This is a genomic window from Pseudomonas sp. Wu6 (genome assembly GCF_019891515.1).
Taxonomy (GTDB): Bacteria; Pseudomonadota; Gammaproteobacteria; order Pseudomonadales; family Pseudomonadaceae; genus Aquipseudomonas; species Aquipseudomonas orientalis_A.
Map to the genome: position 1 here is coordinate 1 of NZ_JAFLXH010000030.1, position 57,671 is coordinate 57,671.

Consider the following 57,671-nt stretch of genomic DNA (forward strand, 5'->3'; position numbering starts at 1 on the left):
GTTCATGGATGGCGCGAGTTTTTGTGGGAAAATTCTGAAGGTTTGCCAGCGGAGCTTTTGAACCCTAGAAACAACAAGACCCGCACTAGGCGGGTTTTGTCGATGCTTTGAAATACCGGGGTAATTTGAAAAAAATCGGTATCTATCTGTTTTTTCCGGTTAATAATTTATTGGTCAACTTGCTTGGAATACCAGTTGGAACGCTGCGTGGTCTGGATTCCGATGGACGGTGCTTTTTGAGCTCCGCCCGATAAACGAATCGGGATCGAATCTATCAAGCAAATGGTCGCGCTGTTGATTGATGCCCCTGCGCGTACGATGTCCCCACTCGCCGCACGTACAGGGGCTCCTAGCAAACGACAGCGTCAATAATTGCTGTGCTGGTTAAGCCGACTCTCGAAGTATTGCGCAGTCTCTTTGTCTGTGCAGTACAGGTAGCAACCCTTCATCCCGCGTGTCATCAGGGTTCGGTATGTATTTTTGATGATCACGTCTGTTTCTTTTTTCGCGAGGGTAGGTTGCTCTTTCATCATTTTTTTCCAGCCGCGAATTGATTTATCGTGCTTGTCGCGCTCATCCGGGGATGTCACTACCTTACCGTCACGTACGACTAGGTCTGGCCCGATGATCACCCCGATGTAGTCGACTTCCAAACCCTGGCAGGTATGAATGCAGCCAACCTGTTCGATGGAGTTCTCAGCGATGATCCATAGGCTGCCATCCTGATCCAGGTTCCATTGGCGTTTGTAGTCACCAATGACGATATCAGTTGCGGTGGGGTCTTTCTTGCTCAACCAAGGCCAGCAATAGCCCGCGACCACACGAGCCTTGTTTCCATGGTTTTTCTCGTCAATGGCGTCATGCAATGCCTGAGGCGAGTCGAACACCTTGAACTCGTACTCCGAGGTGTCGAGCGTCGGATTTGCTGTCGAGCGAATGCCAAGGACGTCATCCAGCCATGCCATGTAACCGTCAGAACCGCTGCAGCGAAACTGTGAAGACAGCACATATTCCTCGACCACAGCCCCCTTGGCTTCGGCAAAGGCGCGTATAGCCTGCTTGCTGCCTATGTCGCTCAGGGTCACACGTTGGTCTTCATCGATGAAGAAAGTTGTGCATTTCGCTGATTCAATCAGCTCCTTGATCTGGTTTTCGCCAAGGTTCCCATAAAGCCCGCTTTTCTCATTCAGCCGGTGAGCTTCGTCCACGATAAGCGCATCGAATGTATTGGGCTCAGTGTCGATGAACGCCCCAGAGCCTGAAAAGAAATTCGAGAAATGGCTGCGTTTGATGGTGCCAACCAGTTTGCTTTCGTAGACCTTGCGTGGGGCGGCATTCTTCGAGACATATTTGCTTAACAGCCTCAATTCTGTGAGCCTCACCAGCAAATTGATAGCCAGAACAGTTTTCCCGGTGCCCGGCCCCCCCTCAATGATCAGCACCTGTGGTGCCTGGTCCGAGGCTTCGCTTGCTGCCGCAAGCGCTGATTCAAAAATTGCTTTTTGATCGTCAATCAATACGAACTCTGGCTTGCCTGTCATCAGCCCTTCGAGGGCTTCGGCTAGCGCTTTGGACGGACGGATTTTCCCATCGGACAGTTCGTAGAGAACCTCTTTGTTGTCGCCGTGAGCAATATGCTTTTTCAGGAAGCTTCTAAGTTTGGTGAGCTCCTCCGGCCCTTTCAGGAACAGTGGCGCTTTGCTGATGTGGGGCTCGTAGTGAGCTGAGTCGATGATGCCGTCGCTGACGTAGTTATGAAGGTAGGCACACGGACGGATCTCGATGCTTTTGTCATACACCGCCTCGTTGAAACCCTCCAGCAGCGCGGCGTATGACCATACTTGATAGGACGGGTGAATGGTCTCAACGAGGCCACCACCCAATGCCGTTTTGACGATGGCATCCTTGGTAGTGGCGCTCGCCTTGCTCCATTGCTTTAATTCGATCAAGACGGCTTTTTTTGCCTGATTTTCGTCGCGACCTGTGAGCAGAAAATCGATGCGCTTCGACGACTGCGGAATGTGCAGCTCAATGGCCAGGCCCGCGTCGCTCGGCAGGCCTTCATCCCTAAGGACCTTGGCCATATACATTAGAGATCCTTGCCAAGACCTGATTTCCGACTTGCCAACGGTCTTGCCGGTGGCTTCCTTGAAATGCCTGAGGATCACCTCCTCAATGTCATCGTTATCGTTGTCTTTAAGAAATTGCTGTTTGGTCGCAGCGTAGACGATCACGGGCTGTCCTTAGGTTCGAGTTGTTCAGAGTCGGTCGTACTTTTTGCTGCTGCTTTTGGCTTTATCCACGGGGTACTTCTGGCCGTTCGAGGTGAGTTTCCGTGTCACCGCTTCGTTGAGATCAACGCCGAGTACGCTGCTCAGGCGAACCAGGTACATCAGTACGTCCGCCAATTCGTCTTTTACGGCTAGGCCGATTTCGGGATCTTTAGCTACGGAGAGCGAATCGGCATCGCTCATCCATTGGAAAATCTCGCACAGTTCTCCTACCTCGCCAGTGAGCGCTAAGATGAGATTTTTTGGGGAGTGGAACTGCTGCCAGTCGCGGTCATCTGCGAAACGCTGAAGGGATGCGGCAAGCTTCACTACGTCAACCAGTGGCGCGGATGAGCTGTCTGAGTCACTCACTGTGCTATCTCTTGGGTATTATTTAGTGGGGGCAAAAAATGTGTAGGAAAACCGACCTTGGATTGTAGGAGTTTTTGTTGTTTGCGCGGGTTTTTTTGTGTTTTTCTCTCATATGCTGTGTGCTGGCCGAATTGCTCGCCAGCGTTCGCTATATCCTTTGAGCGTGGCAAAATGGGCCGGCTACAAACAGGTCTTCCAGTGCTTGTCGGCGGGCATAGCTCAGTTGGACGCGGCGACCCTCATGCCCACCGACCAGCGTCCTTTTCTTCACCCTGTTCGTTTGTTTGCAGATAGAGCAGCAGCACTTTTCAGAGGGGACTAACGCTGTCCCATTGGTGTTCGGTCGGCAGGACGCCGGGGGAGGTGTTGATGAAAAGCTGCTGAGACGCACCAATATCGGCATTCATCCATAGCGATTTTCAGCAATATTCGGTACTCCAGATACAGCGAAGCCCGCACTGGGCGGACTTCACTGGTTTCAATTGGTGGGCCGGGGGCATTTGAACTCAATGGTAAATGCCCTGAATCCGTTGGTGTTGAGAGTAATGAGAATGTGCTCTCTTGAGTTATTCACCAATGAATTTTTGAACCATTTTAAGTGATGCGATTTGAGATTTTAAATTTTTGCTCTCAGTTGGAAACGAGATCAGATCTTGTATTTCTTGGCGGCTAGACAGCTTGAATGCATTGGCTAGTGTGAATTTTATCAGGTGATCAATTATTTTGCATAGTTGAAAGTTTTTTTGTTCTATATTAATCGGCTTGTTGCCACCATGGATGTGTGTGTTTCGAGAACAGCGTAAAGACTCCATTAGCCTTTCGTGTAAAGCTCTTTCCTCATAGAAGAATGCCACTCTTTTTGCTATTTTTTCAGAGTTGTCGGTGATAGTAAGTTTTTCTAAGGTTACCCATAGTTTCATGAATCTTAACTCAGTGTCTTTGCTGTCTGTCGCATCTGCATAGCTGGTAATTATAGATAGGCAGTGCTCATAATAGGGGGATTTATTAAGTTGACGCAGTCTGTGCGATAGTTCTTTGTAAGTCCTTTCAGGAGATCTTAAGGAAATTGCATTTGTTTTTTTATAGTTAGGCTCGTACCAAAAATTATCGCTTGCTGACTTTCCGTTTGGAAAGTGTAGTGTGTGAGCTTGCCCATATTGAATTATGCTTTTTGTCGGATACTCGTGTTCTTTGTTGTTTGAAAGAAGTTGCATGTTTTTAACGAATCCTACTTGCAATAAAGACCTGACGATGTCCATCGACTTCATAGCATTCCTGAAGGCATGCTCTGGGTTTATCGCCTTTGTAGTTATTGTGACGAAAGTAAAATTTTCCTGCTCGGAAAAGTCATGGCCAGATTGACTTTCGATTTGCTTTGATCTTGAGGATGCGTATTTTTTTGGGATAATGTTATGAAAGCTTATAATGCAATTATGTACGGTTTTTCTTGGGGTATGGTAAATTTTTTTGACGTTTATTGAAGTGACTAGTATGAATGTTTTAATTTTGGATTTGCTTGTGTTTACTGCCCTGTCAAACTCTCTAAGTATTTCATCTGGCTTCTGAATCTTGTTTTTTTCGAAGCAGCAGATTAAAGAGCTCTTAAAATATAAGTAAAGTGTTTCGTTGTCGAGGTCGTGGTGGTGGGTAATAAGACTAAAAAGTGCGTCGAAGTAGAATGTGGACTCCATGTTGTAGCCCGTTCTACCGTCAGGCGTGACACTAAAATTTTTACGTATTATATTTATAAGCTCTGTTGGTGTTGATTTTTTTAGCCAGCTTGATCTCAATTTAAACTCCTAGATTGAGGCGGTGAAGGCAGATTCATTTTAGACACTGATCGCTTTAATTTTATAATGGGTTGACTATTGCGCAGTCATTGTTCCTTGGATTTCCCACGGCGCTTCCGACTTTGAACCATTCGAAAATTTCGGCAGGCTCGCCTTGGTATAGCACCTAGAGCCGCCAGTCGTAAATGCCCACCTTACCGTCAGCGCATTAGATGGTAATGCGTACGAAGCCGTCACCGTCAATGAGGACTTGGGCCAAAGAGAAAAGAGATGAAGGGAAGTCGTCTAATTATATATGTGGCGCCATACCTGTCTTTTAGCGCTACCTTCATCTATTCGGGTGTCGCCAAAAAAACGACTATTGAATGATCGGGTGAACGCCGAGTAATTTTACTATTAGACGATACTTTTGTCCCTCGTTGACCCACTCCAATTCGACAGTTTCACCAAGTGAAAGGGATACCGTCTTGTTTATTGAACGAAGGCTAGCCTTCCCATCCTGGCCCTTAACGCTATGGTCGAAACTAACAGTTGAATTGATACGACCTTCTTTCTCGAATTGCCCAGGATTCTGGGGTTCCGGGGCAATCATCAAACGATAACCATATTTCTGCGGAGCGACGCGAGTGATAGTTCTCTTACCTTCCTGATATTGCTCAATAATTGCGCTATTATCGTGATGCGCCAGCATCCCAGAGTGGCCATCTACAGCCACAATAAAAAAGCTTGGTTCTATTTTTTCATTATTAATATGTGTACTATTGATCCGCTCAAGATTTGCCTCATAGCTAAAACGGTAATTTCCATTTGGTTCTGACGCGAAACAATTGATCGAAAGTATGAATGAGGTAATGAATGTTAAGAGTTTGCTAGTTTTCATTTGGTGTCCATTGGTTTAATTGTTCAATTACTTATGAGTGTTAAGCTCGGGTATCCACTAATCAATAAGCTTTTAATTACCAACTGCTTTTGCTATCTGTCAGCGTTCCGCTGTAATCGGGCTAAGCCTTGCTTTTTGTGCCCGGCGTTCTCTCCAATTGTCTCCAGCGCGCCACGGATGTTCTCGCCCATGTTTGTGGTGTCGCTGTCTTTCGCCCACAAAGTAATTTCCATAATGGCTGCCTCAAGGGCGAGCTGGTTCTCGTAGATGCGCTCTAGGACGTCAGGGAGGGAATACTCAGGGGAGGGCATTGCTGTGTCTCCATCTGTGGTGCGCTGAGCGTAGACCAGGCAAGTGCAACCGGCCAGATCAAATTGCTGACAAAGAAATACCAGATCGGTGGCGGGCTATGGATTCAGTTCGGGCATGGCAGATACTAGAAGCCCGGCGCTGGGCCGGGCTTGAGTCAGTGGACAGCGGAACTGTAATGTGCCTGAAAGTCGCTGAACAGTATCGTTGGGGACAGCCCGCCGAGAACATTGATTTCGTCCTCGGCTTTTTGTTTCTTGTCCCGATCATCAACGATGAACAATACATCAACTGGCTCTTCGGATTTATTGATGATCACGGCCTTCCTAAGCCGAGCGTTGATTGACTGTTGCACCGGGGCGACAGCGTCAACATAGGTATCTCCCCACAAAAAATCGAAGGTTACATCAATCTTGCCGACGCGGAGAGCAGCATTCCTGAGCAGCTTTCTTTCCGGGTCTTTAGCCCGAAGCAGCATCTCGACCTCTTCAGTCAATGAGAAGTCGGTATCTCCCTCGGAGAATCTGTCTTCCTCCCATGTAGCGATTGCCGCCATGAGCCGAAGAATCTTCGCCCCCCAAATATCGAGATCGCCCTCAGGGAAAACGCATTCAAAGGCTCCGGCGCTGGTCAGCTCAAAACCGTGGCGTACGCCGAGATTTTCAAGGCCTTTCCAGTTTCTCTTGTCGCCGAGAGCGTATCCAAGCGAGCGAAGCGCGAAGATGGTTATCCCGTCATCGGTAAATTCGATATGGTTTCCTCGCTTGATCAGGTAAAAATCAAGGGGCTTGCCTCCTGGCAATGTTATAGGCGTGCTGATGTAAGTAGCTGGACCGCTACCAACATTGACGGTTTGGCAATGCCACCCCGATTTTGAGAAAAAATCTCCGCATCCAATGCTGCACATACCCTTACCCAAATAGATCGTCATCGAAAGGAGTCGATATTGAACGACCGTTAACGCTCATAATTCTAGCGTGTCGTACGAATCGCTCAACCCATCTACGCTCAGTGGCCCCACTGATCGACGATCGGACCTTTTTCGTTACTTGAGCCAAGCGCTCGTCACCAAGATGAAGATGAGGCCCGAACATGTCCATTCCTTTTTCTCTATGGGACCGCTCATGCACCGGCCACACTTCAAGCATGAAGACGCGACGCTTTTCCTTGCCCTCTCGGTACATGAGCCCATAGCTGACGCGCTCTCCCATTCTCCCAGGCTGAAATTCGCCTTTGAAGTAGAGGTTGGGAATTGTTACGCGACGATCATCCAGCAAGCCACTTGTGGCTTCGAGCCATCCGCTGTGAGAGGGTTTTTCGGACCACTCCACATCTTCAGATAGGAACTTTATCCGCTGGCACCATTGGCGACAGTCGTCTAGCCAGGTGTCTTTGTGCATTGCCGCTCCTTGGTATTATCGGTTTAATCAGGACCTATCCCGCACAATTCTTCCCGCCTTCACCTCATCCGCATAACCCGCCAGCCTGTCCTCTGATTCTTGAAGGCCGATTGCAATCCTCTGCATCTCCAGGGCGACTTCCTCATCGCCGGCGGCCAGCATGCGCTCGGATACTACAAATAAATCCACTCCAGCCCATACGAGCAGGGCCGCAGCCTCTTTCAGGTCGCGGCGTAACTGCTGATTGGGCTTAAAGACGGGCACTCTGTCTTCCCTCGCTAGCTGCTTCATTTGAGAATGTATAACTTATTTTGCTGAGGCTCTATGCAGTTTTTCTTGGAAGGAAAGGTTGTCGCAGAAGGGCTCTTTTTTTTCCGAGTGCCTGAGGGGGATGTGTTTTGCGGCGCGCTCAGCTCCTGCGGACAGCCCCATTGACTCTCGAGCCATTCGTCATACTTCCATAGCTATACATGATTCGTCCGTCGATTTTCGACCAAACATTCTCAGGGATGACGTTGCGCTCTCGTTTCCGTTGCAGGGCTTTCGGGGTGGTGCCCACTAGTTCGGCCATTCGCTTTTCTGTGACCTTGTCGTGACCAGACCCATCTCCCAGCTTTTCGGCTGTTGTCATGATGACGCTCCTAAACGCGCTGTAAGGCTCTCAGTCTTCTAGGATCCTGAACTGGTAGTGGCGGGTATTGTGCTTTCGCCATTGTTTAAGCACGCATGCTTCATGCCAATTCATCCAAGTGCGCAGCTTCCGCAGTACTTGGCAGATGCAGGAATATCAGGGGACATCCCGCATCTGGTAGCTTCAGGGCATCAACCACACTGGACGGGAATATTGGATGTCGATCAAAGTAACTGCCCCACTTGTTAATGGCGACTTGTGGGATCCGCTTAACGACAAATCCTCAGGCGAGGACGTTGTCGAATTGATATGTGGCGATGACCTACGCCCGCCTCCCACCAGCGTGGTCATCACGGTTACTACAGAATCGGGCAAGCGGGTCGAGGTATGGATTCCGAACTCGGGCAGCGGCAAGGCCAGCGTTAGGATTGACGGCAAGATGGTGTAAGGAGGGCGATGGGCTTGTCGTCTAAATCCACCTCTAGCTACCTCGCATTTATTGACCTAAGCCGTAGCTAACTAACGTTAAAGTTTTAGACAGTAGACATATGGAAGCCAAGTGTTTCGTGGCCTATGCGTCTTTCCAGCCCATACTGCTGCATCACCTGCATCTAGGAGGCCTGAGCCCTACCTGATGTCTTGGTGGGGTCTAGCTAGTGGGGCTCTTGCCCAAAGTTAAAAAATGATAAGCACGTAGATCTGCAGGCAGCAGTCCTGATCGGAATGGAAGGCCCCATCTGACAGACGGAGGCACAAGCTCATGCAAGTAGGATGAGGATAGTTTATGATCGCCGCCCGCAGAGGTATTGCTATTATTTTCAGCTCTCCGTAGGCTGGCGCTGAATCGCCAGCCTACGGAGAGCTAAAAAACGCATTGTTTTCCGAATTTTCTGGTCAAGATCCGGTCTACACGGCAGATACACTGACATAACCTGCCTGATCTCCTCGCTCCTTAGGGCTGAGAGGTCTCGCGACTACTCGTAAAGAGGCTATAGCATGGCTGCTAAACCAATCATTGAATCTTCGCCTGCACTTTCAGCAGACGAAAGTCGCGCGCTCGTCGCACGGTTGGGTACCGTCGGTCTTACGCATGAGCGCAAAGCAACGCTTTGTTCCTACGCGTCGGCCGCTCAAAAAGCTTTTCAAAAGCGAAGCGTCGAACGGAATTGAGCCCTGAGTGAATCTTGATGACTTCATCCTTGCACCTGTTGATGATGTTGATCAAGGTATCTTGGACTCATTTACTTCGGGCGATGCTGACCTTGACGTTTTCCTAAAGGAAGACGCTAAGTTGTATGCTAAGCACGGTATTACGTCGACTACGGTGGTTTTCTTAGATCAGTGCCCTTCCCCAGTAGGTTTTTTTAGTCTTTCTTGCGATAGCTTAAGGCTGGAAGGGGTTGAGCTGACTGAGTTAGGGTTGCCTTTTCAGGCGGCAATAGATTTTTTTCCTGCAGTGAAAATCACAAAGCTCGCAGTTGCAAAAGACTTTCAGTCCCGGGGTATTGGTGAGGTAATCATCAATTTGATCCAGGGTATATCCTTCACGCCCCCGTTCTCCGCACGGCTTTTGACGGTTAATGCTATCAACCGTGAAGGGACGCTGCGTTTCTATAGCAGGCTTAATTTCTTGGAAAGCAGCCGCAATGCCGCCGTAGCAGGCCAGCGAAAGCGCGGTGTGCAGGCTGCAACCATTTTGATGTACCGCGACCTATACCAGTCCTGAGACTACATCGGTAGTCACAATGCCACGCTCTCCATTCGCTCAAGATCAATCTTTATCTCGATCTGTTTGGTGGTGTCAGCAAATATGCTGTCATTAAGCTGTCATTCCGGAGCCAAAACGACCCATTCAGGCACAAAAAAAGCACTTGCGATAAACGCTAAGTGCTTGATTTGTATGGCATATTTGGTGGAGCCGGGGGGATTTGAACCCCCGTCCGCCAGTACTCCGCTGTCGGTACTACATGCGTAGCCGTTTCTATTAAGTTAACCCTCAGCGACCCGAAGGGCAGGGTGCTTTGGGCGAGTTGTGTAAGTTTTAGCCGCTTCGTCCACAACGTACTGCACGGCGATTCTGTTCTATATGACAATCACTTTGGGTTTACAGACATCCCCTGGTGATTGCTGGACCCGAAGGTACCAGAAGCTCAGGGCTAAGGCTGCTTACGCAGCGAGAGCGAATTCCTGGCCGTAGTTTTCGTCATTGGCAACTATAAGAAGTTGCAACAGTGGATTTACGAGTTCTGTTACCAACTCGGCATGCACCTAAAGTTTCGCGACCGGCGTCGAATCCTAAACGGCCCCGTGCTTGTAACTCGTTGTTTCTAGTGAGTGACAAGCTTGTGCAGTGTACGCCAAACCTTCACGAAAGGCCAACCCGAAGGTCGGCCCTATCGCTTACTGACCGCCTTTCTCGCTGTTCTGCAGGTCTTGCAGGGCCTTGGAGGTGATTTCGATGCACTTCTTGTCATCACCGGCCGCGTGGGCTGCCTTGGCTTGGGCGACGGCGGTGTCGATTTCGCCGCTTTTGCCACTGGTGTCGGTGGACAGCAGGGCTTTACCGTTGTTGATTTTGTCCAGGTTGATCTGGCACAGGTCTTTATCACCGGCTGCAAAAGCAGGGGATGCCAGCATCGCAGCGGTAATGAACAAGCCAGCAAGAGCGGAACGCTTCATAGGGTATCTCCTTGCGCAAAGGGCTCGACGCTGCTGGCGTTGAGGGGCTGCCAGCGACATCACTGATGAGCCTCGTTTCTCGAGGCCTATGCAGATGACTACACCGGCGCGCAGGGGTTCTGTTTTATTTTGCGGGCTTAATGGGCGCGGGCCTGGGTGACGCGGTCCACCAGGTAGACCAGCCCGTGATAATCGATGCCGCCGTGCAGGCTCAGGCCGATCTCGCAGGTGCGGCTGGTGGAGATGCCTTCGCTGCAGTGTTGCACCGCGTCCTTGAGGCTGCGCAGTGAGTGGGCGTTGAGTTCCGGGGTGGTGAAGCCTTTGTCGCCGGCAAAGCCGCAGCAGTGAATGCCTTCGGGGATGACGACGGTCCTGGCGCAGCGTCGGGCGAGGTCGATCAGCGCCTGGCTTTCACCCAGGTGCTGGGTGCTGCAGGTGACATGGACGGCAATGGGCGCCTCCTGCGGCGTGAAGTCGAGGCGGTCCATGAGGTGGGTGCGGATGAAACGTACGGGGTCGTAGAGGTCCAGGCGTGTCTCGCCCAGGTCTTGCGTCAGGCGCAGGGTGCACGGGCTTGTGTCGCAATAGATCGGGTCGAGGCCGCCACGGCTGGCGTGGAGCAGGGCGCCGATCAGTTCCTGGCGCTTGTGTTCGGCCTGTTCGGCATAGCCTTTGGAGGCGAAAGGTTGGCCGCAGCACAGGTTGTCCTGATGGTCGGGAAAGACCACTTGGTAACCGGCTTTTTCCAGCAGGCCACGGGTTTTGTCGTACAGCGACATTTGCTCTTTATCCCCCGCTGCCGGGCCCATGGCGCGTGAGACGCACGCCGCCAGGTAGACCACCCGGGGTCGCTCGTCGGTGACGGTCGGGCTGAAGCGAATGGCTTTTTCCGGTTGTGGCATGGCGTTGGTCCACTGCGGGACTTGCCCTTTGGACAGCCGGGTGACGGTGGCCGATAACTTCGCCAGGCGTGGGGCGCCCAGCAGCATGCGCGCGCCGTTGGCGACATGCAGGGTAAAGCGCGCACCTTGCAGTGCGGTGGCGAAATGGGTGGCGAGCCATTCAGCGGTTTTCGTACGGTCGGCGTCGCGGCTGCGCAGCTTTTTCACCAGGTCGCCGGTATTGATGCCTACAGGGCAGCGTTGGGCGCAGAGCCCGGTCGCGGCGCAGGTGTCGATGCCTTGGTAGTGATAGGCCGCTTCCAATTCGGTGGTATCGACGCCGGCGCGTTGTTTGGCCTGGATGTCGCGCCAGATCACAATGCGTTGGCGCGGGCTCAGGGTCAGGCCTTTCGACGGGCATACCGGCTCGCAGAACCCGCATTCGATGCACTTATCCACAAGCTCATCGGCGGCGGGCAGGGGCTTGAGGTGTTTGAGGTGAATCTGCGAGTCTTCGCTGAGCACCACGTCCGGGTTGAGGATGCCGTTGGGGTCGAGCAGGCGCTTGAGCTGCCACATCAGTTGATAGGCATCGCTGCCCCATTCCAGTTCGACGAACGGCGCCATATTGCGACCGGTGCCGTGTTCGGCTTTCAACGAGCCACCGAACTCAACCGCCACCAGCTGTGCAACGTCGTCCATGAACGCTTGATAGCGTGCGACTTCTTCCGCGCTGTTGAAGCCTTGGGTGAAGACGAAGTGCAGATTGCCTTCCAGTGCGTGTCCGAAAAGGATGGCTTCGTCGTAGTGGTGTTTGTCGAACAGTTCGATCAAACGGTTGACGCCAATCGCCAGCTGCTCGACCGGGAAGGTGACGTCCTCGATGATCACGGTGGTGCCGGTTTTGCGTACGGCGCCTACGGCAGGGAAGGTGTCCTTGCGAATCGCCCAGAGCCGGGCGTTTTCCAGCGGGTCTTCGGTGAAGTCGACCTGCTTCTCCACCGCAAAAGAGGCGAGTGAGGCCATGATCAGCGCCAGTTGTTCATGCAGTAATGAAGGAGACGCGGCGCGGGATTCGATCAGCAGCGCGCAGGCATTTTCCGACAGTTGCTGTACGAACGCCGGCATGCCCGGTTTGTTCTGTACCGAGCGCAGGCTGCGCCGGTCCAGCAGCTCAACGGCCGACACCGGCTGGGTTTTCAGCACGGTGACCGCGTTGCAGCAGGTCTCGACGTCCGGGAATACGATGAGTGCCGAGGCTTTGTGTGGGTGATCGATCACCGTGTCGTAGGTCACGGCGCTGATAAACCCCAGCGTGCCCTCGGACCCCACCAGCAAATGGCTGAGGATATCCAGCGGGTCATCGAAATCCACCAGGGCATTCAGCGACAGGCCGGTGGTATTTTTCAGACGGTATTTGTGGCGGATTTTTGCCGCCAGTTCGGCGTTTGCCCGCGTCTCGCGGCCCAGTGTGGCCAGACGTTCCAGCAGCGCGCCATGGGTGTGGCGGAAGGCCTGGATGCTGGCGGGGTCTTCGGTGTCGAGGCGGCTGCCATCGGCCAGGACCAGACGAATGCCTGCCAGGGTGTGGTAGGTATTTTGCGCCGTCCCGCAGCACATGCCACTGGCGTTGTTGGCAACGATGCCGCCGATCTTGCAAGCGTTGATCGACGCCGGGTCCGGCCCGATCTTGCGCCCGAATGGCGCCAGCCAGGCGTTGGCCTGAGCGCCGATGACGCCGGGTTGCAGGCGGATCTGCAGGCCTTGCGCGCGAATTTCGCGGCCATTCCACTGATCACCCAGCACGATCAGCACCGAGTCGCTGATGGCCTGGCCGGACAAGCTGGTGCCCGCTGCGCGAAAGGTCACGGCGACGCGGTCGCGCTGGGCCAGTTGCAGCAGCGTGACGACTTCGTCTTCCGACTCCACGCGTATCACCAGCTGTGGGATCAATCGGTAAAAGCTGGCGTCGGTGCCGAAGGCGAGGGTGGAAAGTGGATCGTCAAAACGACGATCCTTCGGGATCAGTTGTGCGACGTCGCTCAGGAATGCGGCAGGCAGGCTCATCGGTCCTCCAGAAATAGCTGGCGCCGGAACCGTTGTCCGGCGTCGATTCTTACCCTATTGCGTGCAGGTCTCAGTGCACCAGCATACCGGTGAACCAATATGCCTGTGCCAGGGTGATCAGCCCGACGATCGTGGCGAAGAACAGGCTGTGTTTAAGGGTAAAGCGGAACAGGTCGGACTCCTTGCCTACCAGGCCAGTCGCCGCACAGGCCACGGCGATCGATTGCGGCGAAATCATTTTGCCGGTCACGCCGCCACTGGTATTTGCCGCCACCAGCAAGGTGTCGTTGACGCCGATCTGGTGGGCGGTGGTGGCCTGCAACGAGCTGAACAGTGCATTGGACGAGGTGTCCGAGCCTGTCAGGAAAACGCCGAGCCAGCCGAGGAACGGTGAGAAAAACGGGAAGGCCGCGCCGGTGCCGGCCAGCACCAGGGCCATGGTCGAGGACATGCCCGAGTAGTTGGTGACAAAGGCGAAGGCCAACACCATGCCGATGGACAGGATCGGCCAGCGCAGCTCGTAGAAGGTCTCTTTTAAAGTGGTAAGACCAGTTTTGGCGTCTATTTTCAATACCACCATCGAGATCAGCGCGGAGAAGAAAATCGCGGTGCCTGTTGCTGAAATCGGGTCCAGCTTGAATACCGCCGGTATGGCGGTGGGGTTGGTGACGATCGGCGCGACTTTGATTACCAGTTGGTCGAGGTGCGGGATCGCAAAGTTGAACACCCAACTGTACATCGAGCCGCCGGCGGCGAACATCGCCTTGAAGGGTTTGAGGGTCCAGATGGTCACCAGCACGGTGAGTATCAGGAAGGGCGACCACGCCTTGAAAATCTGCCCCAGGCTGTACGGCGAAACCAGGGTGTTGCGCGGCAAACCGAAGCCACCGGCGCTGGCGGTAACCGCCGTGCTCGAGGTGGCGCCGGCAATCTGCGCGCCGGCGCTGCGTTTGGGTTGCCAGACTTTGAGGAATAAAGTCAGGGCGATCAGGCTGGCCAGTGCCGAGGTGATGTCGGGCAGTTCCGGGCCGATGAAGTTGGAGGTGAAGTACTGAGTGACGGCAAAGCTCAGGCCCGCCACCAGGGCTGCGGGCCAGGTCTCGCGAACGCCGCGCAGGCCGTCCATCATGTACACCAGCCAGAACGGCACGAACAGTGACAGCAGGGGCAGTTGGCGACCGGTCATGGCGCCGATCTTGAAGGCGTCGATGCCGGTGACCTGGCCCGCCACAATGATCGGGATACCCAGCGCACCAAAGGCGACCGGGGCGGTGTTGGCAATCAGGCACAGGCCGGCGGCGTAGAGCGGGTTGAAACCCAGGCCGACCAGCAGCGCGGCGGTAATGGCCACGGGCGCACCGAAACCGGCCGCCCCTTCGAGGAAGGCGCCGAAGCAGAAGCCGATCAGCAGTACCTGCAGGCGCTGGTCGTCGGTAATCGACAGGACTGAGCTGCGGATCACTTCGAACTGGCCGCTCTTGACCGTCAATTTGTAGAGAAATACCGCCGCCACGATGATCCATGCAATCGGCCACAAGCCATAGGCGAAGCCGTAGCCGGCGGCGGCCAGGGCCATGTCCACCGGCATCTGGAAGGCGAAAATCGCCACCAGGATCGACAGCGCCAGCGTGATGCTGCCGGCCACGTGCCCCTTGAGGCGGAATACAGCCAGGGCCAGGAAGAAAAATACGATGGGGATAACGGCGGCCAGTGCGGATACACCGAGACTGCCAAGAGGGCTGTAGAGCTGTTGCCAGGTTTGCATATGGGGTGGCCCCTGATTGTTGTTGTTTGTACGCTATGGATAATTGGTAATACCAATTTACAGTCGCTGTGGGCTAGATTAAGAGGCTTGGCAGGGGTGTGTCAATTTGCCGCCCAGGAAACTTTGGTCGTACGAGTGGGTGTGCGGCGTTCTGATCGGGATAATCCGAGGCGTTCTGATAGGTGCCGGGAGCGCGGCGATAGGCCAGAATAGAGAGCCCGGCGCGTGGTCGGGATGGTGGAGAGCGGGTTATGGGGTTTGATCAGGTGCGTCAGCGCCGTTTGTCTGACGATATTGTCGAGCAGCTCGAGGGCATGATCCTTGAGGGCACGCTGAAGTCGGGCGAGCGCTTGCCGGCCGAGCGCGCATTGGCTGAACAATTTGGTGTGTCGCGCCCGTCGCTGCGAGAAGCGATTCAGAAGCTGGCGGCCAAAGGGTTGTTGGTCAGTCGTCAGGGCGGTGGCAACTATGTGGTGGAATCCCTGGGGTCAACCTTCAGTGACCCTTTGTTGCATCTGCTGGAAAACAATCCTGAAGCGCAGCGGGACCTGCTGGAATTTCGCCAGACGCTTGAGGCTTCCTGTGCTTATTACGCGGCGTTACGGGCAACGGAAGTGGACCGTGAGCGGCTGACAGCGGCGTTCGAGGCGTTGCAGGATTGCTACGCGCGCGTCGATGAGGTGAGTCGAGTGGAGGAGGGCGCGGCAGATGCGCGGTTTCACCTGGCCATTGCCGAGGCCAGTCATAACGCCGTGCTGCTGCACACCATTCGCGGGCTGTTCGATCTGCTCAAGCGTAACGTGGTGACTAACATTGGCGGCATGTATCAACAGCGCACCGAGACCCGCGACATGCTGATCAGCCAGCATCGCGATTTGTACCTGGCAATTATTGAAGGGCGGGCCGAGCAGGCGCGGGATATCTCAACGCGTCACCTGCTGTATGTGCAGGAAGTGCTGGAGGAGGTTCGTCAGGAGGTTCAGCGCGTGGCTCGGGCGGAGCGACGTAAAGGCATGTAGCCTCGGGCGAGTCGCCCGAAGCTGCATCGTCACAAGGTTAGTCTTCCTTGCCTTTGTTACGCACCGCGCGATGCAATTCGCGATTGGAGTCGCGCTCGCGTTCGGTGTCGCGTTTGTCGTATTCCTTCTTGCCCTTGCCCAGCGCAATTTCGCACTTGACCAGGTGCTTGCTCCAGTACCAGGACAAGCAGATGCAGGCGTAGCCTTTCTGTTGCACTGCCGCAGCGAGTTTTTCCAGCTCGCGGGCATTGAGCAGCAGCTTGCGCGTGCGCACCGGGTCGGCAATTACATGAGTGCTCGCGGTGGTCAGCGGGGTGATATGACTGCCCAGCAGCCACGCCTCGCCATCCTTGAGCAGCACATAGCTGTCGACCAGCTGCAGCTTGCTGGCACGCAGACTTTTTACTTCCCAGCCGGCCAGGACCAGACCAGCCTCGAACCGATGTTCGATGAAGTAATCGTGTCGCGCCTTTTTATTTTGCGCGATGGTCCCTGTTGGGTGTTTCTTTTGTTTAGCCATAGGGGCGGCATTATAGGGAGTTGCGAGCGTGTCGGCTACGGTCAACCTGCGTGCTTGAGCGTGTTGGACGAATCCCGGACAATGCGGGCAGTTCTCTGGTTTTTTTCTCTCGCGGATCTGGCTGTTGTTTCGCGATGTTTGCCCGCTCAGCTGTGGAAATAACGCTCACATGACGACGCATATTCAACGTTCGGCCCTGCTGCCGTATCCCGCACAGGCGCTCTATGACCTGGTCAACGACGTCGCGCGTTACCCGGAATTCCTGCCGTGGTGCTCCACTGCCGAGGTTTTGGAGGGCGATGACGGGTACATGGTTGCCAGCGTCGGCGTAGCCAAGGGTGGGCTTAGCCAGCATTTTGTTACGCGCAATGTGCTGGTGCCTGGAAAATCCATCGAGATGAATCTGCAGGAAGGCCCGTTCACCCAGTTGCATGGGGTCTGGGTATTCAAGGCGCTGACGGACAAGGCCTGCAAGATCAGCCTGGATCTGTCGTTCGATTACGCGGGGCCGATCGTCCGCGCGACATTGGGGCCTTTGTTCAATCAGGCGGCGAATACGCTGGTGGATGCGTTCTGCCAGCGGGCCAAGCAACTGCATGGTTGAGATTGAAGTGGTGCATGCCGCCGTTGATCGCCAGGTTTTATTGCAGGTGAAGGTTCCGGCGGGCACGAGCCTGAGGGCGGCGGTGCAAATGTCGGGAATGGCTGAGCAGTTTCCGCAATGGATGCTGGCTGACTGCCCGCTGGGGATCTTCGGCAAGGTGGTTTCGGACCCTGATGCGCGTGTTGTGCAGCCAGGTGATCGAATTGAGATCTACCGGCCGTTGCTGGCAGATCCCAAGGAAATACGCCGGCAGCGTGCGGCCAGGGCGGCGAAGACCAGGCAGCAAAACTCATAAATCCTTCAGACAACAAAAAGCCCGGCATGCCGGGCTTTTTGTTGAGTGTTGCCTTGTTACTGCGGGCTGGTGTCCAGAGGCTGTGGCGTCGGGACGGGCACGGTTTCCACGCCATCGACGTCTTTCTGGATCTGGTCCAGCAAGGAGCCTGGCTTGGCCGGCACCTCGGATTTCGGCTTCTCGGCTTCCTGCGCAGGGGCGGTCACGCTGGTGCCGCTGTCCTTGCCCAACAGCGCTTCATCGCGGCTTACGCCGGGCATGAAGTCACCGGACAGGCTGACAAGCTGGTCATTGCCATTGAAAATGACACTGACGCGCTCCTGCTGGCGCTCACCGCCGCCAGGCTGGAGGCTGTAGAGATAATCCCAGCGATCGGCATGGAAAGTGTCGGTCAGCAGGGGATTGCCCATGATAAACCTTACTTGCCGTCGGGTCATTCCCGGACGTAACTGGTCTATCATGTCCTGCGTGACGACATTGCCCTGCTGGATGTCGATTTTGTAAACCCCGGGGAATGAACAACCGGCGAGTGCGAGCAGTCCCACAAAGGTGAAACTGGTTAGCAAGAGCTTGGTGTTTTGCATCGGTGGGCGACTTCCACTATCTTGGCTGGGACAACGTAAACGCCGATCATACCCGTATTAAGAGAAGCTGCGAAGCAGCATCCGCGAGAAAGCTAACCATGGTTGAAAATAGCGAACTACGCAAAGCCGGTCTCAAAGTGACTCTGCCCCGAGTCAAGATTCTACAAATGCTCGATTCTGCTGAGCAACGCCACATGAGTGCCGAGGACGTTTACAAGGCGCTGATGGAGTCTAATGAAGACGTCGGCCTGGCCACGGTTTACCGTGTCCTGACCCAGTTTGAAGCCGCAGGGCTGGTGGTTCGTCATAATTTCGACGGCGGTCATGCAGTGTTTGAATTGGCCGACGGCGGGCATCACGACCACATGGTTGACCTGGATACCAATGAGGTTATCGAGTTCACCAGCCCTGAGATCGAAGCGCTGCAGCATAAGATCGCTGAGGAGCATGGCTTCGATTTGGTCGACCATAATCTGGTGCTGTACATCCGTAAGAAAAAGTAAAAAACGACGCAGATTTGCTCTGCGCAACGATCGAAGGCGACCCTAGGGTCGCCTTCGTGCTTTATATAAGAGGGAAAATGCTCGCTCAGGCCTTCGCTGCTACGACCATCTTCTTCGCGTGCGCCAGGGACTCCTTGGTCAAATCAATACCGCCGAGCATCCGCGCCACTTCTTCCACGCGCTCCGACTTGTTCAGCTTGGACACGGCCGTGCGCGTCGCATCGCTGCCCCGCACTTTGTGCACGAACAAATGCTGATGCCCCTGGGCCGCCACTTGCGGTAAGTGGGTCACCGTCAGCACCTGGCCCCGATCGCCCAGGCGGCGCAACAACTGGCCAACAATTTCGGCAGTCGGTCCGCCAATGCCCACGTCCACTTCATCGAACACCAGAGTCGGTACGCGCGAGGTTTGCGCCGTGATGACCTGGATCGCCAGGCTGATCCGTGACAGCTCACCGCCGGAGGCGACTTTTGCCAGGGCTTTGAGCGGTTGCCCCGGGTTGGCGCTGACCAGCAGCTCCACCTGTTCCAGTCCGTGGGGTTGCAGTTCATGGCTGGTATTGGCGTGCAGCTCGATAGTGAAGCGGCCGCCGGGCATGCCCAGGCGCTGGATTTCCTGTTCCACGGCACCGGCCAGGCGGGTAGCGGCCTGTTGGCGAAGGTCGCTCAGCTCACGAGCCTTTTCCTGATAATGGCGGGCGAAGGAGGCGAGTTCTTCGCCGAGGCGCTCAATGGACTCGTCGTTCGCGTTCAGGGTCTCGATTTCATCCAGCAGCTTTTGTTGCACTGCCGCCACTTCGGTTGGCTGGATTCGATGTTTGCGCGCCAGGGTGTAGATAGTGTCCAGGCGCTCTTCTATTACCTGCAGGCGCGCCGGGTCGGCATCGAAATGATCGAGGAAGCGGTTCAATTCACCCACCGCTTCCTCCACCTGGATCTGCGCGCTGGTCAGCAGGGTGGTGGCTTCACTCAGTGAGCCGGAGGCGTTAGTCACGCTGGACAGGCGATTGAGGCTCGCGGTCAGTGCGTTAAGCACATTGCCGGAATCACTTTCGCTGCATTGCTCGATCACCTGGCGACAGATACCCAGCAGCGTCTCGGCGTTGGTCAGGTTCTTGTGTTCCTGTTCAAGCTGTTCCAGTTCGGTCTCGCCCAGGCCCAGGCTTTCAAGCTCTTCGAGTTGATAGCTGAGCAGTTGGTGGCGAGCGCGTTGCTCGTCGCCGGAATTGGAAAGGCGTTCCAGTTCCTGGCGCGTCTGGCGCCAGCGTTGCGCGGCCAGGTGGACCTGGCGGGCAAGTTCGGTGGCGCCGGCGTACTCATCCAGCAAGCGGCGATGGGTGTCGGTTTTCAGCAGGGACTGGTGCTCATGCTGGCTGTGGATATCAATCAACAGTTCACCCAGGGCTTTCAAGTCGCCAAGGGGGCAGGGCGTGCCGTTGATGTAGCCGCGTGAGCGTCCTTCGGCGGTGATCACCCGGCGCAGGATGCACGGCCCTTCGTTATTGAGGTCGCGCTCGGCCAGCCAGGCCTCGGCCTCGGGAATATCCGCCAGATCGAATGTGGCCAGGATGTCGGCCTTGTCGGCGCCGGGGCGCACCACGCCACTGTCGGCGCGGTCCCCGAGCGTCAGGCCCAGGGCGTCGAGCATGATCGACTTGCCGGCGCCGGTCTCGCCTGTGATTACGCTCATGCCGCGATCCAGTTCGAGATCCAGATGTTCAACGATGGCGTAGTTATGTACGGACAGGTGCACGAGCATGACGGCCGCTCCCAGGCTTTAGGTCTGGTTATTTATACAGTGTTTTGTTTGAGGCTGACAATCCTGGCGCTTAGCTCGATTTGCTTGATCGGGTGCTTTTTTTAGCTCAATAAGGAATGTAGAGGCGGGAAATGATCCGAGACATGCGAAAGACTTTTGGTAACGTCCGCGCCCTTGAACCTGAAAATTGTGGCCCCATATACCGGAACAGAAGCGCGAGTTGAGTTCGCGCATGATTTTGAAAGGAGAAAGCTATGGCTGACGAACAGACGCAGGATACGCAAACGCCAGACGCCAATTCGGCTGCCGGTGATGAGCTGGGTACTCGTGTGCAAGTGCTCGAAGAGCAATTGGCCGCAGCGCAGGATCAGTCGTTGCGTGTTGCCGCCGATCTGCAGAACGTCCGCCGCCGTGCCGAGCAGGACGTAGAAAAGGCTCACAAATTCGCCTTGGAAAAATTCGCCAACGACCTGCTGCCGATTATTGACAGCCTGGAGCGTGGCCTTGAATTGTCCAATCCGGATGACGAAAACATCCGCCCGATGCGCGAGGGGATCGAACTGACCCTGAAAATGTTCCAGGACACCCTGAAGCGTTATCAGTTGGAAGCCATCGATCCACTCGGCGGTGAGCCGTTCAACGCGGAGCACCACCAGGCGATGGCGATGCAGGAAAGCCACGACCTGGAGCCCAACAGCGTATTGAAGGTATTCCAGAAGGGTTATCTGCTCAACGGTCGCTTGTTGCGCCCGGCGATGGTGGTGGTGAGCAAGGCTCCCGCACCCGTTTCGCCTTCTATTGATGAGCAGGCTTGAAATCCGCCGCAAGGCCCCCATTTATAAGTCAAGCGATTAAGTGCTACCGCAGTTAGCCACAACTGCTGCGGCAACCAAATTCAAGTTTCGGGAGAGTCAAACATGGGCAAGATTATCGGTATCGACCTGGGGACCACCAACTCGTGCGTCTCGGTCATGGAAAACGGCAAGGCCAAAGTTATCGAAAACGCTGAAGGCGCGCGTACCACGCCGTCGATCATCGCTTACGCCAACGATGGCGAGATCCTGGTTGGTCAGTCGGCCAAGCGTCAGGCCGTTACCAACCCGCACAACACCCTGTACGCGGTGAAGCGTCTGATCGGTCGTAAGTTCGACGAAGAAGTCGTACAGAAAGACATCAAGATGGTGCCTTACAAAATCGCCAAGGCCGACAACGGTGACGCCTGGGTTGAAGTGAACGGCAACAAGATGTCCGCGCCGCAGATCTCGGCTGAAGTCTTGAAAAAGATGAAGAAGACTGCCGAAGACTACCTCGGTGAAACCGTGACCGAAGCGGTCATCACTGTTCCGGCCTACTTCAACGACAGCCAGCGCCAGGCAACCAAAGACGCCGGCCGCATCGCGGGTCTTGACGTAAAACGTATCATTAACGAACCTACCGCAGCGGCCCTGGCCTACGGTATGGACAAGGCCAAAGGCGACCACACTGTGATCGTTTATGACCTGGGCGGTGGTACTTTCGACGTCTCCGTCATCGAGATCGCGGAAGTTGACGGCGAGCACCAGTTCGAAGTGTTGGCCACCAACGGCGACACGTTCCTGGGTGGTGAAGACTTCGACATTCGTCTGATCGACTACCTCGTTGACGAATTCAAGAAAGAAAGCGGCATGAACCTCAAGGGTGACCCGCTGGCGATGCAGCGCCTGAAAGAAGCCGCTGAGAAAGCCAAGATCGAACTGTCGTCGAGCATGTCCACCGACGTGAACCTGCCGTACATCACTGCAGACGCTACCGGTCCTAAGCACTTGAACGTGAAGATCTCGCGCGCCAAGTTGGAAGCACTGGTTGAAGACCTGGTTCAGCGCACCATCGAGCCATGCCGCATTGCACTGAAAGACGCCGGTATCGACGTTGGCGCGATCAATGACGTGATCCTGGTCGGTGGCCAGACCCGTATGCCGCTGGTGCAGCAGAAAGTCACCGAGTTCTTCGGTAAAGAAGCACGTAAAGACGTGAACCCGGACGAAGCGGTTGCCATGGGTGCTGCTATCCAGGGCGCGGTATTGGCCGGTGACGTGAAAGACGTGCTGCTGCTGGACGTCAGCCCGCTGACTCTGGGTATCGAAACCATGGGTGGCGTGATGACCGCGCTGATCGAGAAAAACACCACGATTCCTACCAAGAAATCCCAGGTGTTCTCGACTGCCGACGACAACCAGGGCGCCGTGACCATTCACGTGCTGCAAGGCGAGCGCAAGCAAGCTGCGCAGAACAAATCCCTGGGCAAGTTTGACCTGGCCGAGATTCCACCAGCCCCACGTGGCGTGCCACAGATCGAAGTGACCTTCGACATCGACGCCAACGGTATCCTGCACGTTGGCGCGAAAGACAAGGCGACCGGCAAAGAGCAGAAGATCACCATCAAGGCCAACTCCGGCCTGTCTGATGAAGAAATTCAACAGATGATTCGTGATGCTGAAGCCAACGCTGATGCGGACGCCAAGTTTGCCGAGCTGGCGGGTTCCCGTAACCAGGGTGACGCGCTGGTTCACTCGACGCGCAAAATGGTCGCTGATGCTGGCGACAAGGTGACTGCCGAAGAGAAAACTGCAATCGAAGCCGCTGTAGTTGCCCTGGAAGCCGCTATCAAAGGCGACGACAAGGCCGCTATCGAAGCCAAGGTTGAAGAGCTGTCGAAGGTGTCCGCGCCAGTGGCCCAGAAAATGTACGCCGAACAAGGCCAGCCGGCTGAAGGTGCTGCGCAGCAAGCAGAGCCTGAAGCCAAGCACGACGATGTTGTCGATGCCGAGTTCGAAGAAGTCAAAGACCAGAAGTAACTTGGTCGCCCGGTTGACCGCTCACAAGCGGTGACTGGTAGGATGTCGCCGCGCGGGAGCTTGCTCCCGCGTTGGCGTGTCTGGGGTATGCGAATTTTTACAGTATGCGACAGCGTTCGGGTGCTGGCGGTGTGGCCGGGAATGCTCCTGCTTTCCGAGCAGTAAATACCGCGTTTTTAGTCGGGTGGCCGGCTAAAAAGTAGTAATGACCAGGATCGTTGAATTGACGTGAGTTGGGTCCGGGCCTGCATTGGGGCTCAACGAGTTTGGCGAGGCTCAGGAGGGTCTGGCTGAACGTCCTTAAGAGTGCAAAGACTTATGGCAAAGCGTGACTATTACGAAGTATTGGGTGTGGAGCGCGGGGCTAGCGAGGCGGACCTGAAAAAGGCTTACCGTCGCCTGGCGATGAAGCACCACCCGGACCGTAATCCGGATAGCAAAGAATCCGAAGAAATGTTCAAAGAGGCCAATGAGGCCTACGAATGTCTGTCTGATCCCAACAAGCGTGCAGCCTACGACCAGTATGGGCATGCCGGCGTCGACCCGAGCATGGGTGGCGGCGGTGCCGGTTTTGGTGGCCAGAACTTCTCCGATATTTTCGGTGACGTGTTCAGTGATTTCTTTGGCGGTGGCCGTGGTGGCCAGCGTGGCGGGGCCCAACGTGGCAGCGACTTGCGCTACACCCTGGAGCTGAACCTGGAAGAAGCCGTGCGCGGCACCAGCGTCAACATCCGTGTACCGACGCTGGTCAACTGCAAACCGTGCGACGGCTCGGGTGCCAAGAAGGGCTCTTCGCCCATCACCTGCCCGACCTGCGGCGGTATCGGCCAGGTGCGGATGCAGCAGGGCTTCTTCTCGGTGCAGCAAACCTGCCCGCGTTGCCATGGCCAGGGCAAGATCATTTCCGACCCGTGCGATTCCTGCCATGGCGAAGGTCGCGTCGAAGAGTACAAGACGCTGTCGGTGAAAGTGCCGGCGGGCGTGGATACCGGTGACCGCATTCGTCTGTCGGGTGAAGGGGAGGCCGGTACTCAGGGTGGGCCTACGGGCGACCTGTATGTGGTGATCAATGTGCGCGAGCACTCGATCTTCCAGCGTGATGGCAAGCATCTGTTCTGTGAAGTGCCGATCAGCTTCGTCGATGCGGCCCTGGGTGGTGAGCTGGAAATTCCGACGCTGGACGGTCGGGTCAAGCTGAAGATTCCAGAGGGTACGCAGACCGGCAAGCAGTTCCGTATCCGTGGCAAAGGCGTTGCGCCGGTGCGCGGTGGCGGGGCCGGCGACCTGATGTGTCGCGTGGCGGTAGAAACGCCGGTCAACCTGAATCGCCGTCAGCGTGAGCTGCTTGAAGAGTTCCGCAGTTCGTTGGAAGGTGATGACTCTCACTCGCCGAAAACCACGGGCTTTTTCGATGGTGTGAAGCGCTTCTTCGGCGACCTGTAAGGAATTGAGTATGCGACGTATAGCCGTAATGGGCGCTGCCGGGCGCATGGGCAAGACGCTGGTCGAAGCCGTGCAGCAGCGCTCGCCGGCGTCCGGGCTGACCGCGGCGATCGTGCGTCCGGGCAGCACGTTGATCGGTGCGGACGCGGGTGAGTTGGCCTCACTGGGCCGTATCGGCGTCTCGTTGTCCGGTCATCTGGCGCAGGTGGCCGACGAGTTCGACGTGTTGATCGATTTCACGCTGCCGGAGGTGATGCTGGAAAGCCTGGCGTTCTGTCGCAAGGCAGGCAAGGCGATGGTGATCGGTACCACCGGTTTGACGGTGGAGCAGAAGCAGTTGCTGGCTCAGGCGGGCAAGGATATCCCGATCGTCTTTGCGGCGAACTTCAGCGTAGGCGTGAATCTGTCCCTCAAGCTGCTGGATATGGCCGCTCGCGTATTGGGTGATGAGGCGGATATCGAGATTATCGAAACCCATCATCGTCACAAGATCGATGCGCCGTCCGGGACTGCCTTGCGGATGGGCGAGGCCATCGCCGATGCGTTGGGGCGTGACCTGTGCAAAGTGGCGGTGTATGGCCGTGAAGGGCACACCGGTGCCCGTGCGCGCGACACCATTGGTTTTGCCACCGTACGCGGTGGTGATGTGGTCGGCGATCACACTGTGCTGTTTGCCACTGAGGGCGAACGCCTGGAAATCACGCACAAGGCTTCCAGTCGCATGACGTTTGCCAAGGGCGCGGTGCGCGCTGCGCTCTGGCTGGAAGGGCGCGAGCCTGGCCTGTACGACATGCGTGATGTGCTCGACCTGCACTAATCGGTAGCTTAAACAGGGCCTCAAGCTTATGCTTGGGCCCCGTTTTACCCGCTAAGCGACGCCCTGTCGCATTCCCCTGCCTTTCAGGCTCATTAGCGGTGGACCAAAAAAGCCTTTTTCTGTAAGCTACAGCTTTAGTGTGTCCACTAAAAGCGCGCAGAATAATTCAGTGAAGAAGCGGGGTGACGTGTCCATACGTCACTCCGCTTTTTTGCAACCTGCGATCGCCCTTTCAGGCTTTATTTACGGGAGGTCTTCTTGACTAAGCCAGCCATACTCGCCCTTGCTGATGGCAGCATTTTTCGCGGCGAAGCCATTGGAGCCGACGGTCAAACCGTTGGTGAGGTGGTGTTCAACACCGCCATGACCGGCTATCAGGAAATCCTTACCGATCCTTCCTACGCCCAACAGATCGTTACCCTGACCTATCCGCACATCGGCAACACCGGTACTACACCGGAAGACGCCGAGTCTGATCGCGTCTGGTCGGCCGGTCTGGTGATTCGTGACCTGCCACTGGTTGCGAGCAACTGGCGTAACACGATGTCGCTGTCCGATTACCTGAAAGCCAACAACGTTGTGGCGATCGCCGGTATCGATACGCGCCGCCTCACGCGCATCCTGCGTGAAAAAGGCTCGCAGAACGGCTGCATCATGGTCGGTGAGAATATCTCCGAAGAGGCCGCGATTGCCGCAGCGCAAGGGTTCCCTGGCCTGAAAGGCATGGACCTGGCGAAAGTCGTCAGCGTCAAAGAGAAGTACGAATGGCGCTCCACTGTCTGGGACCTGAAGACCGACAGCCACGCGACTATCGAGGCCGCCGACTTGCCTTATCACGTTGTGGCCTACGACTACGGCGTGAAGTACAACATCCTGCGCATGCTGGTTGAGCGTGGCTGCCGCGTAACCGTGGTGCCGGCGCAAACCCCGGCCAGCGATGTACTCGCCCTGCAACCGGACGGCGTGTTCCTGTCCAACGGCCCTGGTGACCCGGAGCCATGCGACTACGCGATCCAGGCGATCAAGGACGTGCTGGAAACCGAGATCCCGGTATTCGGTATCTGCCTGGGCCACCAGTTGCTGGCCCTGGCCTCGGGCGCCAAGACCCTGAAGATGGGCCACGGTCACCACGGTGCCAACCACCCCGTGCAGGACCTGGACACCGGCGTTGTCATGATCACCAGCCAGAACCACGGTTTTGCGGTGGATGAAGCGAGCCTGCCTTCGAACGTGCGCGCGATTCACAAGTCGCTGTTCGACGGTTCCCTGCAAGGCATCGAGCGCACCGACAAGAGCGCGTTCAGCTTCCAGGGTCACCCTGAAGCCAGCCCGGGCCCGAACGACGTAGCGCCGCTGTTCGACCGTTTCATCAATGAGATGGCCAAGCGACGCTGACTGAGCGGCCTGCGGGTGGTCCCGAATTTCGGTGGCCCCCGCAGGCTCTTCAAAGAATGTTCAAGACGGCTTGCCGACTGACCTGCGGATTTGAGTGACAAACCCATGCCAAAACGTACAGACATAAAAAGCATCCTGATTCTCGGCGCTGGCCCGATCGTTATCGGCCAGGCCTGCGAATTCGACTACTCCGGCGCCCAGGCCTGTAAAGCCCTGCGCGAGGAGGGTTACCGCGTCATCCTGGTGAACTCCAACCCGGCCACCATCATGACCGACCCGGCCATGGCCGATGCCACCTACATCGAACCGATCAAATGGCAGACCGTTGCCAAGATCATCGAGAAAGAGCGTCCGGACGCGCTGTTGCCCACCATGGGCGGCCAGACCGCACTGAACTGCGCCCTGGACCTGGAGCGCGAAGGCGTCCTGGAGAAGTTCGGCGTCGAGATGATCGGTGCCAACGCCGACACCATCGACAAGGCTGAAGACCGTTCGCGTTTCGACAAGGCGATGAAGTCCATCGGCCTTGATTGCCCGCGCTCCGGTATCGCCCACAGCATGGAAGAGGCCAACGCGGTTCTCGAAAAGCTGGGCTTCCCGTGCATTATCCGTCCGTCCTTCACCATGGGCGGCACCGGTGGTGGCATCGCCTACAACCGTGAAGAGTTCGAAGAAATCTGCGCCCGCGGCCTGGACCTGTCGCCGACCAAAGAGCTGCTGATCGACGAATCCCTGATCGGCTGGAAAGAATACGAGATGGAGGTTGTCCGCGATAAGAAGGACAACTGCATCATCGTCTGCTCCATCGAAAACTTCGACCCGATGGGTGTGCACACCGGTGACTCGATCACCGTTGCGCCGGCGCAGACCCTGACGGACAAGGAATACCAGATCATGCGTAACGCCTCGTTGGCGGTACTGCGTGAAATCGGCGTGGAAACCGGTGGTTCCAACGTTCAGTTCGGCATCTGCCCGGATACCGGCCGCATGGTCGTGATCGAGATGAACCCGCGTGTATCGCGTTCTTCGGCGCTGGCATCGAAAGCCACCGGCTTCCCGATTGCGCGAATCGCGGCCAAGCTGGCGATCGGTTACACCCTGGACGAGTTGCAGAATGAAATCACCGGCGGCGCCATGCCGGCGTCTTTCGAGCCGTCTATCGACTACGTCGTGACCAAGCTGCCGCGCTTTGCCTTTGAGAAATTCGCCAAGGCCGATGCGCGCCTGACCACTCAGATGAAGTCGGTCGGTGAAGTCATGGCCATTGGCCGTACGTTCCAGGAATCCCTGCAGAAAGCCCTGCGCGGCCTGGAAGTCGGTGTGTGCGGCCTGGACGAGAAGCTCGACCTGAGCAACCCGGAAAGCATGAGCATCCTCAAGCGCGAGCTGACCGTACCGGGCGCCGAGCGTATCTGGTACGTGGCTGACGCCTTCCGTGCCGGCCTGAGCGTCGAAGATATCTTCGGCATGAACATGATCGACCCGTGGTTCCTGGTGCAGATCGAAGACCTGATCAAGGAAGAAGAGAAGGTCAAGACCCTCGGCCTGTCGTCCATCGACCGCGACCTGATGTTCCGCCTCAAGCGCAAAGGCTTCTCCGATCAGCGTCTGGCCAAGCTGCTGGGTGTGACCGAGAAAAACCTGCGTACCCATCGCCACAAGCTGGATATCTTCCCGGTCTACAAGCGCGTTGATACCTGCGCCGCCGAGTTCGCCACCGACACTGCGTACATGTACTCCACCTATGAGGAAGAGTGCGAAGCCGCGCCGTCGGATCGCGACAAGATCATCATCCTCGGTGGCGGCCCGAACCGTATCGGCCAAGGCATCGAGTTTGACTATTGCTGCGTACACGCCGCTCTCGCCCTGCGCGAAGACGGGTACGAGACCATCATGGTCAACTGCAACCCGGAAACGGTTTCCACTGACTACGACACGTCCGACCGCCTGTACTTCGAGCCGGTGACACTGGAAGACGTACTGGAAATCTGCCGCGTCGAGAAGCCAAAAGGCGTGATCGTCCAGTACGGCGGCCAAACCCCACTGAAACTGGCGCGTGCCCTGGAAGCCGCTGGCGTGCCGATCATCGGTACCAGCCCGGATGCCATCGACCGTGCAGAAGACCGTGAGCGTTTCCAGCAAATGGTCGAGCGCCTGAACCTGCGTCAGCCGCCGAACGCCACCGTGCGCAGCGAAGACGAAGCCATCCGTGCAGCCAGCAAGATCGGCTACCCGCTGGTGGTGCGTCCGTCCTACGTACTGGGCGGCCGCGCGATGGAAATCGTCTACGAAGAAGAAGAACTCAAGCGCTACCTGCGTGACGCGGTGAAAGTCTCCAACGACAGCCCGGTGCTGCTCGACCACTTCCTCAACTGCGCCATCGAAATGGACGTGGACGCGGTGTGCGACGGTACCGACGTGGTGATCGGAGCGATCATGCAGCACATCGAACAGGCGGGCGTTCACTCCGGTGACTCCGCGTGCTCGCTGCCGCCGTACTCGCTGCCGGCGCACATCCAGGACGAGATGCGCGAACAGGTCAAGAAAATGGCCCTGGAACTGGGTGTGGTCGGCCTGATGAACGTGCAGTTGGCGCTGCAAGGCGAAGACATCTACGTCATCGAAGTCAACCCGCGCGCTTCGCGTACCGTACCGTTCGTGTCCAAGTGCATCGGTGTGTCCCTGGCCATGATCGCTGCGCGCGTGATGGCCGGTAAGACCCTGAAGGAAATCGGCTTCACCAAGGAAATCATTCCGAACTTCTACAGCGTGAAAGAGGCGGTGTTCCCATTCGCCAAATTCCCTGGCGTGGACCCGATCCTGGGCCCGGAAATGAAGTCCACCGGTGAAGTGATGGGCGTGGGCGACACCTTCGGCGAAGCCTTCGCCAAGGCCCAGATGGGCGCCAGCGAAGTGCTGCCGACCGGCGGTACTGCGTTTATCAGCGTGCGCGATGACGACAAGCCACTGGTTGCGGGTGTGGCCCGTGATCTGATCAACTTGGGCTTTGAAGTCGTGGCTACCGCCGGGACCGCCAAGCTGATCGAGGCTGCCGGCCTGAAAGTACGCCGCGTGAATAAAGTGACGGAGGGCCGTCCGCACGTGGTCGACATGATCAAGAATGACGAAGTCACCCTGATCATCAACACCACCGAAGGTCGCCAGTCGATCGCGGACTCCTACTCCATTCGTCGTAATGCCTTGCAGCACAAGATCTACTGCACCACCACCATTGCTGCTGGCGAAGCCATCTGCGAAGCGCTCAAGTTCGGTCCGGAAAAGACCGTGCGTCGCTTGCAGGATCTACACGCAGGATTGAAGGCATGAGCATAACCAAATACCCGATGACCGTTCAGGGCGCTCGCGCCCTGGAAGAGGAGCACGCCCATCTGACCAAAGTCGTACGTCCAAAGCTGAGCCAGGACATCGGTACGGCCCGCGAGTTGGGTGACTTGAAGGAAAACGCCGAATACCACGCTGCTCGCGAGCAGCAGGGTATGGTCGAGGCGCGGATCCGTGATATCGAAGGCCGCATGCAGAATGCGGTGATCATCGACGTCACGACCATCCCGCATACCGGCAAGGTGATTTTTGGCACCACGGTGGAAATCGCCAACGTCGAGACCGATGAGCGCGTTGTTTATCACATCGTGGGCGAAGACGAGGCTGACTTCAAACTCGGCAAGATCTCCGTGGGTTCACCGCTTGCCCGTGCCTTGATTGCCAAGGAAGAAGGGGACGTGGTGTCTGTGAAAACCCCCGGCGGCGTGATCGAGTACGAGATTGTTGAAGTTCGTCACATCTGAAAGACGGCGCCCGCTTCGTGCGGGCGCCATGCTTTGGCAGCTCTCCCAGATGCTTTGGGTGGGTGGCCTGTGGTTGTTGCACATTGGCGTGCTGCCAGCGCTGGGTTTGATTGGCCTGGCGCCGCTGCTGATCGATGAGATCGACGAATTGCTCAGTGCGTTGCTGGTGGCTTTTGCGGCGGCGTGCGTGACCCTCCAGGCATTAGTGCTGGTCAAGGCTGAAGGCTTGGGGAGTTTGTGGCGGGATATTCGCGGCCAACTGCTATTGATGGCGCTGTATGCGTGCGCAATGTATTGCGTCGTGCATGTCTGGCTGCCGCAAGCGTTGCGCTGGCAGCTATTCAGCTATCTTGTGCTAGGGTTCTCCGGCCTGGTGCTGGTTATACAGCCCGCACCGGGATGGAGTGGCGGGGCGCGCGAAGCACGCCCCTGACCCTTGTCATCATTTGAAGCGATGAACGTTCGACAGTTGCTTGTTGACGCTGAAATTCTTGCGATACAGCAGCGCCATCTTGCCGATAACCTGAACCAGGTCCGCCTTGCCCACCTTGCACAGTTCTGCAACGGCGGCCAGGCGCGCTTCGCGATCAAGGATATTGACCTTGATCTTGATCAGTTCATGATCATTGAGTGCGCGTTCGAATTCGGCTAACACACCTTCAGTCAAACCGTTGTCTGCCACAATCAGAACTGGTTTCAGATGGTGGCCAATGGATTTGTACTGTTTCTTCTGCTCTTGAGTGAGCGGCATAATCTGACCCCTGCGTCTGATCTTGTAAAAAGCGGCGGCCAGTTTACCCGAGCGAGTCCGGGACCGCCCAGTTAATCACGACCCGTTTTATTTTCGAGGTGGCCCGTGGCCCGTTCCAAAACCAGCCTTAAGTGGCTACAAGAGCATTTCAACGATCCTTACGTCAAAAAGGCGCAGAAGGACGGCTACCGTTCCCGGGCCAGCTACAAATTGCTGGAGATCCAGGACAAGGACAAATTGATCCGTCCCGGCATGAGCGTTATTGACCTGGGCGCGGCCCCGGGTGGCTGGTCCCAGGTGACCAGTCGTCTGATTGGTGGGCAGGGCCGCTTGATCGCTTCAGACATCCTGGAGATGGACAGCATCCCGGATGTGACCTTTGTTCATGGTGATTTCACCCAGGACAGCGTGCTCGCAGAGATTCTTGAGGCGGTGGGAAATTCGCAGGTAGACCTTGTGATTTCCGACATGGCCCCCAATATGAGTGGATTACCGGCCGTCGATATGCCGCGTGCCATGTTCCTGTGTGAATTGGCGCTGGACCTGGCGGGTCGGGTACTGCGTCCTGGTGGTGATTTCCTGGTGAAAGTCTTCCAGGGCGAAGGGTTTGACGAGTACCACAAGAACATCCGCAAGCTGTTCGACAAGGTGCAAACACGCAAGCCCGACTCTTCCCGGGACAGGTCCCGGGAGCAATACCTGCTCTGTCGCGGCTTTCGCGGCGTTGAAGGTGCGGCGAGCGAAGAGCGTTTTTGAGAGATTCGAGGAAGGCGATAGGTTTTTTTATATCGCTTTCGTCATGAAGCTTTACGATTATTGTGTAGTCAAAGTTTCACAAAGGGTTACAGACGGCGCCTGCCAGTGGTGTAGGTAATGTAGTAAGTTAGGCCGGTGAATATCATGCGAAGCGCGCGCCAGTAGCGGAGCTTGCTTCAGAGGGTAGTTAATTGAACGATATGGCAAAGAATCTGATCCTGTGGTTGATCATCGCGGCTGTCCTGGTGACGGTGATGAACAACTTCTCCAGCCCTAACGAGCCGCAGACCCTCAACTATTCCGACTTCATCCAGCAAGTTAAGGATGGCAAGGTCGAGCGCGTGGCGGTTGATGGCTACGTGATTACCGGCAAGCGTATTGATGGCGACAGCTTCAAGACCATTCGTCCGGCCATTCAGGACAACGGTCTGATCGGCGACCTGGTGGACAACAAGGTCGTTGTGGAAGGCAAACAGCCTGAGCAGCAGAGCATCTGGACCCAGCTCCTGGTAGCCAGCTTCCCGATCCTGGTGATTATCGCCGTGTTCATGTTCTTCATGCGCCAGATGCAAGGGGGTGCGGGAGGCAAGGGCGGGCCGATGAGCTTCGGCAAGAGCAAGGCACGCCTGCTCTCCGAGGACCAGGTGAAAACCACCCTGGCGGATGTCGCCGGTTGCGACGAAGCCAAGGAAGAAGTCGGTGAGCTGGTCGAGTTCCTGCGTGATCCGGGCAAGTTCCAGCGCCTGGGCGGACGCATTCCTCGTGGCGTACTGATGGTCGGTCCGCCGGGTACCGGTAAAACCTTGTTGGCCAAGGCGATTGCCGGCGAAGCCAAGGTACCGTTCTTCACCATTTCCGGTTCTGACTTTGTCGAGATGTTCGTCGGTGTCGGTGCCAGCCGTGTTCGCGATATGTTCGAACAGGCCAAGAAACACGCGCCATGCATCATCTTCATCGACGAAATCGATGCCGTGGGTCGCCATCGTGGCGCCGGCATGGGTGGCGGTCATGACGAGCGTGAGCAGACCCTCAACCAGTTGCTGGTGGAGATGGACGGTTTCGAGATGAATGACGGCATCATCGTCATCGCTGCAACCAACCGTCCTGACGTACTGGACCCTGCGCTGCTGCGTCCTGGCCGTTTCGACCGCCAGGTGGTGGTAGGCTTGCCGGACATCCGCGGTCGCGAACAGATCCTCAAGGTCCACATGCGTAAAGTGCCAATGGGCGACGACGTGGCCCCGGCCGTGATTGCCCGTGGTACCCCAGGCTTCTCCGGTGCTGATTTGGCCAACCTGGTCAACGAGGCTTCGTTGTTCGCAGCCCGTACCGGCAAGCGCATCGTTGAAATGAAAGAGTTCGAATTGGCCAAGGACAAGATCATGATGGGCGCAGAGCGCAAATCCATGGTCATGTCCGAGAAGGAAAAGCAGAACACTGCGTATCACGAAGCGGGTCACGCCATCGTGGGTCGAGTTGTGCCTGAGCATGACCCGGTCTACAAGGTCTCGATCATTCCACGTGGTCGTGCCTTGGGCGTGACGATGTTCCTGCCGGAAGAGGATCGTTACAGCCTCTCCAAGCGTGCGCTGATCAGCCAGATCTGTTCGCTGTACGGCGGTCGGATTGCGGAAGAGATGACGTTGGGCTTCGACGGTGTCACCACCGGCGCTTCCAACGACATCATGCGCGCCAGCCAGATCGCCCGGAACATGGTGACCAAGTGGGGTTTGTCGGAGAAACTCGGTCCGTTGATGTATGCCGAGGAAGAAGGCGAAGTATTCCTGGGGCGTGGCGGTGGCGGTCAAAGTGCCAGTTTTTCGGGCGAGACAGCCAAGCTGATCGACTCCGAGGTGCGCAGCATCATTGACCAGTGCTATGGCACGGCCAAGCAGATCCTCACCGACAACCGCGACAAGCTGGACGCGATGGCTGATGCGCTGATGAAATACGAGACTATTGATGCCGATCAGATCGACGACATCATGGCGGGGCGTACGCCTCGTGAGCCTCGCGATTGGGAAGGTGGTTCAGGTACCTCGGGCACTCCGCCAGTGGTGCAGAATGAACGTCCTGAAGCTCCGATCGGCGGCCCGGCGGCTGACCATTAAGGTTTGAAATGATTTCTGCGTCGTCCTCCACCCGGTTGCCTTGCGGCAACCGGGTTCTTGATTTGGCCCATACGCATGTCATGGGCATTCTTAATGTAACTCCCGACTCGTTCTCCGATGGCGGCCGCTTCAGTCAGCAGGATGCCGCGTTGCGTCATGCCGAGGCGATGGTGGCTGCCGGCGCGACGTTGATTGATGTCGGCGGCGAGTCGACTCGGCCGGGTGCCCGCGTTGTTTCTCCTGTGGAGGAGCTGGAGCGGGTGGCGCCGATTGTCGAGCGCATTGCGCGCGAGCTGGATGTGATCATCTCGGTGGACACGTCAACGCCGGCGGTGATGCGGGAAACTGCACGCCTGGGAGCGGGCCTGATTAATGATGTGCGTTCATTGCAGCGCGACGGTGCCCTCGACGCCGCTGCGGCGACCGGCCTGCCCGTGTGTCTGATGCATATGCTGGGAGAACCCGGCAATATGCAGGATAATCCGCACTACAACGACCTGGTTGGCGAGGTAAGTCGCTTCCTCGCTGACAGAGTCGCCCAGTGCGCGTCAGTGGGCATTGGCGCTGAAAAGATCATTCTCGATCCCGGGTTTGGCTTCGCCAAGACCCTGCCGCATAATTTAAGCCTGTTCAAGCATATGCAAGCCCTGCACGCCCTTGGTCGGCCTCTTCTGGTCGGTGTTTCGCGCAAGAGCATGATAGGGCAGGCCCTGAATCGCCCGGTGGGTGAGCGGCTGTATGGCGGCCTCGCGCTGGCTGCGCTTGCCATGACCAAGGGCGCTCGTATTTTGCGTGTGCATGATGTCGCCGAGACGGTGGACGTGGTGCGCATGATTGCCGCTGTAGAATCAGCCGAATAAGAATGATGGAGCACTCATGACTAAGAAATATTTTGGCACCGACGGTATCCGTGGTCGGGTCGGTGAATACCCGATTACCCCAGATTTCATGCTCAAGCTGGGTTGGGCGGCAGGCATGGCATTCCGCAGCATGGGCGCGTGCCGCATCCTGGTGGGCAAGGACACGCGTATTTCCGGCTACATGTTTGAATCCGCGCTGGAGGCAGGGTTGTCCGCCGCGGGTGCCGACGTGATGCTGCTGGGCCCCATGCCTACACCGGCGATCGCCTACCTGACGCGTACCTTTCATGCTCAAGCCGGTATCGTGATCAGTGCTTCGCACAATCCGCACGATGACAATGGCATCAAGTTTTTCTCGGGGCAGGGCACCAAGTTGCCGGACGAGATCGAGCTGATGATCGAAGAGCTGCTGGATGCGCCGATGACGGTGGTTGAGTCCAGCAAGCTGGGCAAGGTGTCGCGTATCAACGATGCCTCCGGTCGCTACATCGAATTCTGTAAAAGCAGCGTGCCGAGCAGCACCAATTTCGCCGGGCTGAAGATCGTCGTCGATTGTGCCCACGGTGCGACGTACAAGGTGGCGCCGAGTGTATTCAAGGAGCTCGGTGCGCAAGTCACTGTGCTGTCGGCTCAGCCCAACGGGTTGAACATCAACGACAACTGCGGTTCCACGCACATGGAGCAGTTGCAGGCGGCGGTTCTGGCCGAGCATGCGGACCTGGGTATCGCCTTTGACGGCGATGGCGACCGCGTGTTGATGGTCGATCACACCGGCATGGTCGTGGATGGTGATGACCTGCTGTTCATCATTGCCCGCGACTTGCATGAGCGTAACAAGCTGCAAGGGGGTGTCGTCGGTACGCTGATGAGTAACCTGGGGCTTGAATTGGCGTTGGCTGAATTGGGGATTCCCTTCATTCGCGCCAATGTAGGTGACCGTTACGTGATTGCCGAGTTGCTGGAACGCAATTGGCTGATTGGTGGTGAAAACTCGGGGCATGTCGTTTGCTTCCAGCACACCACCACGGGCGACGCAATCATCGCCGCGCTGCAGGTGTTGCTGGCCTTGCGTCGTCGCGAAGAGAGCCTCGCGCAGGCGCGACAGGCGCTGCGCAAGTGTCCGCAGGTGCTGCTCAATGTGCGTTTCGGCGGTGGCGAAAACCCAATCGAGCACCCCTCTGTCAAGGAAGCGTGCGAGCGTGTAACCCAGGCAATGGCGGGGCGTGGGCGGGTGTTGTTGCGCAAGTCCGGCACAGAGCCTCTGGTGCGTGTCATGGTCGAAGGCGAGGACGAAACACAGGTTCGCGGCCATGCCGAAGACCTGGCAAAACTGGTAACTGAAGTTTGCGCCTGAATTCGGCTTGCCAGTGATGGTGTGGTTGGGTAACATCTGCGCCCACTTTGACCGACGGGGTACAGCATGCGTCGCACGATGGTAGCTGGTAACTGGAAGATGCACGGTACCCGCGCCAGTGTCGCTGAGCTGATCAATGGCCTTCGTCACCTGGCCTTGCCTGGCGATGTGGATGTTGCGGTTTTCCCGCCTTTCCTGCATGTCGGCCAAGTGGTTGATGGCTTGAAAGGTCAGTCGATTCAGGTCGGTGCGCAGAATTGCGCGGTGGAACCCGCCCAAGGTGCGTTGACCGGTGAGATTGCGCCGAGTCAGTTGGTTGATGCCGGTTGTGCCTATGTGCTTGTTGGGCACTCCGAGCGCCGCCAGTTGATGGGTGAAAGCGATCAGATGCTCAACCGCAAGTTCGCAGCGGCACAGGCTTGTGGTTTGATCCCGGTGTTGTGCATAGGGGAAACCCTTGAGCAGCGCGAATCGGGCAAGACGCTTGAAGTTGTCTCGCGTCAGCTGGGCAGCATCATCGAGGAACTGGGTGTTGGTGCGTTTGCAAAGGCAGTAATCGCTTACGAGCCGGTCTGGGCCATTGGTACCGGGCTGACTGCTACACCGCAACAGGCGCAGGATGTGCACGCCGCCATCCGCGCGCAGTTGGCGGCAGAAAATTCTGAAGTCGCACAAGGTGTGCGGCTTCTATACGGCGGCAGCGTGAAGGCGGCCAATGCGGTCGAACTGTTCGGCATGCCGGATATCGATGGGGGGCTCATTGGTGGAGCTTCCCTGAATGCAGATGAGTTCGGTGCGATCTGTCGCGCCGCGGGAAACTGAAAAAATGCTGGAAACAGTCGTAGTCGTTTTTCATCTGTTGGCTGCCCTGGGCGTAGTTGCCCTGGTTTTGTTGCAACAGGGTAAAGGTGCGGATGCTGGTGCGTCTTTCGGTGCAGGTGCTTCAAATACTGTATTCGGAAGCCAAGGTTCCTCTACCTTTCTTAGTAAGTTTACTGCTATACTTGCCGCCGGTTTCTTCATAACCAGCTTGGGGTTAGGTTACTTTGCTAAAGAGAAGGCTCATGTGCTGACTCAAGTAGGTTTGCCAAACCCAGCAGTGTTGGAAGTACCAAAAGCAAAACCGGCTTCTGATGATGTCCCGGTGCTTCAAGAGCAAAAGTCGGCTACTCCAGCGACTGACGTGCCTCCAGCTCAAGAGCAGAAGTAAGAAGGTTGTAAACGCTGTATTGCCGAGGTGGTGGAATTGGTAGACACGCAACCTTGAGGTGGTTGTGCCCATAGGGTGTAGGGGTTCGAGTCCCCTTCTCGGTACCAATTATCAGGAGAGCCCGCTGTTGCGGGCTTTCTTGTAGGTGGAAGGTTACATTGACCCTGTAAGGGATCGGTCGTATACTTCCGCCCCAGCTTTGTCGCGGGGTGGAGCAGTCTGGTAGCTCGTCGGGCTCATAACCCGAAGGTCGTCGGTTCAAATCCGGCCCCCGCAACCAGTTTTAGCGGAGCCCCTTTTAAGGGGCTTTTTGTTAGCTGGACACTTTCAACGCCGCTGTTCGACGGCGTTTCAAGGATGGGCGTTTCGCCCATTTTTTTATTTTGCACAGCATGCACATACATGCACGAGGGGGTTCAGGTGTCGAGCAAGCTAGAAGAGTTGCAGGCCTTGCTGGCCCCGGTGGTCGTGGCCCTAGGCTATGAATGCTGGGGTATTGAGTTTTCGGCTCAAGGTCGCCACTCAATGTTGCGCGTTTATATCGATAAAGAGGGCGGCGTGCTGGTGGACGATTGTGCAATTGTCAGCCGTCAGATCAGCGGTGTCCTGGATGTTGAAGATCCGATTTCCGTTGAATACACCCTTGAAGTTTCCTCGCCAGGCATGGAACGCCCACTGTTCACTATTGATCAGTTTGCAAAATTTGCCGGTGAACAAGTGAAGATCAAGCTGCGCTCCCCGTTCGAAGGGCGACGCAACTTTCAGGGCCTTCTGCGCGGTGTAGAAGAGCAGGATGTCGTGGTGCAGGTAGAAGACCACGAGTTCCTGTTGCCGATCGATATGATCGACAAGGCCAACATTATTCCCAGTTTTGACTGAGACGCGGATCCCGCGGATCCAATGGCTTGCGAAAGGCGAGGCGTACGATGAGCAAAGAAGTACTGCTGGTTGTTGAGTCGGTATCCAATGAAAAGGGCGTACCGGCAAACGTGATTTTTGAAGCGCTGGAGCTGGCCCTGGCCACTGCTACCAAAAAGCGTTTTGAAGATGAAGTTGATCTGCGTGTGGAAATCAACCGCCACACCGGTGCCTATGAGACTTTCCGTCGCTGGACGGTCGTCGAAGAAGCCGATCTTGATGATCCGGCGATTGAAACCTGGCCGAGCAAGGTTGCGCAAACGCACCCTGGCGCCAACGTCGGTGATGTCGTCGAAGAAAAGATCGAATCGATCGAGTTCGGCCGTATCGCTGCACAGACCGCCAAGCAGGTCATCGTGCAGAAGGTTCGCGAAGCCGAGCGTGCTCAAGTCGTTGACGCCTATCGCGAACGCCTGGGTGAAATCATCTCCGGTACCGTGAAAAAAGTAACCCGCGACAACGTGATCGTCGACCTGGGCAACAACGCCGAAGCGTTGCTGGCCCGTGAAGACATCATCTCTCGCGAAACCTTCCGTGTCGGCGTGCGCTTGCGTGCGCTGCTCAAGGAAATCCGCACCGAGAACCGCGGCCCTCAGTTGATCCTGTCGCGTACCGCGCCGGAAATGCTGATCGAGCTGTTCCGTATCGAAGTGCCGGAAATCGCCGAAGGCCTGATCGAAGTCATGGCTGCGTCCCGCGACCCGGGTTCGCGCGCCAAGATCGCGGTCCGTTCCAAGGACAAACGCATCGACCCGCAGGGCGCTTGCATTGGTATGCGCGGTTCGCGCGTCCAGGCAGTGTCGGGCGAATTGGGCGGTGAGCGTGTGGACATCGTCCTGTGGGACGATAACCCGGCGCAGTTCGTGATCAACGCCATGTCGCCGGCTGAAGTGGCGGCAATTATCGTTGACGAAGATGCCCATGCAATGGACATCGCCGTTGGCGCAGACAATCTGGCTCAGGCCATTGGTCGTGGTGGTCAGAACGTGCGTCTGGCCAGCCAACTGACCGGTTGGACCCTGAACGTGATGACCGAATCGGACATCCAGGCTAAGCAGCAAGCTGAAACCGGTGACATCCTGCGCAACTTTATCGAAGAGCTGGAAGTCGATGAAGATCTGGCGCAGGTGCTGGTAGATGAAGGCTTCACCAGCCTGGAAGAGATTGCCTACGTACCGTTGGAAGAAATGCTCAACATCGACGGCTTTGACGAAGACACCGTCAACGAGCTTCGCGCTCGGGCCAAGGATCGTTTGTTGACTAAAGCCATCGCTACTGAGGAAAAGCTGGCAGACGCCCATCCGGCCGAAGACCTGCTCTCGCTTGAGGGTATGGACAAGGATTTGGCGATGGAACTGGCGGTGCGCGGCGTAATTACCCGCGAAGACCTGGCCGAGCAGTCTATTGACGATCTGCTCGACATCGACGGCATTGACGAAGATCGTGCCGGCAAGTTGATCATGGCCGCCCGAGCCCATTGGTTCGAGTAATTAGGCGCGGCCTGAGGAGAGAAGTGCATGACGCAAGTCACGGTGAAACAACTGGCCGATGAGGTCAAAACACCGGTAGAGCGCCTGTTGCAGCAGATGCGTGAGGCAGGTCTGCCGCACACCGCCGCCGAGGAACATGTGAGCGACAGTGAGAAGCAGTCTTTGCTGACTCACTTGAAAAGCAGCCACAAGGCGAAAGTGGAAGAACCGCGCAAGATTACATTGCAGCGCAAAACTACCAGCACCCTGCGTGTTGCAGGTAGCAAGAGCATCAGCGTTGAAGTACGCAAGAAGAAAGTCTTCGTACAGCGCAGCCCGGAAGAAATCGAAGCCGAGCGCAAACGCGAGCTGGATGAACGTCGCGCAGTAGAAAATGCTGCTCGTCAGAAGGCTGAAGAAGAAGCCAAGCGTCGCGCCGAAGAAGAAGCGCGTCGCCAGCCTGCTGCTGCGCAACCTGCCAGCACTGAAGCGGTCGCCGCTCCTGTTGAAGCGGTGCGTGAGGCTGCCCCGGTGGCTGCCGCACCTGCTCCTGCAGCAGATCGCAAGCGCGACGAACCTCGTCGTCCGGACAAACCACGTGCCGACGATAACAATCGTCGCGGTGGTGGCGGTGATGGCGAGCGTAAAAACGCTCCGCATCGCGCCTCGGTCAAAGAGAAAGCGCCTGCGCCACGCGTTGCCCCACGTACCACCGACGAAGAAAGCGACAGCTTCCGTCGTGGTGGTCGCGGCAAGGCCAAGCTGAAAAAGCGCAATGCCCACGGTTTCCAGAGCCCAACCGGCCCGGTCGTGCGTGATGTGCAGATCGGCGAGACCATCACCGTTGGCGATCTTGCCAATCAGATGTCGGTCAAGGCGGCTGAAATCATCAAGTTCATGTTCAAACTGGGTACCCCAGCGACCATCAACCAGGTGCTTGATCAGGAAACTGCTCAACTGGTAGCCGAAGAACTGGGCCACAAAGTGACCCTGGTCAGCGACACCGCCCTGGAAGATTCCCTGGCCGAGTCCCTGAAGTTTGAAGGTGAGACGTTCTCCCGTGCGCCGGTCGTGACCGTAATGGGCCACGTTGACCATGGTAAGACGTCGCTGCTCGACTACATCCGTCGTGCCAAGGTAGCGGCTGGCGAAGCCGGTGGTATCACCCAGCACATCGGTGCGTACCACGTTGAAACCGAGCGCGGCATGGTCACCTTCCTCGACACCCCGGGTCACGCCGCGTTTACCGCAATGCGTGCCCGTGGTGCCAAGGCGACCGACATCGTGATCCTGGTGGTTGCAGCGGACGACGGCGTAATGCCGCAGACCATTGAAGCTGTCCAGCACGCCAAGGCCGCCGGTGTTCCACTGGTGGTTGCAGTGAACAAGATCGACAAGCCGGGCGCCGATCTCGATCGCATCCGTAGCGAACTGTCGGTTCACGGTGTGACGTCCGAAGAGTGGGGCGGTGATACGCCGTTCGTTTCGGTCTCGGCCAAAGTCGGTACCGGTGTGGACGAACTGCTCGAAGCGGTGCTGCTGCAAGCCGAAGTACTCGAACTGAAAGCAACCCCATCGGCCCCAGGCCGCGGTGTTGTGGTTGAATCGCGTCTCGACAAGGGTCGTGGCCCGGTTGCTACCGTACTGGTTCAAGACGGTACCCTGCGCCAAGGCGACATGGTGCTGGTCGGTTCGAACTATGGCCGCGTGCGTGCCATGCTCGACGAGAACGGCAAGCCAATCAAGGAAGCCGGTCCTTCCATCCCTGTCGAGATCCTCGGCCTGGACGGTACCCCGGACGCTGGCGACGAGATGAGTGTGGTTGCCGACGAGAAGAAAGCCCGTGAAGTGGCTCTGTTCCGTCAAGGCAAGTTCCGCGAAGTCAAACTGGCTCGTGCTCACGCCGGCAAGCTGGAAAACATCTTCGAGAACATGGGCCAGGCAGAGAAGAAGACGCTCAACATCGTCCTCAAATCTGACGTACGTGGTTCCCTCGAAGCGTTGAACGGCGCCTTGAACGGCCTGGGTAACGACGAAGTGCAAGTGCGCGTTGTCGGTGGCGGTGTCGGTGGTATCACCGAATCCGACGCCAACCTGGCACTGGCTTCCAACGCTGTACTGTTCGGCTTCAACGTGCGTGCCGATGCCGGCGCTCGCAAGATCGTCGAGCAGGAAGGCCTGGACATGCGTTACTACAACGTCATCTACGACATCATCGAAGACGTCAAGAAAGCCCTTACCGGCATGCTTGGCAGTGACGTCCGGGAGAACATCCTGGGTATCGCCGAGGTGCGTGACGTGTTCCGCTCGCCGAAATTCGGCGCGATCGCCGGTTGCATGGTTATCGAAGGTACGGTGCACCGTAACCGTCCAATCCGTGTACTGCGTGAAGACATCGTTATCTTCGAAGGCGAGCTGGAATCCCTGCGCCGCTTCAAGGATGACGCTTCCGAAGTACGTGCCGGCATGGAATGCGGTATCGGCGTCAAGAGCTACAACGACGTCAAGCCTGGCGACAAGATCGAAGTCTACGAGAAGGTTCAGGTTGCTCGCAGCCTCTAACTCGCGCACTTCCGGAGCCACGCCGCGTGTGGGCATGCAGATGCCCCGCGTAGCGTACGGACTCTAAACGCAACGCCCGGTCTGGCTTTTGTCAGGCCGGGCGTTTGCCGCTTTCAGACCCCACGGGTTTCACCGTGTGGCAGTAACAGGTAACAAGACATGGCAAAAGAATACAGCCGTACCCAGCGTATCGGCGATCAGATGCAGCGCGAGCTGGCTCAACTGATCCGTCGCGAAGTCAAAGACCCACGCGTTGGCCTGGTCACCATCACCGCCGTTGAAGTGAGCCGTGACGTGGGTCACGCCAAGATCTTCATCACCGTGATGGGCCAGGACAACAGCGAAGAAATCGCGCAAAGCATCAAGGTGCTCAACGCCGCCGCAGGTTTCCTGCGCATGCAGTTGGCCCGTGAAATGAAGTTGCGCAGCGTTCCCCAGTTGCACTTCCACTACGACGAAAGCGTCGTGCGTGGCGCGCACCTGTCGGCATTGATCGAGCGCGCCGTGGCTGAAGACAGCCAGCATCCGTCCACACCTGAAGACGCCAAGGAGTAAGCGGTGGCTCAGGTCAAACGTATCCGCCGTAACGTCAGTGGCATCATTCTGCTCGACAAACCCATTGGCTTTACCTCCAATGCCGCGTTGCAGAAGGTCCGCTGGCTGCTCAATGCCGAGAAGGCCGGGCACACCGGCAGCCTCGATCCCCTGGCCACCGGCGTACTGCCGTTGTGCTTTGGCGAGGCGACCAAGTTCTCGCAATACCTGCTCGATTCCGACAAGGGTTATGAAACCCTGATGCAACTGGGCAAGACCACCACCACGGCCGATGCTGAAGGTGATGTCCTGCAGGTTCGCGATGTGACCGTTGGTCGTGCCGATATTGAAGCCGCCTTACCCGCTTTCCGTGGGCAAATCAGCCAGATACCGCCGATGTACTCGGCGCTCAAGCGTGATGGCCAGCCTCTTTACAAGCTGGCGCGTGCCGGTGAAGTGGTGGAGCGCGAACCGCGTTCTGTTACTATTGCCCGGCTGGAATTGCTCGCCTGTGAAGGTGACACTGCCCGATTGGCGGTGGACTGCAGCAAAGGCACCTATATCCGTACCCTGGTGGAAGATATTGGTGAGCAACTGGGCTGTGGCGCATACGTTGCCGAACTGCGACGTACACAGGCCGGCCCTTTCACCCTGGCCCAGACGGTCACGCTGGAAGAGCTCGAAGCGGTACATGCCGAAGGCGGCAATGAGGCGGTTGATCGCTTCCTGATGCCGTCGGACAGCGGTTTGCTGGATTGGCCATTGCTGCACTTTTCGGAGCACAGCGCGTTCTACTGGCTCAACGGCCAGCCGGTACGCGCCCCGGATGCCCCGAAATTCGGCATGGTGCGAGTACAGGATCATAACGGTCGCTTTATCGGTATCGGTGAAGTGAGCGAAGACGGGCGCATCGCGCCGCGTCGACTGATTCGGTCAGAATGACCGAACGAGTGTGGCTGTTAACAGGCATGGTCAACACTCATTTTTAGATACAGGGATTTGTCCCTGGCCTGTTGAAACCGCCCTCTGGGTGGTTTCCTGAAAAAAGGATTGCCTCATGGCTCTCGACGTTCAAGAAAAAGCACAAATCGTAGCTGACTATCAGCAAGCTGTTGGTGACACTGGTTCGCCAGAAGTGCAAGTTGCACTGCTGACCCACAACATCAACAAACTGCAAGGTCACTTCAAGGCCAACGGTAAAGATCACCACTCCCGTCGTGGTCTGATCCGCATGGTAAACCAGCGCCGTAAGCTGCTGGACTACCTGAAAGGCAAGGATCTGGGTCGTTATCAGGCTCTGATCGGTCGCCTGGGTCTGCGTCGCTAATCAGCGATTGCGCTAGAGGTTGGTTGTCTGCCGTGTGTCAGTGGGATTCCCGCTGGCCCATGGCAGGCTCCCAGCCTCAAGTTTTATCTGGATACACGTTTTACCCTGGACAAGGGTTGGGCCGATTCCCGACGTTGCCCAAGAATTTCGCAAGAAGACAAGTTCCCCAAGAGCCACAAAGAAGGTAGGACACCGTGAACCCGGTTATCAAAAAATTCCAGTTCGGTCAGTCGACCGTTACCCTCGAGACAGGCCGTATCGCCCGTCAAGCCTCCGGCGCAGTGCTGGTTACCGTTGACGACGACGTTACCGTACTGGTGACCGTGGTTGGCGCCAAGACCGCTGACCCGAGCAAAGGCTTTTTCCCTCTGTCCGTTCACTACCAGGAAAAAACTTACGCTGCCGGTAAGATCCCTGGCGGTTTCTTCAAGCGCGAAGGCCGTCCTTCCGAGAAAGAAACCCTGACTTCCCGACTGATCGACCGTCCGATCCGTCCGCTGTTCCCGGAAGGCTTCATGAACGAAGTGCAGGTTGTCTGCACCGTCGTTTCCACCAGCAAGAAAACCGATCCGGACATCGCTGCGATGATCGGTACTTCGGCTGCCCTGGCTATCTCGGGTATCCCGTTTGATGGCCCGATCGGCGCCGCCCGTGTTGCGTTCCACGAAAGCACCGGCTACCTGCTGAACCCGACTTACGAGCAACAAAAAGCATCGAGCCTGGACATGGTCGTTGCTGGTACCTCGGAAGCCGTATTGATGGTTGAATCGGAAGCCAAAGAGCTGACCGAAGACCAGATGCTGGGCGCCGTGCTGTTTGCCCACGACGAGTTCCAGGTGGTGATCAACGCCGTCAAGGAACTGGCTGCCGAAGCTGCCAAGCCAACCTGGACCTGGGCTCCACAACCAGAAGCCACTGCGCTGCTGGGCGCTATCCGTGCCGAGTTCGGCGACGCGATCTCCCAGGCTTACGCCATCACCGTCAAGGCCGACCGTTACGCTCGCCTGGGCGAGCTGAAGGATCAGGTTGTCGCCAAGCTGTCCGGTGAAGAAGGCCAGCCTTCTTCCAGCGAAGTCAAAGCGGCTTTCGGTGAAATCGAATACCGCACCGTTCGCGAAAACATCGTAAACGGCAAGCCACGCATCGACGGTCGCGACACGCGTACCGTGCGTCCGCTGAACATCGAAGTCGGCGTTTTGCCGAAGACTCACGGTTCGGCGCTGTTCACCCGTGGTGAAACCCAGGCCCTGGTGGTCGCGACCCTGGGCACCGCCCGTGACGCGCAACTGCTGGACACCCTGGAAGGCGAGAAAAAAGACCCGTTCATGCTGCACTACAACTTCCCTCCGTTCTCGGTGGGCGAGTGTGGTCGCATGGGCGGTGCTGGTCGTCGTGAAATCGGTCACGGCCGTCTGGCCCGTCGTTCGATCGCCGCGATGCTGCCGGCTGCCGACGTGTTCCCGTACACCATCCGTGTTGTGTCGGAAATCACCGAATCCAACGGTTCCAGCTCCATGGCTTCGGTTTGCGGCGCTTCCCTGGCACTGATGGACGCCGGTGTACCGATGAAGGCACCGGTTGCCGGTATCGCCATGGGCCTGGTTAAAGAAGGCGAGAAATTCGCCATCCTGACCGACATCCTGGGTGACGAAGACCACCTGGGCGACATGGACTTCAAGGTAGCCGGTACCGCCAAAGGCGTAACCGCGCTGCAGATGGACATCAAGATAAAGGGCATCACCGAAGAGATCATGGAGATCGCTCTGGGCCAAGCCCTGGAAGCGCGCCTGAACATCCTCGGCCAGATGAACCAGATCATTGGTCAGTCGCGTACCGAGCTGTCGGAAAATGCTCCGACCATGATCGCGATGAAAATCGACACCGACAAAATCCGTGATGTCATCGGTAAAGGCGGCGCGACTATCCGTGCGATCTGTGAAGAAACCAAGGCTTCGATCGATATCGAAGACGACGGTTCGATCAAGATCTTCGGCGAAACCAAGGAAGCGGCTGAGGCAGCACGCCAGCGCGTCCTGGGTATCACCGCTGAAGCCGAGATCGGCAAGATCTACGTCGGTAAGGTTGAGCGCATCGTCGACTTCGGCGCATTCGTCAACATCCTGCCGGGCAAGGATGGTCTGGTTCACATCTCCATGCTGAGCGACGCTCGCGTTGAGAAAGTGACCGACATTCTGAAAGAAGGCCAGGAAGTGGAAGTGCTGGTACTGGACGTGGACAACCGCGGCCGTATCAAACTGTCCATCAAGGACGTAGCAGCAGCCAAGGCTTCGGGCGTTTAACTAGCCGCAAGCGTCACGCTGCAGAAAAGGACTCTTCGGAGTCCTTTTTTTATGAGCGTGGGAAAATGGAAGAGAATCAGCTGTTTAGCCCTGCGCAAAAGCCGCAACTTGCATGCAGGCACGATGGACTTCATGCAAGTTGCACGATTCCGAAAATTAGCGTTTTTTATAACTGGTTGTTTTATAAGGGTTTTTATATTTCTGGCGACTTGGCACACTGCCTGCAATATCCCTGTTAGCGCTTCAGTACCAAGATTTATGTACTGCAGTCTTTTAATAAAACAGGAGTTACTCGTATGAAGAAGTTCGCTCTCGCTACTGCTACCGCTCTGACTCTGGCCATGGGTGCTAACGTAGCCTTTGCTCAGACTTCCCAAGCCCCTATGACTCTGGCGGCCGGCGAAGCCACCCAGGCTAAGGAAAGCGTTTCGGATACTTGGATCACCACCAAAGTCAAAGCTGACCTGCTGACTGAAAAAGGCATTCCAGGTTCGGACATCATGGTTGAAACCAACAAAGGTGTGGTTTCCCTGTCCTCCAAAGTAGCCGTTTCGGACTCGCAGAAAGCGACTGCCGTAGCGATTACCAAGAAAATCAAAGGTGTAACCGCAGTTTCTGCTGACGGCTTGCTGGCTGGCGGCGCTACCAAGGCTGACGGCATCGACAAAACCAAAGGTGCTGCTCATGACGCTGGCGAGGCGACTAGCGATACCTGGATCACCACTAAAGTAAAAGCTGATCTGGTTACCGAGAAAGGTATCCCTGGCACCGACATCAAAGTTGAAACCAACAAAGGTGTTGTGTCCCTGTCGTCCACAGCGGCTGTGACTGCTGCGCAGAAAGAAACTGCTGTAGCGATCGCCAAGAAAATCAAAGGCGTTAAAGCTGTATCGGCTGATGGCCTGAAAGCTCAGTAACGCTACCGATTGCGTCTGAACTGAATGGCGGCGGCTTAGGGTGAGTTAGATTTCCACCCGAGGCACCTCTGGAGTTCATGCGACCGACCACACGGATGTGGTCATTACAGGCCCCGGCACTTGTGTCGGGGCCTGTTTTATTGTGGGAGGGGGCTTGCTCCAGATGGCGGTGTATCAGTCAATCTATCACTGACTGACCTACCGCAATCGGGGGCAAGCCCCCTCCCACATTGGGTTACTCGGCATCCCGATGCATTGGCGCCAGCGCCCGAGCATCTTTCTCCGCCTGCCCCTGCTGAACAACACGGGCGAGGAGCAAAAAATGTGGGAGGGGGCTTGCCCCCGATAGCGGTGTATCAGTCAACATCTCTCTGACTGACCTACTGCAATCGGGAGCAAGCCTCCTCCCATATTTGGTTACTCGGCATCCAGGTGCATCGGCGTCACCACCCGACCATCTTTTTCCGCCTGTCCCAGCTGCGCATCAATGAAGTACACGCGGTCGTCTTCCAGCTTAGCCTTGTCCACCAGGTAATCCTTGATGGTGCTGGCCCGGTCCTGGCCGAGCTGGCGCAGCAGCACGTCACTGCCACTCCAGAACTTGATCACGCCGTCCTTGAGCCTGGCCGCGCGCTCATCGTCGCCCAGGCCTTTCCATTCGGCCGGTGGTTGTTGTTTCAGGCGTGTGCGGTAAATGCCTTCCAGCAAAGGCGCCTTTTCCTTCTCGGGTACCACAAGCAACGATGCCTGGGCCGGGACTTTATCGCCGCGACGCTGCAGGATTTTGTAGTAGTTGTATTGGTACTCACGCTCCAGTCGTTGCGCGGCCAGGAACGGGCCGTCACTGCCGGCCGCTGCGGTGCCTTCGATTTCCAGGCGCAGGGCAGGGCGTTCCTTAAGTGCCTTGGCCAGCGTGTTAAGGGCTCCTTCGGCGTTTTTATCCAGTTCACTGGAGCCCGCCGCAAACGACACACTCCCCAGGTCTTGCGAACCGCCGCCGGTGACCAGCCCACCAATGAACTTGAAGGGCGCCGTCGCGGCACGCACCACGAGGTTGCGCAAGGTCTGCCACACAATCGGCATGACGCTGAATTGCGGGTTGTTCAGGTCACCGCTTACCGGCAGCTCGATGGAAATCTTGCCGTCGCTGTCCTTGAGCAAGGCCACCGCCAGGCGAATCGGCAAGTCCACCGCATCGGCGCTGTCGACTTTCTCGCCCAGTTGCAGTTGCTCGACCACCACCTTGTTTTCAGCTTTCAACTGGCCTTTGGTGATCATGTAATGCAGGTCCAGGTTCAAACGACCTTTGCGGATTCGGAAACCTGCGAATTTGCCCGAGTACGGCGTCAGGGTGGTCAGCTCGACCCGTTTGAAGCTGGTCGCGATGTCCAGCGCCGCCATAGGGTCAAACGGGTTCACGCTGCCCTTGATGGTCACTGGCGCGTAGCGGTCCACCTTGCCCTTGATGTCGACGCTGGCCGGTTTGGCCTGGCGACTGTCGATGGTGCCGATCTGGCCGTTAAGTTGTTGAATCGCGGTAGCGAAGTTGGGCGTAAGGCTGAAGTCGGCGAAATTGGCCGAGCCGTCGTTGATCGCGACCTGTCCGACGTGGATACCCAACGGTTTGTCTTTGCTTGCAGCCGGCTTGGCTGCCGATTTGTTCCCGCTGTCGGCAGGCTGCGGGATCAGCAGGTCGTCGATATTGGTGGTGCGGTCCTCGTTGATCATGAAGCGCGCATAGGGTTGCAGCAGGTTGACCTTGTCGATCGACAGGCTGTCGCCATGCTGGTAATTGACGCCTTCCAGCACCAGACGCTGCCATTTGAGAAAGTCACGGGACTTGAGGGTGTCGAGCGTGTGCAGCTGATCCACTTGCGCGCGGCCGGTGACTTGCAGGGTCAGCGGCTCGGTACTCTTGAGGTTGACATCCAGGTTGCTGCCCAGCATGCCGCTGCGCAGTTCCAGCCGGATGAACGGGCTGATATAGGATTGAGCGACGCGCAGGTCGATGTCCTGGGTATTCACTTTCAGCCTGGCGCTGACCGGATTGAGGTTGACCTCGCCGGTTGCCTGGATCTTGCCTTGCTTGCCCAGGCCGCTGTCGACCTTCAAGGAAAAAGGGCGTTGGTTGAGGCTGTCGAAGTTCTGCACATCGACGTTCAACGGGCCCAGATCCAGGGCTACCGCAGGCTTGGCCTGGCGGTCAGCCAGGTGCACCTGGTAGTTGCGCAGTTGCACATCCTTGAGCAGCACTTGCCAGGGTTTGCTAGGCGCTGCCGGTGGCGCTTCAGGTGAGTCGGCAGTCGCGGGCGCGGAGGCCGGTTCCGGCGTCTTGGCCGGTTTGCCGGGTTGGCTGGCGAACAGCTTCTGCCAGTCCAGTTGCCCATCAGCCTCGCGGGCGGCCCAGGTTTCGAGTTTGTTGCTGCGGATCTTGCCGATCACTACCTGTTGCTTGGCCAGGTCCACCGTGGTCTCGCTGACGTCCAGGCGCTCCAGGCGGGCCAATGGCCGGCCATCCGGCGCCTTGATCGCAAAGGGCGCAATGCTGGCGGTGGTGTTGGTCAGGTTCAGTTCGGTCTCTTTGGCCAGGCTAAACTTATAGTGGGTGCTGAAATTGAGCACACCGTCCTCAAGCACCAGCGGCACGGCATCGCGCACATACGGCCACCAGGCTTTCATTTTGCCGTCGGTGACTTTCAGCGAGCCTTCGGAGGTGATGGGCACCAGGCTGAAGTTGCCCTTCCAGTCGATCTGTCCGCCCTGGGGGCCGGCGGCCACCAAGGTCATGTCGGCGTTATCTTCCGGCAAGGTGCTGAGGTTTTTCAGCTCGAAGTCGAGTTTGTCGTAGAGAAATTCGATGGGTTCGCTGGGTCGCAGGTCCCGAAAGTGCACATAGCCGCCCGCCAGCCTGATGCTGTCGATACGCAGCGGGAAAGGCTTGGCGTCGGGATCGGCAGGGGTTGGCTCGCTTGGGGGCAATTTGAACAATTGCGCCAGGTTCAACTGGCCGGACTTGTCGAAGAGCAATTCGGTCCTGGGCTGCTCGAGTTGAACATCGGCCAGGTGCAGGGCGCGGGTCCAGAGGCTGTCGATCTGCAGGTTGGCATAGAGGCGCTCGAAACCCACCTGTTCCTTACCCGGCTCACCGATCTTCAGGCCCCATAGCGTCAGCTCCAGGCTGAACGGGTTGAGTTCGATACGCTCGATACGCGCCGGCACCGTTGCGTAATTGGCCAACTGCTGGTTGGCAATACGAAGGGCGATGCCGGGCAGAATCAGAAAGCCCAGCACGCTATACACAGCAAGGGCGGTCAACAAGGCGCCTATGGCGCGGAACAATCCTTTGGGCATGGGTGACAGCCATCTATGTCGAACGAGAGTGCCTTGGAGTATGGCACGTGATTTCGGTTCCGAAGAACCGCGAGGCCTGGGAAACTTCCTACAATTGCAGGATCAGGGTCTTCAGCGGAGGTTGCTGGTCTTTCGACGGAAAGTCCGCGCCTGGCGCCATGATCTGCCAGTCGCGTACGGGGCGACCGGCTTTTTCCGCGCAACGCAGCACCTGTTCGCGCCAGTCGTCCATGCTCACTTTCGCCAGGTTGTTGCAGCAAATGAGCACACCATTATCGGCGGTTGCCAACAGTGCGGGCTTGAGCAGGCTTTGGTAGTCGCGCAACAGGTCGACGGTACCGAAGGCGCTTTTGGCCCAGGCGGGGGGATCGAGCAGGACCAGGTCATACTGGCGCTGTTCCAGGCGCGGATAGCTCGGCAGTTTCTGGCCACGACGCTGAGTGACAGGGAGGCCGGCCAATTGGCGAATCGCCGGGAAGTAATCGGACTGTACGAAGGCCATGGTCGGCAACTGCGGGTTAAGCAGACCGTTCTCGCGCCCCACGGCGAGGTTGCCCTCGGCAAAGTCCAGGTTGCAGACTTCGCGTGCGCCACCGGCTGCCGCGCTCAAGCCTACGCCACAGGTGTAGGCGAACAGGTTGAGCACGCTTTTACCGGCGCTGTGGTCCTTGACCCAGCCACGGGTGTTGCGCAGGTCAAGGAACAGCAGCGGGTCCTGTCCGGCATGCCGCCCACGCACTCGGTAGTTGAGGCCCCATTCGTGACCGACCAGATCCTCCAGCGCGGCAGGTTCGGCGCGGTACACGCTGTCTTCACGGTCGATCCGTGAGTTGCCACGGGAGCGGTCGTTGTACACCAGCAGCAGCTCCAGGCCCAGGTATTGACTGATCAATTGGTGCAGGTCCAGCAGATCAGCGGTTTGCAGGGATTGGTGGAAGCTTTGCACCAGCAATTGCGGGCCGTAGCGATCGATCGTCAGGCCACCGGCGCCTTCCTGGCTGCCGTGGAACAGCCGGTAGCAATCGGTGCCCTGGGCATGCAGTTCACTGATCAGGTCTTGGCGATGGTCGAGGGCGGCGCGCAGCGCCTGGTTCAAGGAAGTCATGGAGCGCGCCTTGCTTGCGGGGGAATGAGGACAATGGGGGCGCGCAGTTTAACAGCCCCGGCCTGAACAGGCCGGGGGTTATTTCGAGGCTAGCGGTTCAGGCGTTGATCAGCCGCGGTGACGACCGCGGAAGTAGTTGATCAGGCCCTGGGTCGAAGCATCTTCGGCCGAGGTTTCTTCGGCGCCGGTCAAGCGATTGTAGACGCCTTTGCCCAGTTCCTTGCCCAGCTCGACACCCCATTGGTCGAAGGCGTTGATGCCCCAGATGACGCTCTGGACGAATACCTTGTGTTCGTACATGGCGACCAGCGCGCCCAAGCGGCGCGGGCTGATGCGTTCGACCACGATCGTGTTGCTCGGACGGTTGCCCGGGATCACCTTGTGAGGCGCCAGTTTCTGCACGTCGGCCTCAGGGATGCCCTTATCGCGCAGCTCCGCTTCGGCTTCGGCGCGTGTCTTGCCAAGCATCAGCGCCTGGCTCTGGGACAGGCAGTTGGCATACAGCCACTGGTGGTGGTCGGAGACCGGGTTGAAACTGACGATCGGCACAATGAAGTCGGCCGGGATCAGTTGGGTGCCCTGGTGCAGCAACTGGTGATAAGCATGCTGGCCGTTGCAACCTACGCCGCCCCAGATGACCGGGCCGGTATCGGTGGCGACCGGCGTGCCGTCCTGGCGCACGCTCTTGCCGTTGGACTCCATGTCCAGCTGCTGCAAATGCTTGGTGATGTTACGCAGGTAATGGTCGTACGGCAGGATCGCATGGCTCTGCGAACCCCAGAAATTGCCGTACCACACGCCCAGCAGGCCCAGCAGCACCGGCATGTTGTCTTCGAACGGCGCGTTCTGGAAATGCTGGTCCATGGTGTAGGCACCGGACAGCAGCTCCTTGAAGTTGGACATGCCGATCGCCAGGGCGATCGGCAAGCCGATTGCGGACCACAGCGAGTAACGACCACCGACCCAGTCCCACATCGGGAAGATGTTTTCTTCGCGAATGCCGAACGCGACGGCCGCCGCGTTGTTGCTCGACACCGCGATGAAGTGGCGGTACAGCTCGGCTTCCGAGCCACCCTGGGCCAGGTACCAGGCGCGGGCGGCCTGGGCGTTTTTCAGGGTTTCGAGGGTGTTGAAGGATTTCGACGAGACGATAAACAGCGTGGTCTCGGCGCGCAGCTTCATGGTCAGTTCGTGGAACTCGCTGCCGTCGATGTTCGCCAGGTAATGGCAGCGTACGCCCTTATGGGCGTAGGACAGCAGCGCTTCGGAGACCAGCTCCGGGCCGAGGAACGAACCACCGATGCCGATGTTTACCACGTCGGTGATCGGCTTCTCGGTGTAGCCACGCCACAGGCCGTCGTGGATACGGCCGACCAGGTCAGTGATCTGGTTCAGCACCTTGTGCACGTCGGGCATGATGTTCACGCCGTTGACCGACAACTTGTCGCCCACCGGGCGGCGCAGGGCGGTGTGCAGCGCCGGACGGCCTTCGGAGGAGTTGACCGGCTCGCCGGCATACAGCGCGTTGATCGCGTCTTTAAGGCCGACTTCGTTGGCCAGGCCCACCAGCAGGTCGCGGGTTTCGCGGGTGATCAGGTTTTTCGAGTAATCGAGGAAAAGCCCGCAGCTGCTCAGGGTGAATTCGGAGAAACGCTGGGGGTCGGCATTAAAGGCCTCGCGCATGCTGAAATCCTGCATGGCTTGGCGATGTTGATCGAGCGCGTGCCAGGCGGGCAGCGCGGTAACGTCATGAGGGGTGCGGTAGTACGCCATCGCTGCGGGTTTCCTTTTATTACGGGGACTGCCTTTAGGACACTTCAAAGCCCGAAACCTCCAGTCTTTTAACACGCGACGGGGTTCCAGACAGCGCTAACCAGGAGCGCAGGGCGATTACATTAAACCTAGCGTGTCGATATGTCTTGGCTTTGTCTGCGCTGATGCCGGTACTTTTTTATACCGGCATAGCGATGAAGGCAATCGGCGGGGTGTCGAGCAGGGTCAGTTGAGGTTCAGGTGCAGGTTGTCGATCAGGCGTGTCGTGCCCAGATAGGCCGCTACCAGGATCACGATGTCCCGGTCTTCGGGCGTGGCCGGACGCAAGTGCACGCCTTGACGCACTTCCAGGTAGTCCATGCGCAAGCCGGCGGCTTCGATCTGCCGGATGTGCTCGGCGCGCAGTGTGGCGAAATCCCGCTCACCGCTCTTGATGGCGTTGGCCATCTGGCTGAGGCTGCGGTACAGCACGGGGGCAATTGCGCGTTGCTCCTGGGTGAGATAACCGTTGCGCGATGACAGCGCCAGGCCATCGGCGGCACGTACGGTCGGCTCGCCGATGATCTGGATCGGCATGTTCAGGTCATGCACCATGGCGCGGATCACCGCCAGTTGCTGGTAGTCCTTCTGGCCAAATACGGCCATATCCGGCTGGACCATGTTGAACAGCTTGCTGACCACCGTGGCGACGCCTTCGAAATGCCCTGGGCGGCTGGCCCCACACAGGCCTTCGGACAACTGGGGGACGCTGACGCGGGTCTGGCCGGTCATGCCGCCGGGGTACATTTCATCGACGGTTGGCGCGAACAGCAGGTTGCAACCGGCTTGCAGCAGCATTTCCTGGTCGGCGGCAAGGGTGCGCGGGTATTTGTCCAGGTCTTCGCCGGCGCCGAATTGCAACGGGTTGACGAAAATGCTCGCCACGACGAAGTCCGATTGCTGCGCGGCCTTGCTCACCAGGGTGGCGTGGCCACTGTGCAGGTTGCCCATGGTCGGAACGAAGCCGATGCGCTTGCCGGCACTGCGCGCGTGGGTCACGGCGGCGCGCAGTTCACGTAGGGTTTTAACGGTGTTCATGCAGAAAATCCGTGTTCGGTGCCGGGAAAGGTCACGGCTTTGACTTCGCTGACGTAAGCGCTCAGTGCGGCGTGAATGCTGGGCTGGCCGGCCATGAAGTTTTTCACGAACTTGGGCACGTGGCCGCTGATCGACAAGCCGAGCATGTCGTGCAGCACCAGCACCTGGCCGTCGGTGGCGGCGCCGGCACCGATGCCGATCACCGGTACTTTGACGGCCTGGGTGATTTCGGCAGCCAGTTCACTGGGCACACACTCCAGCAGAATCATCGCGGCGCCGGCTTGTTCCAGGGCGATGGCATCGGCACGCATCTGGCGTGCCTGGGCTTCATTGCGGCCCTGTACCTTGTAGCCGCCGAGCAGGTTGACCGACTGCGGCGTCAGGCCCATGTGCGCGCATACCGGGACGCCGCGCTCAGCCAGCAGGCGGATCGACTCGGCGAGCCATACGGCGCCTTCGACCTTGATCATGTGCGCACCCGCCTGCATCAGTTTGCCGGCGTTCTGGAAGGTCTGTTCGAGGGTGGCATACCCCATGAACGGCAGGTCGGCGATGATAAACGCACCGTCATTGCCACGCTTGACGCTGGCGGTGTGGTACGCGAGTTCGTCGGTGGTGACGGGGAGTGTGCTGTCATTCCCTTGAAGTACCATGCCCAGGGAGTCGCCTACCAGCAACACCTCGACCCCGGCCTGACAGCTGGCGTGGGCGAAGGTAGCGTCGTAGCAGGTCAGCATGGTGATTTTTTCACCTTTGAGCTTGAGGCTCTGCAAGGTGGTCAGGGTAATGTCTGGCATGAAAAGGGTCCTCGTTCAGGCGCTTGGAAACAACGAGTAACGCGCGTGAGTCTTCGTTTATACAGGCGCACTGTCTTGAGAGCAGTGCTTATAAGGCCTGGATTGCGCCCTTCAGCGCCGGGCTGGCAGCAGCGGGACGCCTATAGTCGTGAGGAGGACACGGGAAGTCAATTGGATGTGTTACCGCATTGTTACGATGACGGTGTTACCGCTGTTACTGACGCGATTGTAGGAGCGAGCTTGCTCGCGAAGAACGCTTAGGCGCCGCGTTTAATCAGGCTGTGCGCGTTATCGTTGACGATGTTCGCGAGCAAGCTCGCTCCTACAGAGGTAAGCGTTCCAGGCCGACAAACGGGCAGTCCGCCAGTAAGTCGCGCAGGGTTGGGCCATCAGGTAATGACAGGTTCGCAGGTGCCAGTTCGGCCAGCGGATAAAGCACAAACGCCCGCAGGTGCATCTGGTAATGCGGCACCTTGAGGCGCGGCTCGTCGATCAGGCGGTCACCGAACAGCAGGATATCCAGGTCCAGCGTGCGTGGGCCCCAACGCTCAAGGCGTTCGCGACCCTGGTCGTTTTCGATGGTTTGCAGCGCATCGAGCAGGTCGAGTGGCGCAAGGTCGCTGTCCAGGGCCGCCACCGCATTGGTATAGCGCGGTTGGCCCGGGAGCAGGGAGTCACTTTGATAGAAGGCGGATACACCGGCGAGGGTGGTGCCGGACAACTGCGCCAAGGCGTCGATAGCGCTGCGCAATTGCTGTTGCGGGGCAGCCAGGTTGCTGCCCATGCCGATGTAGATACGTTCCACGTTTATTCGCCTGTTGCGCCTGAGGCATCGGCGGCGCTGCGTTTGCGCTTGCTGGAGCTGCGGCGGCGCTTTTTCGGCCCTTCGCCGGTGCTGTCGCCTTTGCTGCCGAGTTCACGAATCATCTCGCGGCGCTGGCTGTCATTGGCGTCCTGGTAGTCGGTCCACCATTCACCCAGGCCGTCGGTCTGCTCGCCGGCGCTTTCGCGCAGCAACAGGAAGTCGTAGCCGGCGCGAAAGCGTGGGTTGTCCAGCAACAGGTCGGCGCGTTTGCCGCTGCGGCGCGGCAGGCGCTCCTGCATGTCCCAGATCTCGCGGATCGGCAAGGTGAAGCGCTTCGGAATGGCGATGCGCTGGCACTGTTCGCTGATCAACTCGTGGGCGGCTTCCTGCATGGCAGGGATCGGTGGCATGCCGCGGTCCTGCAAGCGCAGTACACGCTTGGGCAGGGCCGGCCACAACAGCGCGGCAAACAGGAAGGCCGGGGTGACCGGCTTGTTCTGTTTGATGCGCAAGTCGGTATTGATCAAGGCTTCGCTGATCAGGGTGTGGGTGTACGTCGGGTTGTGCTCCAGGGCCTCGGCGCTGGCCGGGAACAGCGGATCGAACAGTTGCAGGTCGACGAGCATTTCAAAGGTGTCGGCCGCATAGCCCGAGAGGAACAGCTTGAGCACTTCTTCAAACAGGCGTGCCGACGGAATCTCCCGCAGCATCGGTGCCAGTTCGCGAATCGGTGCGGCCGTGTGTTTCTCGATGCCGAAGTTCAGCTTGGCGGCGAACCGCACCGCACGCAGCATGCGCACCGGGTCTTCCTGGTAGCGCTGCGTCGGCTCGCCGATCAGGCGGATCAGGTTGTTGCGGATGTCGTGTACGCCGTTGGCGTAATCGAGGATGCGCTCGCTGACCGGATCGTAATACAGGGCATTGATGGTGAAGTCGCGGCGTTGCGCGTCTTCTTCCAGGGTGCCGTAGACATTGTCGCGCAGGATGCGTCCGCTCTCGTTGCGGGAAGACTGATTGGTGTCTTCCTCTTCATCGTTTTGCGGATGGCCGGCGCGGAACGTCGCGACCTCG

The 57,671-nt window shown here is 57.5% G+C and carries 50 protein-coding genes, 2 tRNA genes and 1 other RNA gene (1 of these 53 running past the window's edge); 30 read left to right on the top strand and 23 right to left on the bottom strand.

The genetic code is table 11. The annotated features are described in order from the left end of the window. Positions 1–365 precede the first annotated feature (365 nt). The 8 genes from J1G34_RS19525 to J1G34_RS19560 all read right to left on the bottom strand — a co-directional run bounded on the left by J1G34_RS19525 (position 366) and on the right by J1G34_RS19560 (position 7,285). The gene (locus tag J1G34_RS19525; RefSeq protein ID WP_222994509.1) at positions 366–2,234 is read right to left on the bottom strand and encodes a DNA/RNA helicase domain-containing protein; all 1,869 of its coding nucleotides are present in this window, start codon (positions 2,232–2,234) and stop codon (positions 366–368) included. Between the two features lie 24 nt (positions 2,235–2,258). Continuing rightward, the gene (locus J1G34_RS19530; RefSeq protein WP_222994510.1) at positions 2,259–2,642 is read right to left on the bottom strand and encodes a nucleotide pyrophosphohydrolase; all 384 of its coding nucleotides are present in this window, start codon (positions 2,640–2,642) and stop codon (positions 2,259–2,261) included. Positions 2,643–3,208: 566 nt separating this feature from the next. Beyond that, entirely contained in the window at positions 3,209–3,910 is a 702-nt protein-coding gene (locus J1G34_RS19535; protein WP_222994511.1) for a hypothetical protein, read from the bottom strand. An 880-nt stretch (positions 3,911–4,790) separates the two neighbouring features. After that, positions 4,791–5,312, bottom strand: coding sequence for a hypothetical protein (locus tag J1G34_RS19540; RefSeq protein WP_222994512.1), 522 nt, complete (start codon positions 5,310–5,312; stop codon positions 4,791–4,793). Positions 5,313–5,404: 92 nt separating this feature from the next. Beyond that, a complete protein-coding gene (locus tag J1G34_RS19545) occupies positions 5,405–5,623 on the bottom strand; it encodes a hypothetical protein (RefSeq protein WP_222994513.1) in 219 nt (72 codons plus the stop codon). A 155-nt stretch (positions 5,624–5,778) separates the two neighbouring features. Further along, positions 5,779–6,552 carry a DUF1828 domain-containing protein gene (locus tag J1G34_RS19550; RefSeq protein WP_169994967.1) on the bottom strand — a complete coding sequence of 258 codons (774 nt, stop codon included), beginning with the start codon at positions 6,550–6,552 and terminating at the stop codon, positions 5,779–5,781. After that, the gene (locus J1G34_RS19555; RefSeq protein WP_222994514.1) at positions 6,533–7,021 is read right to left on the bottom strand and encodes a hypothetical protein; all 489 of its coding nucleotides are present in this window, start codon (positions 7,019–7,021) and stop codon (positions 6,533–6,535) included. The genes J1G34_RS19550 and J1G34_RS19555 overlap by 20 nt, the downstream gene beginning before the upstream one ends. A 27-nt stretch (positions 7,022–7,048) precedes the next feature. Continuing rightward, positions 7,049–7,285, bottom strand: a complete 237-nt coding sequence (locus J1G34_RS19560; RefSeq protein WP_222994515.1) for a hypothetical protein — start codon at positions 7,283–7,285, stop codon at positions 7,049–7,051. 584 nt (positions 7,286–7,869) lie between these two features. On the opposite strand from J1G34_RS19560, the gene J1G34_RS19565 reads away from it, so the two are divergent. Together J1G34_RS19565 and J1G34_RS19570 are read left to right on the top strand one after the other, a co-directional pair. Beyond that, on the top strand, positions 7,870–8,100 hold the full coding sequence (locus tag J1G34_RS19565; protein WP_222994516.1) for a hypothetical protein: 231 nt from the start codon (positions 7,870–7,872) through the stop codon (positions 8,098–8,100). Between the two features lie 729 nt (positions 8,101–8,829). Beyond that, positions 8,830–9,378 (top strand): GNAT family N-acetyltransferase, encoded by a 549-nt coding sequence (locus J1G34_RS19570; protein ID WP_222994517.1) that lies wholly within the window; start codon positions 8,830–8,832, stop codon positions 9,376–9,378. 184 nt (positions 9,379–9,562) lie between these two features. On the opposite strand, the gene ssrA is transcribed toward J1G34_RS19570, so the two are convergent. From ssrA to J1G34_RS19590, 4 genes are all read right to left on the bottom strand, one after another. Then, positions 9,563–9,959, bottom strand: a transfer-messenger RNA (tmRNA) gene (gene ssrA, locus J1G34_RS19575). Positions 9,960–10,052: 93 nt separating this feature from the next. Further along, the gene (locus tag J1G34_RS19580; protein WP_065883919.1) at positions 10,053–10,331 is read right to left on the bottom strand and encodes a hypothetical protein; all 279 of its coding nucleotides are present in this window, start codon (positions 10,329–10,331) and stop codon (positions 10,053–10,055) included. A gap of 137 nt (positions 10,332–10,468) precedes the next feature. Next, on the bottom strand, positions 10,469–13,279 hold the full coding sequence (locus tag J1G34_RS19585) for an FAD-binding and (Fe-S)-binding domain-containing protein (protein ID WP_222994518.1): 2,811 nt from the start codon (positions 13,277–13,279) through the stop codon (positions 10,469–10,471). Positions 13,280–13,349: 70 nt separating this feature from the next. Then, positions 13,350–15,044: a lactate permease LctP family transporter gene (locus J1G34_RS19590; RefSeq protein ID WP_222994519.1), complete on the bottom strand. Its 1,695-nt coding sequence runs from the start codon at positions 15,042–15,044 to the stop codon at positions 13,350–13,352. A gap of 251 nt (positions 15,045–15,295) precedes the next feature. Between J1G34_RS19590 and J1G34_RS19595 the strand changes: the two genes are divergently transcribed. Continuing rightward, positions 15,296–16,063, top strand: coding sequence for a GntR family transcriptional regulator (locus J1G34_RS19595; RefSeq protein WP_065897594.1), 768 nt, complete (start codon positions 15,296–15,298; stop codon positions 16,061–16,063). Positions 16,064–16,100: 37 nt separating this feature from the next. Here J1G34_RS19595 and smpB read toward each other — a convergent pair whose 3' ends face one another. Then, on the bottom strand, positions 16,101–16,583 hold the full coding sequence (gene smpB, locus J1G34_RS19600; RefSeq protein WP_003235073.1) for an SsrA-binding protein SmpB: 483 nt from the start codon (positions 16,581–16,583) through the stop codon (positions 16,101–16,103). 169 nt (positions 16,584–16,752) lie between these two features. Between smpB and J1G34_RS19605 the strand changes: the two genes are divergently transcribed. Further along, positions 16,753–17,187: a type II toxin-antitoxin system RatA family toxin gene (locus tag J1G34_RS19605; RefSeq protein ID WP_065883925.1), complete on the top strand. Its 435-nt coding sequence runs from the start codon at positions 16,753–16,755 to the stop codon at positions 17,185–17,187. Further along, the gene (locus tag J1G34_RS19610) at positions 17,180–17,482 is read left to right on the top strand and encodes an RnfH family protein (protein ID WP_122461932.1); all 303 of its coding nucleotides are present in this window, start codon (positions 17,180–17,182) and stop codon (positions 17,480–17,482) included. The genes J1G34_RS19605 and J1G34_RS19610 overlap by 8 nt, the downstream gene beginning before the upstream one ends. A gap of 56 nt (positions 17,483–17,538) precedes the next feature. Here J1G34_RS19610 and J1G34_RS19615 read toward each other — a convergent pair whose 3' ends face one another. After that, on the bottom strand, positions 17,539–18,066 hold the full coding sequence (locus tag J1G34_RS19615) for an outer membrane protein assembly factor BamE (RefSeq protein WP_057725005.1): 528 nt from the start codon (positions 18,064–18,066) through the stop codon (positions 17,539–17,541). A gap of 98 nt (positions 18,067–18,164) precedes the next feature. Here J1G34_RS19615 and fur point away from each other — a divergent pair, with 98 nt between their 5' ends. Next, positions 18,165–18,569 (top strand): ferric iron uptake transcriptional regulator, encoded by a 405-nt coding sequence (gene fur / locus J1G34_RS19620; protein WP_003194220.1) that lies wholly within the window; start codon positions 18,165–18,167, stop codon positions 18,567–18,569. Between the two features lie 85 nt (positions 18,570–18,654). On the opposite strand, the gene recN is transcribed toward fur, so the two are convergent. Then, positions 18,655–20,328 (bottom strand): DNA repair protein RecN, encoded by a 1,674-nt coding sequence (gene recN / locus J1G34_RS19625; RefSeq protein ID WP_222994520.1) that lies wholly within the window; start codon positions 20,326–20,328, stop codon positions 18,655–18,657. Positions 20,329–20,582: 254 nt separating this feature from the next. Here recN and grpE point away from each other — a divergent pair, with 254 nt between their 5' ends. From grpE to J1G34_RS19665, 8 genes are all read left to right on the top strand, one after another. Next, positions 20,583–21,143 (top strand): nucleotide exchange factor GrpE, encoded by a 561-nt coding sequence (grpE, locus tag J1G34_RS19630; protein WP_065883931.1) that lies wholly within the window; start codon positions 20,583–20,585, stop codon positions 21,141–21,143. A 102-nt stretch (positions 21,144–21,245) separates the two neighbouring features. Continuing rightward, positions 21,246–23,162, top strand: coding sequence for a molecular chaperone DnaK (dnaK, locus tag J1G34_RS19635; RefSeq protein WP_222994521.1), 1,917 nt, complete (start codon positions 21,246–21,248; stop codon positions 23,160–23,162). Positions 23,163–23,480: 318 nt separating this feature from the next. Further along, positions 23,481–24,605 (top strand): molecular chaperone DnaJ, encoded by a 1,125-nt coding sequence (gene dnaJ, locus J1G34_RS19640; RefSeq protein WP_065883934.1) that lies wholly within the window; start codon positions 23,481–23,483, stop codon positions 24,603–24,605. A 10-nt stretch (positions 24,606–24,615) separates the two neighbouring features. Further along, positions 24,616–25,422, top strand: a complete 807-nt coding sequence (dapB, locus tag J1G34_RS19645) for a 4-hydroxy-tetrahydrodipicolinate reductase (protein WP_222994522.1) — start codon at positions 24,616–24,618, stop codon at positions 25,420–25,422. Positions 25,423–25,680: 258 nt separating this feature from the next. Continuing rightward, positions 25,681–26,817 (top strand): glutamine-hydrolyzing carbamoyl-phosphate synthase small subunit, encoded by a 1,137-nt coding sequence (gene carA / locus J1G34_RS19650; RefSeq protein ID WP_057725011.1) that lies wholly within the window; start codon positions 25,681–25,683, stop codon positions 26,815–26,817. A gap of 105 nt (positions 26,818–26,922) precedes the next feature. Further along, entirely contained in the window at positions 26,923–30,144 is a 3,222-nt protein-coding gene (gene carB / locus J1G34_RS19655; protein WP_065892261.1) for a carbamoyl-phosphate synthase large subunit, read from the top strand. A gap of 2 nt (positions 30,145–30,146) precedes the next feature. Next, positions 30,147–30,623 (top strand): transcription elongation factor GreA, encoded by a 477-nt coding sequence (greA, locus tag J1G34_RS19660; RefSeq protein WP_057725061.1) that lies wholly within the window; start codon positions 30,147–30,149, stop codon positions 30,621–30,623. A 28-nt stretch (positions 30,624–30,651) separates the two neighbouring features. Further along, positions 30,652–31,056 carry an MFS transporter gene (locus J1G34_RS19665; protein ID WP_065892262.1) on the top strand — a complete coding sequence of 135 codons (405 nt, stop codon included), beginning with the start codon at positions 30,652–30,654 and terminating at the stop codon, positions 31,054–31,056. Positions 31,057–31,065: 9 nt separating this feature from the next. Here the strand turns inward: J1G34_RS19665 and J1G34_RS19670 are convergent, their stop codons facing one another. Further along, positions 31,066–31,374, bottom strand: a complete 309-nt coding sequence (locus J1G34_RS19670; protein ID WP_003176146.1) for a YhbY family RNA-binding protein — start codon at positions 31,372–31,374, stop codon at positions 31,066–31,068. Positions 31,375–31,479: 105 nt separating this feature from the next. Between J1G34_RS19670 and rlmE the strand changes: the two genes are divergently transcribed. From rlmE to J1G34_RS19750, 16 genes are all read left to right on the top strand, one after another. Then, positions 31,480–32,130 carry a 23S rRNA (uridine(2552)-2'-O)-methyltransferase RlmE gene (gene rlmE / locus J1G34_RS19675; RefSeq protein WP_003235041.1) on the top strand — a complete coding sequence of 217 codons (651 nt, stop codon included), beginning with the start codon at positions 31,480–31,482 and terminating at the stop codon, positions 32,128–32,130. A 200-nt stretch (positions 32,131–32,330) separates the two neighbouring features. Beyond that, a complete protein-coding gene (gene ftsH / locus J1G34_RS19680) occupies positions 32,331–34,241 on the top strand; it encodes an ATP-dependent zinc metalloprotease FtsH (protein ID WP_057725015.1) in 1,911 nt (636 codons plus the stop codon). 8 nt (positions 34,242–34,249) lie between these two features. After that, on the top strand, positions 34,250–35,101 hold the full coding sequence (gene folP, locus J1G34_RS19685; protein ID WP_122461928.1) for a dihydropteroate synthase: 852 nt from the start codon (positions 34,250–34,252) through the stop codon (positions 35,099–35,101). A gap of 16 nt (positions 35,102–35,117) precedes the next feature. Continuing rightward, complete coding sequence (gene glmM / locus J1G34_RS19690) at positions 35,118–36,455, top strand: phosphoglucosamine mutase (protein ID WP_065883941.1); 1,338 nt, start codon at positions 35,118–35,120, stop codon at positions 36,453–36,455. A 66-nt stretch (positions 36,456–36,521) separates the two neighbouring features. Beyond that, complete coding sequence (tpiA, locus tag J1G34_RS19695; protein WP_057725018.1) at positions 36,522–37,277, top strand: triose-phosphate isomerase; 756 nt, start codon at positions 36,522–36,524, stop codon at positions 37,275–37,277. Positions 37,278–37,281: 4 nt separating this feature from the next. Next, complete coding sequence (gene secG, locus J1G34_RS19700) at positions 37,282–37,665, top strand: preprotein translocase subunit SecG (RefSeq protein WP_010206600.1); 384 nt, start codon at positions 37,282–37,284, stop codon at positions 37,663–37,665. Between the two features lie 21 nt (positions 37,666–37,686). Continuing rightward, positions 37,687–37,772, top strand: a tRNA-Leu gene (locus J1G34_RS19705). A 96-nt stretch (positions 37,773–37,868) separates the two neighbouring features. Next, a tRNA-Met gene (locus J1G34_RS19710) sits at positions 37,869–37,945 on the top strand. Positions 37,946–38,085: 140 nt separating this feature from the next. Beyond that, positions 38,086–38,544 carry a ribosome maturation factor RimP gene (gene rimP, locus J1G34_RS19715; RefSeq protein ID WP_003235029.1) on the top strand — a complete coding sequence of 153 codons (459 nt, stop codon included), beginning with the start codon at positions 38,086–38,088 and terminating at the stop codon, positions 38,542–38,544. Between the two features lie 47 nt (positions 38,545–38,591). Continuing rightward, positions 38,592–40,073, top strand: a complete 1,482-nt coding sequence (gene nusA, locus J1G34_RS19720) for a transcription termination factor NusA (protein ID WP_057725019.1) — start codon at positions 38,592–38,594, stop codon at positions 40,071–40,073. A gap of 27 nt (positions 40,074–40,100) precedes the next feature. Next, a complete protein-coding gene (infB, locus tag J1G34_RS19725; protein WP_065883943.1) occupies positions 40,101–42,614 on the top strand; it encodes a translation initiation factor IF-2 in 2,514 nt (837 codons plus the stop codon). Between the two features lie 159 nt (positions 42,615–42,773). Continuing rightward, positions 42,774–43,169, top strand: a complete 396-nt coding sequence (rbfA, locus tag J1G34_RS19730; RefSeq protein ID WP_065883945.1) for a 30S ribosome-binding factor RbfA — start codon at positions 42,774–42,776, stop codon at positions 43,167–43,169. Between the two features lie 3 nt (positions 43,170–43,172). After that, positions 43,173–44,090, top strand: a complete 918-nt coding sequence (gene truB, locus J1G34_RS19735) for a tRNA pseudouridine(55) synthase TruB (protein WP_003176136.1) — start codon at positions 43,173–43,175, stop codon at positions 44,088–44,090. Between the two features lie 115 nt (positions 44,091–44,205). Then, positions 44,206–44,475, top strand: coding sequence for a 30S ribosomal protein S15 (rpsO, locus tag J1G34_RS19740; protein ID WP_003176135.1), 270 nt, complete (start codon positions 44,206–44,208; stop codon positions 44,473–44,475). A 194-nt stretch (positions 44,476–44,669) separates the two neighbouring features. Then, positions 44,670–46,775 (top strand): polyribonucleotide nucleotidyltransferase, encoded by a 2,106-nt coding sequence (gene pnp, locus J1G34_RS19745; protein WP_049711495.1) that lies wholly within the window; start codon positions 44,670–44,672, stop codon positions 46,773–46,775. Between the two features lie 296 nt (positions 46,776–47,071). Further along, on the top strand, positions 47,072–47,692 hold the full coding sequence (locus J1G34_RS19750) for a BON domain-containing protein (RefSeq protein ID WP_065883947.1): 621 nt from the start codon (positions 47,072–47,074) through the stop codon (positions 47,690–47,692). 417 nt (positions 47,693–48,109) lie between these two features. Here J1G34_RS19750 and J1G34_RS19755 read toward each other — a convergent pair whose 3' ends face one another. The 7 genes from J1G34_RS19755 to J1G34_RS19785 form a co-directional block, all read right to left on the bottom strand. Then, positions 48,110–51,043 (bottom strand): DUF748 domain-containing protein, encoded by a 2,934-nt coding sequence (locus J1G34_RS19755; protein ID WP_222994523.1) that lies wholly within the window; start codon positions 51,041–51,043, stop codon positions 48,110–48,112. A gap of 88 nt (positions 51,044–51,131) precedes the next feature. Beyond that, positions 51,132–52,148, bottom strand: a complete 1,017-nt coding sequence (locus J1G34_RS19760) for a class I SAM-dependent rRNA methyltransferase (protein ID WP_065892268.1) — start codon at positions 52,146–52,148, stop codon at positions 51,132–51,134. Positions 52,149–52,256: 108 nt separating this feature from the next. Beyond that, positions 52,257–53,921 carry a glucose-6-phosphate isomerase gene (pgi, locus tag J1G34_RS19765; protein ID WP_065883953.1) on the bottom strand — a complete coding sequence of 555 codons (1,665 nt, stop codon included), beginning with the start codon at positions 53,919–53,921 and terminating at the stop codon, positions 52,257–52,259. A gap of 225 nt (positions 53,922–54,146) precedes the next feature. Next, entirely contained in the window at positions 54,147–54,998 is an 852-nt protein-coding gene (panC, locus tag J1G34_RS19770; protein WP_065892270.1) for a pantoate--beta-alanine ligase, read from the bottom strand. Continuing rightward, on the bottom strand, positions 54,995–55,795 hold the full coding sequence (gene panB / locus J1G34_RS19775) for a 3-methyl-2-oxobutanoate hydroxymethyltransferase (RefSeq protein ID WP_065883957.1): 801 nt from the start codon (positions 55,793–55,795) through the stop codon (positions 54,995–54,997). The genes panC and panB overlap by 4 nt, the downstream gene beginning before the upstream one ends. A 322-nt stretch (positions 55,796–56,117) precedes the next feature. Beyond that, complete coding sequence (gene folK, locus J1G34_RS19780) at positions 56,118–56,600, bottom strand: 2-amino-4-hydroxy-6-hydroxymethyldihydropteridine diphosphokinase (protein ID WP_122561500.1); 483 nt, start codon at positions 56,598–56,600, stop codon at positions 56,118–56,120. 2 nt (positions 56,601–56,602) lie between these two features. After that, positions 56,603–57,671, bottom strand: partial view of a polynucleotide adenylyltransferase PcnB gene (locus tag J1G34_RS19785; protein WP_122461919.1) — the 3' portion only. Its footprint extends 335 nt past the window's final position; only the last 1,069 of its 1,404 coding nucleotides appear in the window; the start codon falls outside the window, past its right edge; the stop codon is at positions 56,603–56,605.

Excerpts from the sequence above, each read along its gene's own strand:
- panB (WP_065883957.1), bottom strand. The coding sequence starts at position 55,795 with ATGCCAGACATTACCCTGACCACCTTGCAGAGCCTCAAGCTCAAAGGT.
- recN (WP_222994520.1), bottom strand. The coding sequence starts at position 20,328 with ATGCTCGTGCACCTGTCCGTACATAACTACGCCATCGTTGAACATCTG.
- J1G34_RS19550 (WP_169994967.1), bottom strand. The coding sequence starts at position 6,552 with ATGACGATCTATTTGGGTAAGGGTATGTGCAGCATTGGATGCGGAGAT.
- dapB (WP_222994522.1), top strand. The coding sequence starts at position 24,616 with ATGCGACGTATAGCCGTAATGGGCGCTGCCGGGCGCATGGGCAAGACG.
- J1G34_RS19545 (WP_222994513.1), bottom strand. The coding sequence starts at position 5,623 with ATGCCCTCCCCTGAGTATTCCCTCCCTGACGTCCTAGAGCGCATCTAC.
- fur (WP_003194220.1), top strand. The coding sequence starts at position 18,165 with ATGGTTGAAAATAGCGAACTACGCAAAGCCGGTCTCAAAGTGACTCTG.
- panC (WP_065892270.1), bottom strand. The coding sequence starts at position 54,998 with ATGAACACCGTTAAAACCCTACGTGAACTGCGCGCCGCCGTGACCCAC.
- J1G34_RS19610 (WP_122461932.1), top strand. The coding sequence starts at position 17,180 with ATGGTTGAGATTGAAGTGGTGCATGCCGCCGTTGATCGCCAGGTTTTA.
- J1G34_RS19535 (WP_222994511.1), bottom strand. The coding sequence starts at position 3,910 with ATGAAGTCGATGGACATCGTCAGGTCTTTATTGCAAGTAGGATTCGTT.
- infB (WP_065883943.1), top strand. The coding sequence starts at position 40,101 with ATGACGCAAGTCACGGTGAAACAACTGGCCGATGAGGTCAAAACACCG.
- dnaK (WP_222994521.1), top strand. The coding sequence starts at position 21,246 with ATGGGCAAGATTATCGGTATCGACCTGGGGACCACCAACTCGTGCGTC.
- J1G34_RS19760 (WP_065892268.1), bottom strand. The coding sequence starts at position 52,148 with ATGACTTCCTTGAACCAGGCGCTGCGCGCCGCCCTCGACCATCGCCAA.
- rbfA (WP_065883945.1), top strand. The coding sequence starts at position 42,774 with ATGGCAAAAGAATACAGCCGTACCCAGCGTATCGGCGATCAGATGCAG.
- J1G34_RS19605 (WP_065883925.1), top strand. The coding sequence starts at position 16,753 with ATGACGACGCATATTCAACGTTCGGCCCTGCTGCCGTATCCCGCACAG.
- secG (WP_010206600.1), top strand. The coding sequence starts at position 37,282 with ATGCTGGAAACAGTCGTAGTCGTTTTTCATCTGTTGGCTGCCCTGGGC.
- rpsO (WP_003176135.1), top strand. The coding sequence starts at position 44,206 with ATGGCTCTCGACGTTCAAGAAAAAGCACAAATCGTAGCTGACTATCAG.
- J1G34_RS19615 (WP_057725005.1), bottom strand. The coding sequence starts at position 18,066 with ATGCAAAACACCAAGCTCTTGCTAACCAGTTTCACCTTTGTGGGACTG.
- J1G34_RS19750 (WP_065883947.1), top strand. The coding sequence starts at position 47,072 with ATGAAGAAGTTCGCTCTCGCTACTGCTACCGCTCTGACTCTGGCCATG.
- J1G34_RS19585 (WP_222994518.1), bottom strand. The coding sequence starts at position 13,279 with ATGAGCCTGCCTGCCGCATTCCTGAGCGACGTCGCACAACTGATCCCG.
- nusA (WP_057725019.1), top strand. The coding sequence starts at position 38,592 with ATGAGCAAAGAAGTACTGCTGGTTGTTGAGTCGGTATCCAATGAAAAG.
- tpiA (WP_057725018.1), top strand. The coding sequence starts at position 36,522 with ATGCGTCGCACGATGGTAGCTGGTAACTGGAAGATGCACGGTACCCGC.
- grpE (WP_065883931.1), top strand. The coding sequence starts at position 20,583 with ATGGCTGACGAACAGACGCAGGATACGCAAACGCCAGACGCCAATTCG.
- J1G34_RS19595 (WP_065897594.1), top strand. The coding sequence starts at position 15,296 with ATGGGGTTTGATCAGGTGCGTCAGCGCCGTTTGTCTGACGATATTGTC.
- ftsH (WP_057725015.1), top strand. The coding sequence starts at position 32,331 with ATGGCAAAGAATCTGATCCTGTGGTTGATCATCGCGGCTGTCCTGGTG.
- J1G34_RS19665 (WP_065892262.1), top strand. The coding sequence starts at position 30,652 with ATGCTTTGGCAGCTCTCCCAGATGCTTTGGGTGGGTGGCCTGTGGTTG.
- J1G34_RS19580 (WP_065883919.1), bottom strand. The coding sequence starts at position 10,331 with ATGAAGCGTTCCGCTCTTGCTGGCTTGTTCATTACCGCTGCGATGCTG.
- dnaJ (WP_065883934.1), top strand. The coding sequence starts at position 23,481 with ATGGCAAAGCGTGACTATTACGAAGTATTGGGTGTGGAGCGCGGGGCT.
- glmM (WP_065883941.1), top strand. The coding sequence starts at position 35,118 with ATGACTAAGAAATATTTTGGCACCGACGGTATCCGTGGTCGGGTCGGT.
- J1G34_RS19755 (WP_222994523.1), bottom strand. The coding sequence starts at position 51,043 with ATGCCCAAAGGATTGTTCCGCGCCATAGGCGCCTTGTTGACCGCCCTT.
- pgi (WP_065883953.1), bottom strand. The coding sequence starts at position 53,921 with ATGGCGTACTACCGCACCCCTCATGACGTTACCGCGCTGCCCGCCTGG.
- J1G34_RS19540 (WP_222994512.1), bottom strand. The coding sequence starts at position 5,312 with ATGAAAACTAGCAAACTCTTAACATTCATTACCTCATTCATACTTTCG.
- folP (WP_122461928.1), top strand. The coding sequence starts at position 34,250 with ATGATTTCTGCGTCGTCCTCCACCCGGTTGCCTTGCGGCAACCGGGTT.
- smpB (WP_003235073.1), bottom strand. The coding sequence starts at position 16,583 with ATGGCTAAACAAAAGAAACACCCAACAGGGACCATCGCGCAAAATAAA.
- J1G34_RS19670 (WP_003176146.1), bottom strand. The coding sequence starts at position 31,374 with ATGCCGCTCACTCAAGAGCAGAAGAAACAGTACAAATCCATTGGCCAC.
- J1G34_RS19590 (WP_222994519.1), bottom strand. The coding sequence starts at position 15,044 with ATGCAAACCTGGCAACAGCTCTACAGCCCTCTTGGCAGTCTCGGTGTA.
- J1G34_RS19565 (WP_222994516.1), top strand. The coding sequence starts at position 7,870 with ATGTCGATCAAAGTAACTGCCCCACTTGTTAATGGCGACTTGTGGGAT.
- J1G34_RS19555 (WP_222994514.1), bottom strand. The coding sequence starts at position 7,021 with ATGCACAAAGACACCTGGCTAGACGACTGTCGCCAATGGTGCCAGCGG.
- carB (WP_065892261.1), top strand. The coding sequence starts at position 26,923 with ATGCCAAAACGTACAGACATAAAAAGCATCCTGATTCTCGGCGCTGGC.